General features: G+C 56.3%; 49 protein-coding genes, 2 tRNA genes, 2 other RNA genes and 2 pseudogenes (2 of these 55 cut by a window edge). 31 read left to right on the top strand and 24 right to left on the bottom strand.

What is annotated here, in order from left to right; all coding sequences use genetic code 11:
* From G9X48_RS16915 to G9X48_RS16925, 3 genes are all read right to left on the bottom strand, one after another.
* Positions 1 to 1064, bottom strand: the 5' portion of a protein-coding gene (locus G9X48_RS16915; RefSeq protein ID WP_097641541.1) for an AAA-like domain-containing protein. The gene continues 940 nt to the left of window position 1, outside the view; the window shows 1064 of its 2004 coding nt (coding positions 1-1064); its start codon is at positions 1062 to 1064; its stop codon lies beyond the left edge, outside the window.
* Positions 1065 to 1078: 14 nt separating this feature from the next.
* Positions 1079 to 2185 (bottom strand): tyrosine-type recombinase/integrase, encoded by a 1107-nt coding sequence (locus tag G9X48_RS16920; protein WP_234451483.1) that lies wholly within the window; start codon positions 2183 to 2185, stop codon positions 1079 to 1081.
* A 220-nt stretch (positions 2186 to 2405) separates the two neighbouring features.
* Positions 2406 to 2500: transfer RNA gene (locus G9X48_RS16925), tRNA-Sec, on the bottom strand.
* A gap of 289 nt (positions 2501 to 2789) precedes the next feature.
* Here G9X48_RS16925 and G9X48_RS16930 point away from each other — a divergent pair.
* Positions 2790 to 4193, top strand: coding sequence for a glycoside-pentoside-hexuronide family transporter (locus G9X48_RS16930; RefSeq protein WP_012126283.1), 1404 nt, complete (start codon positions 2790 to 2792; stop codon positions 4191 to 4193).
* Positions 4194 to 4196: 3 nt separating this feature from the next.
* Positions 4197 to 6521: an alpha-xylosidase gene (gene yicI, locus G9X48_RS16935; RefSeq protein WP_097641540.1), complete on the top strand. Its 2325-nt coding sequence runs from the start codon at positions 4197 to 4199 to the stop codon at positions 6519 to 6521.
* Positions 6522 to 6566: 45 nt separating this feature from the next.
* Here yicI and avtA read toward each other — a convergent pair whose 3' ends face one another.
* On the bottom strand, positions 6567 to 7823 hold the full coding sequence (avtA, locus tag G9X48_RS16940; RefSeq protein WP_097641539.1) for a valine--pyruvate transaminase: 1257 nt from the start codon (positions 7821 to 7823) through the stop codon (positions 6567 to 6569).
* A gap of 173 nt (positions 7824 to 7996) precedes the next feature.
* Complete coding sequence (locus G9X48_RS16945) at positions 7997 to 10027, bottom strand: alpha-amylase (protein WP_097641538.1); 2031 nt, start codon at positions 10025 to 10027, stop codon at positions 7997 to 7999.
* Positions 10028 to 10340: 313 nt separating this feature from the next.
* Between G9X48_RS16945 and G9X48_RS16950 the strand changes: the two genes are divergently transcribed.
* A complete protein-coding gene (locus G9X48_RS16950) occupies positions 10341 to 11165 on the top strand; it encodes a protein bax (protein WP_071601437.1) in 825 nt (274 codons plus the stop codon).
* A 144-nt stretch (positions 11166 to 11309) separates the two neighbouring features.
* Here the strand turns inward: G9X48_RS16950 and xylR are convergent, their stop codons facing one another.
* The 4 genes from xylR to xylF all read right to left on the bottom strand — a co-directional run bounded on the left by xylR (position 11310) and on the right by xylF (position 16356).
* Positions 11310 to 12488, bottom strand: coding sequence for a D-xylose utilization transcriptional activator XylR (gene xylR, locus G9X48_RS16955; protein WP_097641537.1), 1179 nt, complete (start codon positions 12486 to 12488; stop codon positions 11310 to 11312).
* A 98-nt stretch (positions 12489 to 12586) separates the two neighbouring features.
* On the bottom strand, positions 12587 to 13777 hold the full coding sequence (gene xylH, locus G9X48_RS16960; protein ID WP_004387590.1) for a xylose ABC transporter permease XylH: 1191 nt from the start codon (positions 13775 to 13777) through the stop codon (positions 12587 to 12589).
* Positions 13755 to 15296 carry a xylose ABC transporter ATP-binding protein gene (locus tag G9X48_RS16965; protein WP_054625526.1) on the bottom strand — a complete coding sequence of 514 codons (1542 nt, stop codon included), beginning with the start codon at positions 15294 to 15296 and terminating at the stop codon, positions 13755 to 13757. The genes xylH and G9X48_RS16965 overlap by 23 nt, the downstream gene beginning before the upstream one ends.
* 67 nt (positions 15297 to 15363) lie before the next feature.
* Positions 15364 to 16356 carry a D-xylose ABC transporter substrate-binding protein gene (gene xylF / locus G9X48_RS16970; RefSeq protein WP_097641536.1) on the bottom strand — a complete coding sequence of 331 codons (993 nt, stop codon included), beginning with the start codon at positions 16354 to 16356 and terminating at the stop codon, positions 15364 to 15366.
* Between the two features lie 382 nt (positions 16357 to 16738).
* Between xylF and xylA the strand changes: the two genes are divergently transcribed.
* The 4 genes from xylA to G9X48_RS16990 all read left to right on the top strand — a co-directional run bounded on the left by xylA (position 16739) and on the right by G9X48_RS16990 (position 21143).
* Complete coding sequence (gene xylA, locus G9X48_RS16975) at positions 16739 to 18061, top strand: xylose isomerase (RefSeq protein ID WP_004387593.1); 1323 nt, start codon at positions 16739 to 16741, stop codon at positions 18059 to 18061.
* 45 nt (positions 18062 to 18106) lie between these two features.
* Entirely contained in the window at positions 18107 to 19561 is a 1455-nt protein-coding gene (gene xylB / locus G9X48_RS16980; RefSeq protein WP_097641535.1) for a xylulokinase, read from the top strand.
* Positions 19562 to 19683: 122 nt separating this feature from the next.
* The gene (locus G9X48_RS16985) at positions 19684 to 20226 is read left to right on the top strand and encodes an isochorismatase family protein (RefSeq protein ID WP_080321451.1); all 543 of its coding nucleotides are present in this window, start codon (positions 19684 to 19686) and stop codon (positions 20224 to 20226) included.
* A complete protein-coding gene (locus G9X48_RS16990) occupies positions 20223 to 21143 on the top strand; it encodes a helix-turn-helix domain-containing protein (RefSeq protein WP_097641534.1) in 921 nt (306 codons plus the stop codon). The genes G9X48_RS16985 and G9X48_RS16990 overlap by 4 nt, the downstream gene beginning before the upstream one ends.
* On the opposite strand, the gene G9X48_RS16995 is transcribed toward G9X48_RS16990, so the two are convergent.
* Positions 21136 to 22128, bottom strand: coding sequence for an acyltransferase (locus G9X48_RS16995; RefSeq protein WP_097641533.1), 993 nt, complete (start codon positions 22126 to 22128; stop codon positions 21136 to 21138). The genes G9X48_RS16990 and G9X48_RS16995 overlap by 8 nt on opposite strands.
* A gap of 187 nt (positions 22129 to 22315) precedes the next feature.
* Here G9X48_RS16995 and G9X48_RS17000 point away from each other — a divergent pair, with 187 nt between their 5' ends.
* From G9X48_RS17000 to G9X48_RS17015, 4 genes are all read left to right on the top strand, one after another.
* Positions 22316 to 22627, top strand: a complete 312-nt coding sequence (locus G9X48_RS17000; protein WP_097641532.1) for a YsaB family lipoprotein — start codon at positions 22316 to 22318, stop codon at positions 22625 to 22627.
* A 118-nt stretch (positions 22628 to 22745) separates the two neighbouring features.
* On the top strand, positions 22746 to 23657 hold the full coding sequence (gene glyQ / locus G9X48_RS17005) for a glycine--tRNA ligase subunit alpha (RefSeq protein ID WP_004387598.1): 912 nt from the start codon (positions 22746 to 22748) through the stop codon (positions 23655 to 23657).
* Between the two features lie 9 nt (positions 23658 to 23666).
* Complete coding sequence (glyS, locus tag G9X48_RS17010) at positions 23667 to 25736, top strand: glycine--tRNA ligase subunit beta (RefSeq protein WP_007779329.1); 2070 nt, start codon at positions 23667 to 23669, stop codon at positions 25734 to 25736.
* Positions 25737 to 26040: 304 nt separating this feature from the next.
* Complete coding sequence (locus tag G9X48_RS17015) at positions 26041 to 26193, top strand: Hok/Gef family protein (RefSeq protein ID WP_071602584.1); 153 nt, start codon at positions 26041 to 26043, stop codon at positions 26191 to 26193.
* Between the two features lie 141 nt (positions 26194 to 26334).
* Here G9X48_RS17015 and G9X48_RS17020 read toward each other — a convergent pair whose 3' ends face one another.
* Positions 26335 to 26628 (bottom strand): HTH-type transcriptional regulator, encoded by a 294-nt coding sequence (locus G9X48_RS17020; protein WP_004387600.1) that lies wholly within the window; start codon positions 26626 to 26628, stop codon positions 26335 to 26337.
* Positions 26629 to 27142: 514 nt separating this feature from the next.
* Here G9X48_RS17020 and G9X48_RS21550 point away from each other — a divergent pair.
* The 3 genes and pseudogenes from G9X48_RS21550 to G9X48_RS17030 all read left to right on the top strand — a co-directional run.
* Positions 27143 to 27232, top strand: a pseudogene (locus tag G9X48_RS21550) (DUF5431 family protein); the annotation flags it as partial.
* Positions 27189 to 27347 (top strand): type I toxin-antitoxin system Hok family toxin, encoded by a 159-nt coding sequence (locus G9X48_RS17025; RefSeq protein ID WP_004387602.1) that lies wholly within the window; start codon positions 27189 to 27191, stop codon positions 27345 to 27347. The pseudogene G9X48_RS21550 and the gene G9X48_RS17025, both read left to right, overlap by 44 nt.
* Before the next feature lie 252 nt (positions 27348 to 27599).
* Positions 27600 to 28310, top strand: a complete 711-nt coding sequence (locus G9X48_RS17030; protein WP_105629588.1) for a DUF3053 domain-containing protein — start codon at positions 27600 to 27602, stop codon at positions 28308 to 28310.
* A 64-nt stretch (positions 28311 to 28374) separates the two neighbouring features.
* Here G9X48_RS17030 and ghrB read toward each other — a convergent pair whose 3' ends face one another.
* From ghrB to G9X48_RS17055, 5 genes are all read right to left on the bottom strand, one after another.
* Positions 28375 to 29349: a glyoxylate/hydroxypyruvate reductase GhrB gene (ghrB, locus tag G9X48_RS17035; protein ID WP_097641531.1), complete on the bottom strand. Its 975-nt coding sequence runs from the start codon at positions 29347 to 29349 to the stop codon at positions 28375 to 28377.
* 70 nt (positions 29350 to 29419) lie between these two features.
* Positions 29420 to 30700, bottom strand: coding sequence for an MFS transporter (locus G9X48_RS17040; protein WP_097641530.1), 1281 nt, complete (start codon positions 30698 to 30700; stop codon positions 29420 to 29422).
* A 163-nt stretch (positions 30701 to 30863) separates the two neighbouring features.
* Positions 30864 to 31805 (bottom strand): sugar kinase, encoded by a 942-nt coding sequence (locus tag G9X48_RS17045; protein WP_097641529.1) that lies wholly within the window; start codon positions 31803 to 31805, stop codon positions 30864 to 30866.
* A 2-nt stretch (positions 31806 to 31807) separates the two neighbouring features.
* Positions 31808 to 32557 carry an epimerase gene (locus G9X48_RS17050; RefSeq protein ID WP_097641528.1) on the bottom strand — a complete coding sequence of 250 codons (750 nt, stop codon included), beginning with the start codon at positions 32555 to 32557 and terminating at the stop codon, positions 31808 to 31810.
* Between the two features lie 112 nt (positions 32558 to 32669).
* A complete protein-coding gene (locus tag G9X48_RS17055) occupies positions 32670 to 33689 on the bottom strand; it encodes a LacI family DNA-binding transcriptional regulator (RefSeq protein WP_166499968.1) in 1020 nt (339 codons plus the stop codon).
* Positions 33690 to 33891: 202 nt separating this feature from the next.
* Between G9X48_RS17055 and zinT the strand changes: the two genes are divergently transcribed.
* The gene (gene zinT / locus G9X48_RS17060; protein ID WP_085045968.1) at positions 33892 to 34530 is read left to right on the top strand and encodes a metal-binding protein ZinT; all 639 of its coding nucleotides are present in this window, start codon (positions 33892 to 33894) and stop codon (positions 34528 to 34530) included.
* 46 nt (positions 34531 to 34576) lie between these two features.
* Here zinT and G9X48_RS17065 read toward each other — a convergent pair whose 3' ends face one another.
* Positions 34577 to 35239 (bottom strand): OmpA family lipoprotein, encoded by a 663-nt coding sequence (locus G9X48_RS17065; RefSeq protein WP_097641526.1) that lies wholly within the window; start codon positions 35237 to 35239, stop codon positions 34577 to 34579.
* Positions 35240 to 35417: 178 nt separating this feature from the next.
* On the opposite strand from G9X48_RS17065, the gene G9X48_RS17070 reads away from it, so the two are divergent.
* Positions 35418 to 37751, top strand: coding sequence for a molybdopterin guanine dinucleotide-containing S/N-oxide reductase (locus G9X48_RS17070; RefSeq protein ID WP_097641525.1), 2334 nt, complete (start codon positions 35418 to 35420; stop codon positions 37749 to 37751).
* Here G9X48_RS17070 and G9X48_RS17075 read toward each other — a convergent pair.
* Both G9X48_RS17075 and G9X48_RS17080 read right to left on the bottom strand, forming a co-directional pair.
* Positions 37720 to 38160, bottom strand: coding sequence for an N-acetyltransferase (locus tag G9X48_RS17075; RefSeq protein ID WP_007895598.1), 441 nt, complete (start codon positions 38158 to 38160; stop codon positions 37720 to 37722). The genes G9X48_RS17070 and G9X48_RS17075 overlap by 32 nt on opposite strands.
* On the bottom strand, positions 38157 to 38720 hold the full coding sequence (locus G9X48_RS17080; protein ID WP_097641524.1) for a DNA-3-methyladenine glycosylase I: 564 nt from the start codon (positions 38718 to 38720) through the stop codon (positions 38157 to 38159). Before G9X48_RS17080 ends, G9X48_RS17075 begins: the two co-directional genes overlap by 4 nt.
* A 156-nt stretch (positions 38721 to 38876) precedes the next feature.
* On the opposite strand from G9X48_RS17080, the gene G9X48_RS17085 reads away from it, so the two are divergent.
* The 7 genes from G9X48_RS17085 (at position 38877) to G9X48_RS17115 (ending at position 43819) form a co-directional block, all read left to right on the top strand.
* Entirely contained in the window at positions 38877 to 39506 is a 630-nt protein-coding gene (locus G9X48_RS17085; protein WP_085661519.1) for a lipase, read from the top strand.
* A 156-nt stretch (positions 39507 to 39662) separates the two neighbouring features.
* Complete coding sequence (locus tag G9X48_RS17090) at positions 39663 to 40865, top strand: MFS transporter (RefSeq protein ID WP_097641523.1); 1203 nt, start codon at positions 39663 to 39665, stop codon at positions 40863 to 40865.
* 118 nt (positions 40866 to 40983) lie between these two features.
* Complete coding sequence (locus G9X48_RS17095; protein WP_004387614.1) at positions 40984 to 41415, top strand: organic hydroperoxide resistance protein; 432 nt, start codon at positions 40984 to 40986, stop codon at positions 41413 to 41415.
* Between the two features lie 212 nt (positions 41416 to 41627).
* Positions 41628 to 43307 (top strand): kdo(2)-lipid A phosphoethanolamine 7''-transferase, encoded by a 1680-nt coding sequence (gene eptB / locus G9X48_RS17100; RefSeq protein WP_007871877.1) that lies wholly within the window; start codon positions 41628 to 41630, stop codon positions 43305 to 43307.
* 91 nt (positions 43308 to 43398) lie between these two features.
* Positions 43399 to 43475: transfer RNA gene (locus G9X48_RS17105), tRNA-Pro, on the top strand.
* A 36-nt stretch (positions 43476 to 43511) separates the two neighbouring features.
* A non-coding RNA gene (locus G9X48_RS17110) (RtT sRNA) lies at positions 43512 to 43647 on the top strand.
* A gap of 36 nt (positions 43648 to 43683) precedes the next feature.
* A non-coding RNA gene (locus tag G9X48_RS17115) (RtT sRNA) lies at positions 43684 to 43819 on the top strand.
* Positions 43820 to 43875: 56 nt separating this feature from the next.
* Here G9X48_RS17115 and G9X48_RS17120 read toward each other — a convergent pair.
* Together G9X48_RS17120 and G9X48_RS17125 are read right to left on the bottom strand one after the other, a co-directional pair.
* The gene (locus G9X48_RS17120; RefSeq protein WP_069681895.1) at positions 43876 to 44334 is read right to left on the bottom strand and encodes a lysozyme inhibitor LprI family protein; all 459 of its coding nucleotides are present in this window, start codon (positions 44332 to 44334) and stop codon (positions 43876 to 43878) included.
* A complete protein-coding gene (locus tag G9X48_RS17125; RefSeq protein WP_097641522.1) occupies positions 44324 to 45253 on the bottom strand; it encodes a peptidoglycan-binding protein in 930 nt (309 codons plus the stop codon). Before G9X48_RS17125 ends, G9X48_RS17120 begins: the two co-directional genes overlap by 11 nt.
* 757 nt (positions 45254 to 46010) lie before the next feature.
* Between G9X48_RS17125 and dppA the strand changes: the two genes are divergently transcribed.
* From dppA to dppF, 5 genes are all read left to right on the top strand, one after another.
* Positions 46011 to 47618, top strand: a complete 1608-nt coding sequence (dppA, locus tag G9X48_RS17130; protein ID WP_004387618.1) for a dipeptide ABC transporter periplasmic-binding protein DppA — start codon at positions 46011 to 46013, stop codon at positions 47616 to 47618.
* A gap of 195 nt (positions 47619 to 47813) precedes the next feature.
* The gene (dppB, locus tag G9X48_RS17135) at positions 47814 to 48833 is read left to right on the top strand and encodes a dipeptide ABC transporter permease DppB (RefSeq protein ID WP_007895616.1); all 1020 of its coding nucleotides are present in this window, start codon (positions 47814 to 47816) and stop codon (positions 48831 to 48833) included.
* A gap of 9 nt (positions 48834 to 48842) precedes the next feature.
* Entirely contained in the window at positions 48843 to 49745 is a 903-nt protein-coding gene (dppC, locus tag G9X48_RS17140; RefSeq protein WP_007895619.1) for a dipeptide ABC transporter permease DppC, read from the top strand.
* An 11-nt stretch (positions 49746 to 49756) separates the two neighbouring features.
* Positions 49757 to 50752 carry a dipeptide ABC transporter ATP-binding protein gene (gene dppD / locus G9X48_RS17145; RefSeq protein WP_004387621.1) on the top strand — a complete coding sequence of 332 codons (996 nt, stop codon included), beginning with the start codon at positions 49757 to 49759 and terminating at the stop codon, positions 50750 to 50752.
* A complete protein-coding gene (gene dppF / locus G9X48_RS17150; protein ID WP_007797331.1) occupies positions 50739 to 51752 on the top strand; it encodes a dipeptide ABC transporter ATP-binding subunit DppF in 1014 nt (337 codons plus the stop codon). Before dppD ends, dppF begins: the two co-directional genes overlap by 14 nt.
* A 305-nt stretch (positions 51753 to 52057) precedes the next feature.
* Here dppF and bcsG read toward each other — a convergent pair whose 3' ends face one another.
* From bcsG to bcsE, 3 genes are read right to left on the bottom strand one after another with little or no spacing between them, the layout of a single operon-like run.
* Positions 52058 to 53743 (bottom strand): cellulose biosynthesis protein BcsG, encoded by a 1686-nt coding sequence (bcsG, locus tag G9X48_RS17155; protein WP_097641521.1) that lies wholly within the window; start codon positions 53741 to 53743, stop codon positions 52058 to 52060.
* Positions 53736 to 53933 carry a cellulose biosynthesis protein BcsF gene (gene bcsF / locus G9X48_RS17160; RefSeq protein WP_004387623.1) on the bottom strand — a complete coding sequence of 66 codons (198 nt, stop codon included), beginning with the start codon at positions 53931 to 53933 and terminating at the stop codon, positions 53736 to 53738. Before bcsF ends, bcsG begins: the two co-directional genes overlap by 8 nt.
* A complete protein-coding gene (bcsE, locus tag G9X48_RS17165) occupies positions 53930 to 55504 on the bottom strand; it encodes a cellulose biosynthesis protein BcsE (RefSeq protein ID WP_080321468.1) in 1575 nt (524 codons plus the stop codon). Before bcsE ends, bcsF begins: the two co-directional genes overlap by 4 nt.
* Before the next feature lie 172 nt (positions 55505 to 55676).
* Here bcsE and bcsR point away from each other — a divergent pair, with 172 nt between their 5' ends.
* The 3 genes and pseudogenes from bcsR to bcsA form a co-directional block, all read left to right on the top strand.
* Complete coding sequence (gene bcsR, locus G9X48_RS17170) at positions 55677 to 55880, top strand: cellulose biosynthesis protein BcsR (protein ID WP_004387626.1); 204 nt, start codon at positions 55677 to 55679, stop codon at positions 55878 to 55880.
* Entirely contained in the window at positions 55877 to 56605 is a 729-nt protein-coding gene (gene bcsQ / locus G9X48_RS17175; protein ID WP_007871862.1) for a cellulose biosynthesis protein BcsQ, read from the top strand. The genes bcsR and bcsQ overlap by 4 nt, the downstream gene beginning before the upstream one ends.
* Positions 56602 to 57256: pseudogene (gene bcsA, locus G9X48_RS17180) on the top strand (UDP-forming cellulose synthase catalytic subunit) (it continues 1964 nt past the right edge of the window). Before bcsQ ends, bcsA begins: the two are co-directional and overlap by 4 nt.

The following is a 57256-nucleotide window of genomic DNA, read 5'->3' on the forward strand; positions in this document are numbered from 1 at the left end:
ACAATTGGAGTTTCAATTAAAATAGGATTGACGCCTGAAATCATAACGGAAAAAAGATCTTGTCTTTTTTGGAATAATGATCGTAAAGCTTGCCAGAAATAGATAAAATCTAAACTCTCTTTCCAATGAATAGTTGGCGATAATGTAAATGTTATATTTTCAATTTCATCTAAAGCAATTAACAAACGCTTGCCTTTAAAATGATTATATATTGATTCAATGTCTCTTTCGAAGCATATGGAGGCATTTTTTTCTGTGTAGTCTTCTTCTTTTGAAAGTTTAAGATGTTTCGGTAGTGAGTATTTTTTTGAAATATCGTTTACGATGAAGAATAAGCATTCATTCCATCTGCGCATGTGAAATGATGTTTCAGAGCAATCCAAATAAACATTTGGCTCGTCCCTTACATCCATCATTCTCAATATTGCATAAATAACAGATGTTTTGCCAATTCGCCTTAATCCAAATAAGGAGCTACACTGGCCTGTTTGATATTTTCCGTATAAAGATTGTATTGCTTCATGACGCCCGAAGAAATATGTGTCTGTTTTGAGAGGGGTTTCATAAGAGAAAAGATCTCGTTCATAAAAACTTTTCTTTAGCCGGTTTATTTGTAATTCACTTGAATCTGAGTTATTAATGAGTTCATTGTAAGTAAATGGTACTATTATTCTTGACTCTTTGTCCTGTAAAATAATACCTTGTACTTTTTCTGAAACTTGCTCGTCTTTACTAACGATAAAAACACATAATTTATCTAATCTATTTTGATAATCACCCATTAATTTATCAACAAAATCAAGGCATCTCGGCATGAAATGTGACGAAGGACTTATTAAAACCAATACCTCACGAGAGAAGTGAAATTGTTCTGAAATTTCCCGGGTAGGTTTTGCAAAGAAAAAATGATACTCACTGCTTTTGAAGTTTGCTGACTTGAAAAAAGTCACAAACCAAATTTGTGAAATAGCTTCAATTATTTTTTTCTCATTCTGGCTTCTAGTTTCAATGTTTAGTGTTGATAAAATACCCGGTTTATCGAAACTTTGAGTGCTGCGTTGCATTATAACCTCTTATATTAATACAAGTAATTAGAGTACCATTCTAACATTTGTCTTCTGCTTTCAAGATACGAGGCATGATTATATACACCTCTTATGATATTTTTATCAGCATGAGCTAGCTGCATTTCTATCCAGTTACTATCAAAACCTTGTTCATGCAATATTGTCGACATCATGTGTCGAAAACCGTGACCTGTAGCACGCCCTTTGTAACCAAGTAACTCAATCACTTGTGAAACACTTTCTTTTGAGATTGGCTTGCTGCGGTTGTTCCTGCCAATAAAGATGTAAGGGTAATGGCCGGTAATAGGTTTGAGCTGTTTGAAAAGGTCAACTACCTGAGTAGATAAAGGAACAATGTGAGGTCTACGCATTTTCATACGTTCCGCTGGTATCTCCCATATACCTTTTTCGAGGTCTACTTCTTCCCACGTAGCAAAGCGCATCTCCTGCGTTCTTACACCAGTCAGCATGACTATCTTCGTAGCATTTTTGGTGATGATGCTACCGGTATACGCTTCAAGATCTCGAATAAAATGAGGCAACTCTTCAGCGGATAAAAATGGATGGTGCTTTTGCTTGGGAACGGCCAGCGCGATAGCTAAATCAGGCGCAGGATTGTAATCAGCACGCCCTGTTATGATGGCATAGCGAAACACCTCTCCACACCTCTGTCGCACCTTTCGGGTTTTCTCTAAAGCCCCACGTTTTTGAATACGTCGCAGCACCTCAAGCAACTCTAGTGGCTTAATCTCACCTATAGGTCGTTTACCAATAAAAGGGAAAACATCCTGCTCAAATGTTTTGATGATTTCCTCACGATAAGCAACCGTCCAACGATCAGCTTTAGTTGAATGCCACTCACGGCTTACTGATTCGAAAGAGTTTTCTGTTGATAGCTTTTGAGCGAGTTTTAATGCTTTTCGTTCCTCTACTGGGTCAATGCCATTAGCAACTTGCTTACGGGCGGCGTCACGCTTCTCACGTGCTTCTGCGAGGCTCAAAAGGTCGTAGCTGCCAAATGATATCAACCGCGCTTTTCCGGCAAAGCGGAAACGGAAGCGCCAGCCCTTTGAGCTGTCTGAATTGATGAGTAATGACAGGCCTTGACCATCGTTCAATGTTTAGGGCTTATCTTGGGGCTTTGCTCGGTTGATTTGTATGTCTGTAAGTGCCATGTATATAAGTCAAAAATGTGTATAAAAAATCTATACACATCACTATACATATTTTTCATGGATTCAGGGAGAAGTTGTCGGACTGTCACGGATGATTAATTTGGTATTTCTATTAAAAATAAAAGATTTTTTAGACGTTCTCGGATGGAGGTGGAACAACTTTTGGCGGAAGATCACAGGAGTCGAACCTGCCCGGGACCGCTGGCGGCCCCAACTGGATTTGAAGTCCAGCCGCCTCACCGGAGACGACGATCTTCCGCGCCTGCATTGCTACATGGAGGCCGGCGCATTATAGGCGCGTTTCAGACGCTTACCAATACCCCCGTCACACTCTTTTTTCGCCCTTCCGATGCCCATTATGCGGTTTTGCTTAAGTGTTTTTCCGTTGTTACGGGCCACAAGAATTATTCATTTGTTGCATCAGCAGGTTATCGCGATCACAGAAAGTAAGAATCATAAATAAATAACCAGAAAACAGAATTTCTGGCGGTTCCGAACGGCGCTAAAAACTTAAGTGAAATTTCGCGTATCGCCGGAGGACCACCGAATGAGTGAGCAAGCGCTTTCCGTGAAGGAGAAGATTGGCTACGGCATGGGAGATGCCGCAAGCCATATTGTTTTTGATAACGTCATGCTTTATATGATGTTTTTTTACACCGATATCTTTGGCATCCCCGCAGGGTTTGTCGGCACGATGTTTTTGCTGGCCCGCGCGCTTGATGCCATCTCCGATCCGGCGATGGGGCTTATCGCTGACCGCACCCGCAGCCGTTGGGGTAAATTCCGCCCGTGGGTGCTATTTGGCGCGCTGCCATTCGGCGTGGTGTGCGTGTTCGCCTACAGCACACCGGAGCTCAGTCTTAGCGGCAAAATGATCTACGCCGCTGTCACTTATACGCTGCTCACGCTGATGTACACGGTCGTGAACATTCCTTACTGCGCGCTGGGTGGCGTGATTACCAGCGATCCGCAGCAGCGTATTTCGCTGCAATCCTGGCGCTTTGTGCTGGCGACGGCGGGCGGCATGCTCTCGACGGTACTGATGATGCCGCTGGTGAATTTTTTCGGCGGCGAAGATAAAGCGTTCGGCTTTCAGGCAGGGATTGCGGTGCTTGCCGCCGTGGCGTTTCTGATGCTCGCGTTTTGCTTCTTCACCACTAAAGAACGCGTCGAGGCGCCGCCGAATACTTCCACCATGCGTGAAGACCTGCGCGATATCCTGCAAAACGATCAGTGGCGCGTCGTGGGCGTGCTGACCATTCTCAATATCCTCGCCGTCTGCGTGCGTGGCGGGGCAATGATGTATTACGTCACCTGGATTATGGGCGATGCCGCGCTCTTCTCCTGGTTCCTCGGCCTTTACTGCGTCGGCAATCTTTTTGGCAGCGCGCTTGCCAAACCGCTGACGGACTGGAAGTGCAAGGTCAGTGTTTTCTGGTGGACCAACGCCGCGTTGGCCGTGCTGAGTGTCGCCATGTTCTTCGTGCCAATGAGCGCCACCGTCGTTATGTTCGTTTTTATCTTCGTTATTGGCGTCCTGCATCAGCTGGTGACACCCATTCAGTGGGTCATGATGTCCGATACGGTCGATTATGGCGAATGGCGCAACGGTAAACGTCTCACCGGGATTAGCTTCGCAGGCACGCTGTTTGTGCTGAAGCTCGGCCTGGCGCTGGGCGGCGCGCTGATTGGCTGGATGCTGGCAGGTGGCGGCTATGACGCCGCCGCGAAAACCCAGAACAGCGCCACGCTCACCATCATCGTTTCGCTCTTCACGCTCGCGCCGGGCATCTGCTACGTGCTGAGCGCCATCATCGCGAAGCGTTACTACACGCTGAAAACACCGTTTTTGAAAAACATTCTGGCAGAGCTGGCAAAGAGCGCGCGCCATAACCAGCGGGAATTTGAAACATTGCCGGTCAGTAAGACATTCCAGAAATCGAAGGGGTAAGCCATGAAAATCAGTGACGGAAACTGGCTGATTCAGCCGGGTTTAAGCCTGCTGCATCCCGTTCAGGTATTCGATGTTGAGCAGCGCGACGGCGAAATGGTGGTTTATGCCGCGCCGCGCGACGTGCGCGAACGCGCCGGACAGCTCGATACCCCGCTTTTTACCCTGCGCTTTTTCTCGCCGCAGGAGGGAGTCATCGGCGTGCGTATCGAACATTTTCAGGGCGTGCCGGACCACGGCCCGCGTTATCCGCTCAATGCGCAAGCGCAGGTGCCTGTTGAGCTATGTGACACGGACTGCTACGCCGAGCTGCAAAGCGGCGCGCTCAGCGTGCGGGTGACCAAAGGCGAAAACTGGGCGCTTGATTTTCTGCGTGACGGCGAGCGCATTACCGGCAGCCAGGTGAAGAACAACGGCTATGTGCAGGATAGGAACACCGGCGGCAGCTACATGTTCGAGCGGCTGGATCTCGGCGTCGGCGAAACGGTTTATGGGCTCGGCGAGCGGTTTACCGCCCTGGTGAAAAACGGCCAGACGGTGGAAACCTGGAACCGCGACGGCGGCACCAGCACAGAGCAGGCCTATAAAAATATTCCCTTTTACCTGACCAACCGCGGTTATGGCGTGCTGGTGAACCACCCGGAGTGCGTCTCTTTTGAAGTCGCCTCGGAGAAAGTCTCGAAAGTGCAGTTCAGCGTGGCGGGTGAATATCTGGAATATTTCGTTATCGACGGGCCGACGCCAAAAGCGGTGCTGGACCGTTATACCCGCTTTACGGGGCGTCCGGCGCTGCCGCCCGCCTGGTCGTTCGGGCTGTGGCTGACCACCTCGTTTACCACTAATTATGACGAAGAGACCGTGAACCGGTTTATCGACGGCATGGCGGAGCGCGAACTGCCGCTGCATGTCTTTCACTTCGACTGCTTCTGGATGAAAGCCTTCCAGTGGTGCGATTTCGAGTGGGACCCGGCGACATTCCCGGACCCTGAAGGCATGCTTAAACGCCTGAAGGCGCGCGACCTGAAAATCTGCGTCTGGATAAATCCTTACATTGGCCAGAAATCACCGCTGTTTCGCAAAGGCATGGAGAAGGGCTACCTGCTGAAGCGGCCTGATGGTGCCGTTTGGCAGTGGGACAAATGGCAGCCAGGGCAGGGGATTGTTGATTTCACCAACCCGGCAGCGTGTGACTGGTACGCAGGCCACCTGAAACGGCTGGTCGGGATGGGCGTTGACTGCTTCAAAACCGATTTCGGCGAGCGCATACCCACCGATGTGGTGTGGCATAGCGGCGCTGATCCGCAAAAAATGCACAATCACTATGCCTTCATTTATAACGAGCTGGTCTGGAATGTGCTGAAAGACACCGTGGGCGAGCAAGACGCGGTGCTGTTTGCCCGCTCGGCGTCCGTCGGCGCGCAGCAGTTCCCGGTGCACTGGGGCGGCGACTGTTACGCCAACTATGAATCAATGGCGGAAAGCCTGCGCGGCGGCCTCTCCATTGGCCTTTCCGGCTTCGGCTTCTGGAGTCATGACATCGGCGGATTCGAAAACACCGCGCCCGCGCATGTCTATAAACGCTGGTGCGCGTTTGGGCTGCTCTCCAGCCATAGCCGCCTGCATGGCAGCAAATCGTACCGCGTGCCGTGGGCGTATGACGACGAAGCCTGCGATGTGGTGCGCCACTTTACACAACTGAAGTGCCGGCTGATGCCTTATCTGTATCGCCAGTCGGTGTCAGCGCACGAGTGCGGCACGCCAGTCATGCGTGCCATGATGCTGGAGTTTCCGGACGACCCTGCCTGCGATTATCTTGACCGCCAGTATATGCTCGGCGATAGCGTGCTGGTCGCGCCGGTTTTCAGCGAGGCGGGCGACGTGGCGTTTTATCTGCCGCCAGGGCGCTGGACGCATCTGTGGCATAACGATGAGCTGGACGGCGGCGGCTGGCATAAACAGCGTCACGATTTCCTGAGCCTGCCGGTGTATGTGCGCGACAATACGCTGCTGGCACTGGGTAATAACGAACAGAAGCCCGATTACCCGTGGCATGAGGGCACGGCGTTCCAGTTGTTTAACCTGGCGGACGGTGCTGCAGCGCGCTGCGAAGTGCCTGCCGCGAATGGCGAGACGGTGTTTACGCTGTGCGCGAAGCGCGAGGGCAAGCGGATTACGGTCGAAGGGCGCGGTCATGCGACCGGCTGGACACTCTGCCTGCGTAATATTCAGCAGGTTACGAGCGTTAATGGCGGTAACAGCGTGGGCAGCGAATGGGGTATTGTGGTGACGCCGGAGCGTGAGGCGCGAGCGTTTATCATCACGCTCTGAGAAACAAAAACGCCGCCCGCAGGCGGCGTTTTCTCTAAGGCTGCGTTACTGGCCCGCTTCCTGCCAGGCGCGCTCAATCTCTTCCGCCAGGATTTTCACGCCCGCCTCGATTTTCTCCGGCTCCGGCACATAATTCATGCGCATGCACTGGTGGGTGTGCGGCCACGGCTTATCCAGCCCCGGGAAGAAGAAATCGCCCGGCACCATCAGCACGCCGCGTTTTTTCAGGCGCTGATAGAGCAGCTCGGTGGTAATCGGCAAATCTTTAAACCAGAGCCACAGGAAAATCGCGCCTTCAGGCTTGTGAATGAGGCAGCGCTCCGGCGACAGATAACGGCGAATGATGGCGATCGTCTCCTGCACGCGCTGCTGGTAGAAAGGCTTGATTACTTCCTGAGACAGACGCAGCAGATCGTTGCGCTTAATCATCTCGCAGGCCATCGCAGGCCCGATGCCGCCCGGTGCCAGGCTGATTATCCCGTTCATGTTGCTGATGGCTGAGATGACTTTTTCATTGCCAATGATAATGCCGCAGCGGCTGCCCGGCAGGCCGAGCTTGGAGAGGCTCATGCACAGAATGATATTCGGGTTCCAGAGCGGGCGCGCCTCGCTAAAGATAATGCCCGGGAAGGGCAGGCCGTAAGCGTTATCGATCACCAGCGGAATGTTGTGCTGGTTGGCGAGCGCGTCGAGCTTAATCAGCTCGTCGTCGGTGATCACGTTGCCGGTCGGGTTGGTTGGGCGCGATACGCAGATTATGCCGGTTTCCGGGCCGATATGTAGGTGCTCGAAATCGACGTGATATTTAAACTGTCCTTCCGGCAGCAGTTCGATATTGGGACGCGCGGAGACGAACAAGTCTTCCTCAAGCCCGGAATCCGCATAGCCGATGTATTCAGGCGCCAGCGGGAACAGCACTTTTTTCGACGTGCCATCCGCCTGGCGGCCGGCAAACAGATTAAACAAGTAGAAAAATGCGCTCTGACTGCCATTTGTCAGCGCAATATTCTGTGGTTCGACATCCCAGCCAAACTCTTTTCGCAACATGCCCGCCAGGGCTACCAGGAGCTCACTTTTTCCGCGCGGGCCATCATAATTGCAAAGCGCATCAGTCACTTTGCCGCTTTCAAGCATCGATGCCAGCAGTTCCTGGAAATAGTGGTTCATCGCCGGGATTTGCGCCGGGTTTCCGCCGCCCAGCATAATAGCGCCGGGGGTGCGTAATCCGTCGTTGAGATCTTCCATGAGGCGCGTAATGCCTGCATGGCGGGTAAATTTGTCGCCGAAAAGTGAAAACGTCATAGCGGTCTGTCTGTCGCATTCTTTTAAAAAGAGGCTAACCATAGCGCTACAGGATGGCGGGTGCAAATCGGCGGGCGGGTGCTTTTCTGATGCAAAATGTTTCGATGCTGACAGCACGCAGCATTATATGCTGGATAACGAGGCGGCACGCCCGAAGACACGCCGCCTGGTGATTACTGCTGGCCAGCCCAGACGACCATAACGGTATCGTCACCCTGCTGGCGGATAAACCCATAGCCCTGTTTCAGTGACAGCGTCGTCTGCTTGCCGCCGCCGATGGCCGGGTGACGCGCGCGAAACTGCCCGAGCTTTTGCCAGTGCGCGAGCGTCGCCGCGCTTTTGCCGTTGAGATCCTGCCAGTTCATATCGGATCGTGTGCCCTGGAGTGGATCGGAACCGGTTGGCCCGAAAGGCCGCTCACTTTCGTCGCCGTAAAAAATTTGTACCGCGCCGGGTGTGAGCAAAAGTAATTCTGCCGCCCGCGGCCCGCCTTCGCGAAACAGCCGGGTATCGTGCGAGGACAGGTAGCTCAGCGCATTGAACCCCTGGAGTTTTTCCGCCATCTGCTGCCAGACCATATCGATATTCGCGAAGCAGTCGGCGGCTTTCGCGGCCTGCTCCTGATAATCGAAGTTAATCATCGCATCGAAGCCGTGGCGGTAGTAATCGCTCTGCATCACGCCGTGACCCCAGGCCTCGCCGGTCATCCAGAACGGCGCGTCATCAAGCTTTTTATCCGGGTTTTTGGCTTTCCATTCGACGAGCGCCGCGCTGGCCTCGTTTTTCAGCTGTTGCCAGGCGGCCAGTTCAACATGTTTTGCCGTATCCACGCGGAAACCGTCAATACCGTAATCGCGCACCCACTGGCTGAGCCAGCGTGTCAGGTAATCGCGTGGGGTGGCACCGTCGATAAGCTGTGCCGCGGTATCCGGCTTGTGCTGGTAAAAGTTTGGCAGGCCGGAGGGCTGTGTCGATTCTGTTTTCAGGTCCGGTAAAAAGGTGAGCGAGAGCGTGAGATCGTCAAAACCGGGGCTGTCGTAGTCGCCGATATCCGTGCGGATCCACGTTTTACCCCACCATTTTTCCCAGGCCGCTTTGTCGCTGAAATTAATATAGTCATTGAAGCTGTGCCAGTTCTGGCCTGCGCCAGGGCGCCAGTCGGTCCAGTTTTCACCAAGCGTCTTTTTCAGCTCGTCACCTTTGAGGTAGAGCGCGCCAAACTGGAATTGCTGCATATCGGCGAGCGTGGCGTAGCCCGTGTGGTTCATCACCACGTCGAATAAAACACGAATGCCGCGTCGGTGCGCTTCATCGACCAGATGGCGTAAGTCGTCCGGCGTACCCATGTTGGCATCCAGCTTCGTCCAGTCCTGCGGGTAGTACCCGTGGTAAGCATAATGGGGAAAATCGCCTTTGGTGCCGCCGCCAACCCAGCCGTGGATCTGCTCCAGCGGCGAGCTTATCCATAGCGCGTTGACGCCGAGCGTTTGCAGATAATCCAGCTTGCTGGTCAGCCCTTTGAGATCGCCGCCGTGAAACGTGCCGATCTCCTGCATGCCATCTTTATGGCGGCCATAGCTGTTGTCATTGGTCGGGTCGCTGTTCACAAAGCGATCGGTCAGGACGAAATAGACGGTGGCGTTATGCCAGTTGAACGCGGCCTGCGAAGGGGATTCTGCGCGCTCCAGCAGCAGAAGCCCGTTGCTGCCGGGCGCGGGTGTCAGCGTGATTTGCCCCTGCGTGACCGTGGCGGTATTGCCACTGTAGAAGTCCCGCACCACGCTGCCTTCCGGGAACGTTTCTTTTACGGAGACCGTGAGCGGTTTGCCGTCCCATTTCGGGCACTGGCGTGTCACTTCCGCGACCGCCTTTTGCGCTTCCTGCTCGACGCTTAACATCAGGGTCGGCGTGCCGGATCGCGTGTCTATCTGCACCTTGTAATTGCCGTCGCGAAAGCGTCGCCATTCGGGGGCCGGGTCAACGCACGGCGTCAGTGAGAGCATCTGATTCAGTTTGACAGGCCCGGCAGGTTGCCAGCAGGCATTGCCCATCATCAGGCGCAGCGGCTGCGCGCCTTTCGCCAGCGGCCCCTGGCTTATAAACACGCCGGGGGTTTTTTCCTGAAACGCAGGCAGGTCTGGAGCGGACCACTGTGCGAGCGCGATGCCCGGCAGCAGCAGTAGTGCGAGAGGGGAGAGGTTCATTATATGCATCCTGTGCGATTTTTGTTCAGTGTCGCATGGCGATATAAGGAATTCCTCATCCTTAAGCGGCAGTGAAAGGGGAGGAAACGGGAGGCTGAGCCGCGTCGTTTCAACGCCAGCATTAAATGCTAAAAATGGCATTTTTTAATGTTTATTTTCAGCTAGTTAAACTGCCTGCAAGCGCCGCGAATTCAGAATCGACTTATTTCTTTAGATGATCCAAAACGGTATTTTTGATAGGATTTAAGATTACTTTCTTAAATCCAATTAAATAATAAGGTGTTGGAATGCTTAAATCCGACCAGGAGACCTGATGATATCGACTTCAATTCGACGATTAGGGGCGGCGTTGTGTATGTTAGCCACCCTGGCATTTTCGGGTGAAGTGCTGGCAACGCAGCACACAACGAAAAAGAGCCACACAGTACACGTTACAAAGACAAGCGGTAAAAAACTGGCAAGCAGTAAAAAAGAGTATTCTCGCAATAGTGTAATAAGTGGTTCACTGCCTGATTTGCGAAAATACCCTTCCGGAACACCACGGAAAAAAGCGTTTCTCCGGACCGTCATGCCTTACATTACCAGCCAGAATGCGGCTATTTCCGCTGAGCGTAACTGGCTTATCTCAAAGCAGTATGACGCCCAGTGGTCGCCTGCTGAACGCGCGCGCCTGAAAGATATCGCGAAGCGCTATAAGGTAAAATGGAATGGCAACACGCGCCGCGTACCGTGGAATACGCTGTTTGAACGTGTCGATATTATTCCTGCCAGCATGGTCGCGACCATGGCGGCGGCGGAAAGCGGCTGGGGAACCTCAAAACTTGCCCGTAATAACAACAACTTGTTTGGCATGAAATGCGCCAGCAAGCGTTGTAATAACGAACCAGGCAAAGTGAAAGGGTATTCTCACTTTAACTCTGTTAAAGAATCCGTTAATGCGTATGCGGTGAATCTGAATACGCACCCGGCTTATGCCTCTTTCCGTAAATCGCGTCTGCAACTGCGTAAAGCGGATCAGGAAGTGACGGCCAGTAATATGATCCATAAGCTGAAAGGCTATTCCACCAAAGGGAAAAGCTATAACAATTATCTGTTTGCCATGTATCAGGATAATCAGCACCTGCTGGCAACCAATTAATTAACGGCTCTGATGAATCAGGCACAAAAAACGTCTTCTTCGGAAGACGTTTTTTATTGCTTTGCGCAGCGTTGTATCCAGACACTATTAACGAATGTTAGCATAAGCACCGCTTAACATTTTTACGTTAAACTGCAGCGCACGCTATATCATCACCTCGCTGAATCTGTCGCGATACTCCTTCGGCGTGGTGTCATACTCTTTCCTGAATACCGAATAGAAATATTGCAGCGACGGATAGCCGCACATCTGAGAAATTTCGTTAATGCTCAACGAGGTAGAAATCAAAAGGCTGCGCGCTTTTTCCAGCTTCTCCGCATGGATCACGGCATGAATAGTTTCGCCGACTTCTTCTTTAAAGCGCTTCTCCAGGTTAGAACGGGAAATCCCGACCGCATCCAGCACCTGTTCGACTTTGATCCCTTTACAGGCGTGATTGCGAATGTAGTGCATCGCCTGAATGACGGCGGGATCGTGCAGCGAGCGGTAATCGGTAGAACGCCGCTCCACTACACGGGCAGGCGGCACCAGCACACGCTGGAGCGGCAGGTTTTCATTATCCAGCAGACGATGCAGCAGTTTCGCGGCCTGATACCCCATCTGGCGCGTGCCTTGCGCCACAGAAGAGAGCGCCACCCGGGAGAGATAGCGGGTCAGCTCTTCGTTATCAATACCGATAACGCACAGTTTCTCCGGTACCGGAATATGTAAATGCTCGCATACCTGAAGCAGATGGCGGGCACGGGCATCCGTCACGGCGATAATGCCGGTCTGCGGCGGCAACGTCTGGAGCCAGTCAGAAAGCCGGTTCTGGGCGTGTTGCCAGTTCTCCGGCGCGGTCTCCAGCCCCTGATAGATCACGCCGCGGTATTTTTCACGCGCGACCAGTTCGCTAAAGGCATGCTCGCGCTCGGCGGCCCAGCGCTTGCCGCTGGATGAGGGAAGCCCATAGAAGGCGAAACGGTGCACGCCTTTCTCTTTGAGATGTAAAAACGCGCTTTCGACCAGCGCATAGTTGTCTGTCGCGATGTAGTGCACTGGCGGGTAGTGCTCGGGCCGGTGATAAGAGCCGCCGACGCCGACAATCGGCACTTGCACATCTTTTAGCAACTGCTCAATTTCCGGGTCGTCAAAATCGGCAATCACCCCATCGCCCAGCCACTCTTTGATATTTTCAATCCGGGTGCGGAAATCCTCTTCCATGAAGATGTCCCACTCTGATTGTGAAGCCTGCAGGTACTCACCAACGCCTTCAACCACCTGACGGTCATAAGCTTTGTTGGCATTGAACAGCAGCGTAATGCGATGACGCTTTTCAAACATAGTGTCAGTATCCGGCCTTGAACCTGTTGTTTGAATAACACATATCCCGCGAGGCAGGATAACCGCGCACCTGCAATGTGATCCATTGCAGGTTATGTTTATGCGCGTCGGCGCGTCGCGGAATCCATCCAGACTGCCAGCAGCAAAATGGCCCCTTTGACGATGTATTGCCAGAAGGTGGGCACGTCCATCATGCTCATGCCGTTATCAAGTGACGCCATAATAAATGCGCCCATCACCGCGCCCGCGACGCTCCCGACGCCGCCCGCAAGGCTGGTGCCACCGATAACGCAGGCGGCGATGGCGTCGAGTTCGGCGATATTCCCGGCCGAAGGTGACCCGGCCCCGAGGCGCGAGCTTAAAATCAGGCCGGCAATCGCGACCATCACACCGTTTATCGCAAACACCGCAAGTTTAGTACGCTCCACGTTAATACCGGAAAGCCGTGCGGCGTCGATGTTGCCGCCGATGGCGTATATGCGGCGACCAAACGCCGTATGGAGCGCCATAAACATGCCTGCCAGCAGAAGGAACGTGAGGATGAGTACTGGTGTGGGCACGCCGCGATAATCATTCAGCAGCCAGATGGCACCCAGCACAATCACCGCCGTCAGCGCCTGCTTGCTGACAACGGCACTGGAAGGCGTTGAGGTCAGCCCGAGCGCCTGGCGGCGCATCCGACCGCGCCACTGCCAGAAAATAAACAGCGCCAGCCCGAGCGCGCCGATGGCAAAGCCGACGCCGCCCGGCAGATAGCTCTGGCCAATCTGCGACATCGCTGGGCTTGTCGGCGACACCGTCGTGCCGTTGGTGATGCCTATCAGCACGCCGCGAAACGCGAGCATTCCCGCCAGGGTGACAATAAACGACGGGACTTTGCGGTAAGCGACCCACCAGCCGTTCCATGCGCCCAGCAGCAGGCCCAGCAGTAACGTGACGACAATCGTCAGCGGCAGCGGCCAGCCCAGCCAGACATCAAAAATCGCCGCTGCTCCGCCCAGCAGACCCATCATTGAACCGACAGAAAGATCGATTTCTGCGGAAATAATAACGAAGACCATCCCGACCGCCAGAATGCCGGTAATCGCGGTCTGGCGCAGCAGGTTTGAGATATTACGGGCGCTCAGGTACGCGCCATCGGTCATGAAAGTGAAGAACAGCATAATGACCACGATGGCCGCGATCATCACAAAGACCTGAACGTTGATTTTATTCAGTGCGCCGAACGAGACCGGCGAAGTGGCTGACGGCGCGGCCAGCTTAATTTCAGACGGATTGCTTTTCGACATGGCGATCGCTCCTCAGGGCGGCTTCCATCACCTGTTCTTGTGTGAGATGGCGGTTAACGAGATTGGCTTTTAGTCGGCCTTCATGCATCACCAGTACCCGGTCGCTCAGACCGAGCACTTCCGGCAGTTCCGATGAGATAACAATGACGGCGATACCCTGCTGCACCAGCTGGTGAATGAGTTTGTAGATTTCATATTTGGCACCGATATCAATGCCGCGCGTCGGTTCATCGAGGATAAGAATGCGTGGATTAAGCAGCAGGCAGCGCGCGAGAATCGCTTTTTGCTGATTGCCGCCGCTCAGGCGGCCTATCGCCAGCATCGGCGACGCGGTTTTCACTTTCAGGCGCTGTAGCGAATCCAGAATGCACTGCTGTTCCGCCGCTGCATCCAGCGCACTGAGCGGCCCGCTGAACTCATCCAGGGCGGCGAGCGTAATGTTCTGCCCAACCGCCATCACCGGCACAATGCCATCTTTTTTGCGATCCTCCGGCACCATCGCGATCCCGTGGGCGATGGCCTGTTGGCAGTTGCGAAGCGACACCGGCTTGCCGTCGATAAAAATGTCGCCCTGCCAGCGCCCAGGCCAGACGCCGAACAGGCACTGCATCGCCTCGGTACGCCCGGCACCGACCAGCCCCGCAATGCCAAGAATTTCACCACGACGCAGCGAAAATGAGAGATCGCTGACGCGCTTGATATGGCGGTTCACCGGGTGCCAGGCCGTCAGGTTTTCCACTCGCAGGATTTCATCACCAGGCGTATGAGGCTCGCTCGGGTAGAGGGCTGTCAGTTCGCGGCCTACCATCATGGCGATGATCTCCTCTTCACTCATTTGCGCGGCCGGGCGTGAGCCGACCGGTTTGCCATCCCTGATGACGCAAATGGTGTCGGATATCGCTTTTACTTCGTTTAGTTTGTGGGAGATGTAAATGCAGGCGATATCGTGCTGCTGAAGATCGCGAATGATATCCAGCAACAGCGCAGTCTCCTGCTCGGTGAGTGATGCCGTAGGCTCATCCAGCACCAGCAGACGCACCTGTTTATTCAGTGCTTTCGCGATCTCCACCAGTTGCTGCTGGCCAAGGCCGAGATCGCCCGTTCGGGTATGCGGAGAAACAAACAGGCTCACCTGCGCCAGCAGTTTTTCGCAGCGCACCGTCATGGCGTCGTAATCCAGCACGCCGTGGCGCGTGATTTCCGCACCAAGGAAGATGTTCTCCAGCACCGTCAGATTTTTTACCAGCGCCAGTTCCTGGTGAATAATCGCTATCCCTTTGCGCTCGGTATCACGAATATGGGCTGGCTTGAGCGGCTCACCGGCAAATGTGATTTCGCCTTCATAGCTGCCCCAGGGGTAGATCCCGCACAGCACTTTCATCAGCGTTGATTTGCCGGAGCCGTTTTCACCGCACAGCGACATCACCTCGCCTGGTGCCAGCGCGAGCGACACGTTATCGACCGCTTTAACGGCGCCGAAGGCTTTGGTGATATTTTTCATTTCGAGTAAATAAGGCATAACAAGTCCGCCTGCACTGGTCGGAGGGCGTCACTGGCGTTTACGGCGCACCGCAAACGCCGTGGGATTACAGTTCGCTCTTCTTATGGAAGCCGTCTTTAATGACGGTGGATTCAATATTGGATTTATCCACCTTGATGGGGGTTAACAGGCGCGCAGGCACTTCTTTCAGCCCATTATTGAGGGTGGCGTCAGATTTCGGTTGTTTATCGTTGCCAAGCTCCACCGCGACTTCGGCGGCCGTATTAGCAAGCTGCGTAATCGGTTTATAAACCGTCATGGTCTGTGTGCCAGCGATGATGCGCTTGATTCCGGCAAGGTCGGCATCCTGACCAGAAATAGCCACTTTTCCGGCAAGCCCTTGCGCGCTCAGCGCCTGAATAGCACCACCTGCGGTCGCGTCGTTAGAAGCGACGACAGCATCGATTTTGTTATTGTTCGCGGTCAGCGCGTTTTCCATAATTTTCAGCGCATTTTCCGGTAGCCAGCCATCTACCCACTGATCGCCGACGACTTTTATTTTCCCGCTATCAATAAATGGCTTAAGAACTTTCATCTGGCCATCACGGAACAGGCGAGCATTATTATCAACCGGCGAGCCGCCCATCAGGAAATAATTCCCTTGCGGCACCTTATAGACCAGGCTTTGCGCCTGGAGTTCGCCTACTTTCTCATTATCGAAAGAAATATAGAAATCGATATCGGCATTATTGATCATACGATCATACGCCAGCACTTTAATTCCTTCTCGCTTTGCCTCGGCAACAACGTTACTTAATACCTGCCCGTTGTAGGGAATAATGACCAGCACATCAACGCCGCGGTTGATCATGTTTTCAATCTGCGACATTTGGGTTTCTTCATTACCGTTCGCCGACTGCACAAACACTTTGGCACCCAGTGACTCTGCTTTGCTGACGAAAATGTCGCGATCTTTCTGCCAGCGCTCAAGGCGTAGGTCGTCGATCGCCATGCCAATTTTGACGTCTTTTGCGATGCCGCTGAAGCTGGTCAACACCAGCGACGCGCACAGGGTAAGAATAAGCTGCTTTATTTTCATGATTTTTATACCTGTTCCAGTGTTACGAATGGGCTTAATTCATCGGGGACGAAACGGACATTCATACTTACGGACGCAGGAATTTTTAGCGCGGAAAGGCTGGCGATCAATTACAGATTTTAATCTTCGGGTTACGTTTTTTTGTTTATTTCTGATTTTATGACGCCGATCGGATTTCTAATGTTAAATCCAAAGCTTTCACAAATAAAATGGAATTTATCGCGCAATGCAATATTGAAAGGAACTAACTTGGTTTTTGCGAGCCAGCGCACATTTGTGCATTCTCTTAATCGCAGTGTGAAATAACGTAATTGAGCAAAGGGAAAGTAAATTCCAGGATTAATTTATTCTCGCTGGAACAGCCCTGATTACGGAGTTAATTATGCCGACTTATTTCGACCAACTTGAACGTGTGCGTTATGAAGGCCCGAAAACCACGAATCCCCTGGCATTCCGCCATTACAATCCTGACGAGTTGGTTGCCGGCAAGCGTATGGAAGACCATCTGCGTTTCGCTGCCTGCTACTGGCACACGTTCTGCTGGAACGGCTCGGATATGTTTGGTGTTGGCGCGTTTGAACGCCCGTGGCAGCAAGCAGGCGATGCGCTGAGCCTCGCGAAACGCAAAGCCGACGTGGCCTTTGAGTTTTTCCACAAGCTCAACGTGCCTTACTACTGCTTCCATGACGTTGACGTATCGCCGGAAGGCGCGTCGCTGAAGGAGTACCTGAACAACTTCGCCCAGATGGTAGAAGTGCTGGCGCAGAAGCAACAAGAGAGCGGCGTGAAGCTGCTGTGGGGCACCGCCAACTGCTTTACCCACCCGCGCTACGGCGCAGGCGCCGCCACCAACCCTGATCCGGAAGTCTTCTCCTGGGCGGCCGCGCAGGTGGTCACCGCCATGAACGCGACCCATCAGCTGGGCGGTGAAAACTATGTGCTGTGGGGCGGACGTGAAGGCTACGAAACGCTGCTCAACACCGATCTGCGCCAGGAGCGTGAACAGCTTGGTCGCTTTATGCAGATGGTGGTTGAGCATAAACATAAAACCGGTTTTCGCGGTACGCTGCTTATCGAGCCAAAACCGCAGGAACCGACCAAACATCAGTACGACTACGACGCGGCAACCGTGTATGGCTTCCTGAAACAGTTCGGCCTTGAGAAAGAGATTAAGCTTAACATCGAGGCCAACCACGCCACGCTTGCGGGCCACTCTTTCCACCATGAGATTGCCAGCGCCATTGCGCTCGGTCTGTTCGGTTCGGTAGATGCGAACCGCGGTGACCCGCAGCTCGGCTGGGATACCGACCAGTTCCCGAACAGTGTCGAAGAGAACGCCCTGGTGATGTATGAAATCCTCAAAGCGGGCGGCTTCACGACCGGTGGGCTGAATTTTGACGCCAAAGTGCGCCGTCAGAGCACCGATAAATATGACCTGTTCTATGGTCATATCGGCGCGATGGATACGATGGCGCTGTCGCTGAAAGTCGCGGCGAAAATGCTCGAAGAGGGCGAACTGGATAAACGCGTCGCCCGCCGTTATGCCGGCTGGAACGGTGAGCTTGGTCAGCAGATCCTGAAAGGGCAGATGACACTGGCTGAACTGGCGCAATACGCTGAGCAGCATAATCTGGCACCGCAGCATCAGAGCGGACATCAGGAACAGCTGGAAAACCTGGTGAATTATTATCTGTTTGATAAGTAAAACGCGTTGCGCCGCCTTCGGGCGGCGTCCTGCACAGGAGCGGCTATGTATATCGGGATCGACCTTGGGACATCAGGGGTAAAAGTTATTCTGCTGGATGAGCAGGGAGCGCTTGTCGCCTCGCACAGCGAAGCGTTGCAGGTCTTCCGCCCGCAGCCGTTGTGGTCGGAGCAAGATCCCGAAAGCTGGTGGCAGGCAACTGATCGCGCTATGCAGGCGCTGGGTGCGCAGCACAGCCTACGAGACGTGAAAGCGATTGGCTTGAGCGGACAGATGCATGGCGCGACCTTGCTCGATACACATCAGCGAATTTTGCGCCCGGCCATCCTCTGGAATGACGGGCGAAGCGCGCAGGAGTGCGCCATCCTTGAAGAAAACGTACCCGATTCGCGTGAAATTACTGGCAATCTCATGATGCCCGGCTTCACCGCGCCAAAACTGCTGTGGGTGGCGCGTCACGAGCCGGACATTTTCAGGCAAACCGACAAGGTGCTGCTGCCAAAGGATTACCTGCGTCTGCGCATGACCGGTGTTTTCGCGAGCGACATGTCCGATGCGGCAGGCACGATGTGGTTGAACGTGGCGCAGCGCGACTGGAGCGATGCCATGCTGGCGGCGTGCCACCTTCAACGCGAGCATATGCCTGCGCTGTTTGAAGGCAGTGAAATCACAGGCGAGCTGAAAGATGACGTTGCCAGGGCGTGGGGCATGAAAGCAGTGCCGGTGGTGGCAGGCGGTGGCGATAACGCCGCGGGTGCGGTGGGCGTTGGTCTTGCTGAACCAGGCCAGGCGATGCTGTCGCTCGGTACATCCGGCGTTTACTTTGCCGTCAGCGACGGCTTTCGGGCAAACCCTGAAAGCGCGGTGCATAGTTTCTGCCATGCCTTACCGGCGCGCTGGCATTTGATGTCAGTGATGCTGAGCGCTGCGTCGTGCCTCGACTGGGCGGCAAGGCTTACCGGCGCGGGAAGCGTACCAGCGCTGCTTACCGCGGCGCAAAGCGCGCGCGACGACGTGGGTGCTGTCTGGTTCCTGCCGTATCTTTCCGGTGAGCGCACACCTCATAACAATCCGCTGGCGAAAGGCGTGTTTTTCGGGCTGACGCACGAGCATGGGCCTGCCGAACTGGCGCGCGCGGTGCTGGAAGGCGTGGGTTATGCGCTGGCAGACGGCATGGATGTCGTGCATGCGTGTGGGGTGACGCCACAAAGCGTTACGCTGATTGGTGGCGGCGCGCGCAGCGCGTACTGGCGGCAAATGCTGGCGGATATCAGCGGTGTGCCGCTGGATTACCGCACCGGCGGCGATGTCGGCCCGGCGCTTGGCGCGGCAAGGCTTGCGCAGATTGCGCTTTCGCCAGAGCGTCCCCTTAATGACTTACTGCCGCCGCTTGCGCTGGAACAGCAGCATCAGCCGGATGCGGCGCGCCATCAGCGTTATGCCGGGCAGCGCGACACCTTCCGTAAGCTCTACCGGCAGTTACTGCCGTTGATGTCATAACCAAAAAACGGGTGTTATGAAAGCCGTCCTGAAACACCCGATTTTTGTCCTTTTCTGGTCTGCCCGGTATCAGTGATGCCTGTGAGAATAGGGTTCATCCCCACTCAAACAGGTGTCCTGAAATGACGCGTACTGCACTTATCAATATCGATACTCAGCAATCCTTTTTTCACCGCAGCTACTGGCGTGAAGACGATTTTCCGGCGTTTTGCGAGGCTATCAACACGCTTATTGCAGGCTGCGAAGCGCGCAATATTCCGATTATTGATATCTTTCATGTCGATGGCGACGACGTGTTTACGCTTGAATCGGGCTTTGTAACGCCAATGCCTTTCCTGCGTCATAAGGCCGCCGTGACATTCCATAAGCATGTTCATAACGCGTTTACCGACACCGGGCTGGATTTATGGCTGCGCCAAAGAGATATTAACCACCTGATTATCTGCGGTATCCGTACCGAGCAGTGCTGCGAAACCACAACGCGGGTCGCCTCTGATCTGGGTTACCGGGTGACATTTGTCAGCGAAGCGACGCTGACGTTTCCGATGACCTGGAAAGGCGTGACGCTGGACGTGGACGCATTGCGCCACCGTACCGAAACGGTGCTGGCAGGGCGTTTTGCGACGATCAGCAGCGTGGCGCAATGTCTGGAGTCTTTGGGATGACCATTCCTGTCTGGTTTGTGGTGTTGCCTGGCGTCATGGCGCTCGATTTAACAGGCCCGGCGGAGACGCTCGCGCTTGCGGGTGACGCCTTCAGCCTCAATTACATCGGGCCTGAAGAGCGAGTCGTGATGTCGACCGGCTTACAGGTGGCGGGTCTCGCGCCGCTGCCGGAAACACTGCCGCCAGGCAGTCTGCTCGTCCTGCCGGGTGTCGCGGATTCCAGCCGCTGGTTTTCTACGCCGCAGGCTCTGGCCGCCCGCAACTGGCTGATGCGGCTTCAGCCGCTGATCCACAGCCAGCAGCTTACGCTTATCTGCGTCTGCTCGGGCTCGCTGCTGGCGGCGAAAGCCGGTCTGCTGCATGGCGTTGAATGCACCACGCACCATGACGTACTGGCGCGCCTGAAAGCGGCAGCTCCCGGCGCGCAGGTGCGCGATAACCGTATTTTTGTGGAAGATCGCGGCATCTGGACCAGTGCCGGCATTACGTCCGGCATCGATTTAAGCTTGCACCTGATCCATCGCCTGTGCGGGCCGCGCGCGGCGCTTGAAGTGGCGCGTGAAATGGTGGTCTGGTTTCGCCGCTCCGGCGACGATCCGCAGCTCTCGCCGTGGCTGCGTTACCGGAATCATTTACACCCCGCCGTGCATCGCGCGCAGGATTTGCTGGCAGCAAATCCGCAGGCGGCATGGAGCCTGACGGAGATTGCCGGGCGTGTACACGTCAGCCCGCGTCATCTCACACGGCTGTTTAAAGAGCATCTGGGGATCAGCGTTCGTGATTATCTGGAACAGTTACGCGTGGCGTTTGCCAGCCAGTGTTTATTGCAGGGGCAGGGCGCGGAGCAGGCGGCTGTCGCTGCCGGGTTTTCATCCGCCCGGCAGTTTCAGCGCGCCCGCTCGCGCGCCATTAACTGACGAGACGATGGCGGTCGACGCGCTGCAACAGCGCGGCCAGCGCCAGGCTACCCGCCAGCGTCATACTGAAAATCCAGGCGATATCCAGCGCCGGCCATGCCGTAAATTCAATATGCCGCGTGCGCAGAAAATGAATGATCAGCGCATGGAAGCCGTAAATGCCCAGCGAATAACGTGCGATAAACGCGAGCGGCGCAATGTCGCGGTTAAGCGTATTTTTCGCCAGTACCAGCAGGCTTAACGCGGCAATCAGCACCAGCGGGCCGCAGTAAAGATAAAAGGTGTCGGCAAAGTTGCCGTGGCTTTCGAGCGCCTGATGAGTACCGCTCGCAATCGACACGGTGCTGACCGCCAGCACAACACCCGCCAGCAGGCTTACGGGGCGCTGCTCCGTTTCCATCATCCCGATGGCACGGCCCATCAACCCATACAGCACGTAATAAAACGTATCGCCATTGATATAGAGATTCACCGGCAGCCACTGCACGCCGTCGAACTTTTGCGCCACGGTATTGGGATTTGCCACCACACCCAGCAGGACGATAAGCGCCAGCGCCGTCCGGCCATCGATGCGCTTTACGCTTATCAGCGGCGACAACAGATAAATGACGATAATGGCGAAGAAAAACCATAAATGGTAGAAAACGGGCTTTTGTAACAACAGCTTAAGCGAAAGCTCACCATTAATTGGCGTCAGTAGCGCGATATAGGCGAGCGCCACGGCGCTGTAAAAAACCAGGCAGAGCGCGATGCGTAGAAAATGCCGCTGCCCGGCGCTGCGTTCACCGAAAAACAGGTACCCTGAAATCATAAAAAACAGCGGCACGCTGACGCGCGACGCAGAGTTCAGCAGGTTGGCGAAATCCCAGTTTATCGGGCTGACCAGTGAAGGATTAGTAATATACCAGGTCGTCGTGTGGATCATGATGACCATCAGACAGGCTATCGCGCGCAGATTGTCTATCCAGTGAATTTTTTGCTGCATCAGTTCCTCTGTACCATCTTTAATTATCAGCAGTGTGACTTCCTGATTCTGGATCCTGCTCCACGGAACAATCTGAGTTTCAGGGCGGCCCGTTGTCAGCCTTAGGGCGATTTCGCAGAATGCACGCCCTTTGTCCGCTGCGGTCACCCGCGCTTTGGTCGTCATTTTAACATGGAGATAACAAACTATGACGAGGCTGTTGCCCCGCACGCTTTGGCTGATGCTGTTCACAGGCGCGCTGGCCGGTTGCAGTCACGAGGAGGCGCATCCGCAGCATGCGCAAAAAGGACGTGTCAGCGCGCCGCACTCGCTGGAAATGGAGCAGCAATGTAAAGCAAAAGCCGCTCATCGCTACAATATCGATGCGCAGAATATCACCGTTAACGGTTTCGAGGCGTATCAGGGAAGCTATGAAATGCGCGGCTATACGGCGCGTGAAGAGGGCTTTACCTGCTCTTTCGACGCGAACGGTCAATTTTTACACCTTTCCATGCGTTAATGGCGCAACTGCGCGTCAACCGCCCGCTTTTGGTCGTGGATTGAGGCTGTATATCTGGCGGTCAACGGGTATACTGACCGCTTCCAAATAAACCCACTCGTATCGCGTGCGAAATCATATGCAAAAGTTTGATACCAGGACCTTTCAGGGCCTGATCCTGACCTTACAGGATTACTGGGCTCGTCAGGGCTGCACCATCGTTCAACCTCTGGACATGGAAGTCGGCGCCGGCACCTCCCACCCGATGACCTGCCTGCGGGCGCTGGGCCCGGAGCCTATCGCGGCCGCTTATGTTCAGCCTTCCCGCCGCCCGACCGATGGCCGCTACGGCGAAAACCCCAACCGTTTACAGCACTACTACCAGTTCCAGGTGATCATCAAGCCGTCGCCGGACAATATTCAGGAGCTGTACCTGGGGTCGCTTAAAGAGCTGGGTATGGACCCGACCATTCATGATATTCGCTTCGTCGAAGACAACTGGGAAAACCCGACGCTCGGCGCCTGGGGCCTCGGCTGGGAAGTGTGGCTGAACGGCATGGAAGTGACGCAGTTCACTTACTTCCAGCAGGTCGGCGGCCTGGAGTGCAAACCGGTGACCGGTGAAATCACTTACGGCCTCGAGCGTCTCGCCATGTACATTCAGGGCGTGGACAGCGTTTATGACCTGGTCTGGAGCGATGGCCCGCTTGGCAAAACCACTTACGGCGACGTGTTCCATCAGAACGAAGTGGAGCAATCCACCTATAACTTCGAATACGCCGACGTGGATTTCCTGTTCACCTGCTTTGAGCAGTACGAAAAAGAAGCTCAACAGCTGCTGGCGCTGGAAAACCCCCTGCCGCTGCCTGCTTATGAACGTATTCTGAAAGCCGCCCACAGCTTCAACCTGCTGGACGCGCGCAAGGCTATCTCGGTGACCGAGCGCCAGCGCTACATTTTGCGTATCCGCACGCTGACCAAAGCCGTGGCCGAAGCCTACTACGCCTCCCGCGAGGCGCTGGGCTTCCCGATGTGCAACAGAAATAAATAAGAGGCTGCCATGTCTGAGAAAACTTTTCTGGTGGAGATTGGCACTGAAGAGCTGCCACCAAAAGCCCTGCGCAGCCTGGCGGAATCCTTCGCTGCGAACTTTACTGCTGAACTGGACGCGGCGGGCCTGACCCACGGCGTCGTGAGCTGGTTTGCGGCGCCGCGTCGTCTGGCGCTGAAAGTGGCGAATCTGGCAGCATCCCAGCCGGATCGCGAAGTCGAAAAACGTGGCCCGGCTGTCTCCGCGGCGTTTGACGCCGAGGGCAATCCGAGCAAAGCGGCGGAAGGCTGGGCGCGCGGCTGCGGCATTACTGTCGATCAGGCGGAGCGTCTGGTCACCGACAAAGGCGAGTGGCTGATGTATCGCGCCCATGTGAAAGGCGAAAGCGCGCAGGCGCTGCTGCCGAATATGGTGAGCACCGCGCTGTCTAAATTGCCGATTCCGAAACTGATGCGCTGGGGCGCGTCCGACGTGCAGTTCGTACGCCCGGTTCACACCGTGACGCTGCTGCTGGACGATGAAGTGCTGCCGGCGACGATTCTCGGCATTCAGTCCGATCGCGTGATCCGTGGTCATCGCTTTATGGGCGAGCCGGAATTCACTATCGACCACGCCGATCAGTACCCGCAGATCCTGCTGGAGCGCGGCAAAGTCATCGCCGACTATAACGCGCGTAAAGCCAAAATTCAGCAGGACGCCGAAGCCGCGGCCGCAAAAATTGGCGGCAATGCCGATCTGAGCGACAGCCTGCTTGAAGAAGTCACCTCGCTGGTGGAATGGCCGGTAGTGCTGACCGCGAAATTCGAAGAGAAATTCCTGGCGGTGCCGGCGGAAGCGCTGGTCTACACCATGAAAGGCGACCAGAAATATTTCCCGGTCTACGGTACCGACGGCAAGCTGCTGCCGAACTTTATCTTTGTGGCGAATATCGAGTCCAAAGATCCGCGCCAGATTATCTCCGGTAACGAAAAAGTGGTGCGTCCGCGTCTGGCGGATGCGGAATTCTTCTTCAACACCGACCGCAAAAAACGTCTGGAAGATCACCTGCCGCGTCTTGAAACCGTGCTGTTCCAGCAGCAGCTCGGCACGCTGCGCGACAAAACCGATCGCATTCAGGCGCTTTCCGGCTGGATTGCGAGCCAGATCGGCGCTGATGTGAATCACGCGACGCGTGCGGGCCTGCTCTCCAAATGCGATCTGATGACTAATATGGTGTTTGAGTTTACCGACACCCAGGGCGTCATGGGCATGCACTACGCGCGTCATGATGGCGAGTCTGAAGACGTTGCGGTGGCGCTGAACGAGCAGTATATGCCGCGCTTTGCAGGCGATGCGCTGCCGTCAAGCCTGGTGGCGTGCGCCGTGGCGATTGCCGATAAAATGGATACGCTGGCCGGGATTTTCGGTATCGGTCAGCATCCGAAAGGCGATAAAGACCCGTTCGCGCTGCGCCGCGCTGCCCTTGGCGTGCTGCGTATCATCGTTGAGAAAAACCTGCCGCTCGATCTGCAAACCCTGACGGAAGAAGCGGTGCGCCTGTACGGCAGCAAGCTGACCAACGCGAAAGTGGTGGATGATGTCGTGGACTTTATGCTGGGCCGCTTCCGCGCGTGGTATCAGGATGAAGGCTACAGCGTCGACACCATTCAGGCGGTGCTGGCGAATCGTCCGACCCGCCCGGCGGATTTCGATGCCCGCATGAAGGCGGTGTCGCACTTCCGTACTCTGGATGAAGCCGTGGCGCTGGCCGCAGCGAACAAACGCGTTTCCAACATTCTCGCGAAAGCCACCGAGCCGCTGAACGATGAAGTTCATGCATCTGTGCTGAAAGAAGATCCGGAAATTCGTCTGGCGCTGCAGGTAGCTGTAATGCGCGACAAGCTGCAGCCGCTGTTTGCGGAAGGCCGCTACCAGGAAGCGCTGGTCGAACTGGCGCAGCTGCGTGAGCCGGTGGATGAGTTCTTCGAAAAAGTGATGGTTAACGCGGACGATGCGCAGGTGCGTATTAATCGTCTGACGCTGCTGTCAAAATTACGTGCACTGTTCCTGCAAGTGGCGGATATTTCCCTGCTGCAGTAACGTGTTCCGTTAATAATAAAAAACCCGCCGCTGGCGGGTTTTTTTATAGCGATTTTCGCTACGTTGAATTCTTATTTTATTATCATAATACAAAAAGCGAAGGGTTATTACGCGGTCACGTAATTATTACTAAGCCGGTTGCGGATAATATAGCGCGCGGGTGCTCAGGCTGGCTTGGGCATGATGCAAAGGCTGGTCAGATGAATGCCCCCCTAAGTTAATTCCATTTAACCTCGGGGGAGGCTGCAATCAGAACCCAACAGCCTGATTGTAGCCTCTTCCCTATAAGGAGGCAATTATGCCAATAAAATCCCGATATGCTTTTTTAAGCATATTAGCGCTGTGTATTACGGTGCTGTGTTTCGCCTTAATAATGCGTGATCGCTTATGTGAATTCACTATTAAAGAGGGAAGCCGGGAAATACGGGCAATCCTTGCTTACGAACCAGGGAAGTAGCCTTTGGATGGGGGAGCAATCCCCCACCCACTGGTCAGGAGGGCGGGTTGGCCTGCACGCACCCAAATGTATTCTGAAAAGCAACGCCCCCGCATTGGCGGGGGCGTTTTGTTTGCGAAAAAAAGTGTACTGGCTTGCGTTTCATTCCATGAGTTGTTTACTGAGCATGGGATTCGCCTGAATCAGGCGCATCAGCTTCAGTTCGGTGCTGGAGGGTTTCACGCGGCGGGATTCCCACTCCTGAACCATGGCGACACTGACACCCATCACACGAGCCAAATCATCTGTTTTCAGGCCCGTTCTTTTGCGTAACAGTTCAAATTCTGTAAACACGTTAGGTTTCTGCGTCAGGGTAACCGTATCAGAGGCATCTTTCTTTAATACAATTTGTTCGAGGCTGCTGAGCAACTCAAACATAGGGTCTTTAGATTCCATTTTGGACTCCTAATCACACAGCGGGATCGTGAACGTCTAAGAAGCTTCTTAATCATAGTTCGGAAAAAACCAAACTGTGGGCAGGGTAGTATAAGATTTTGCGCTTGTTGACTGGCGAGCGCCGGTTGTGGCGGTTCGGTGGTGGAATATCTCGTCCTAATTGATTGATATTGGGATTAATCTTAAGAAAGTATAGTTTTGTAAAAGATCATGGCGCGATCCTTTATCCCCTGCGCGATCCCGCCATAAGCCCGGCGTTTTAGAACGCGCGCACCGCTCTTCTGACGCTCATATACAGGGTTCCAGTCATGCGATGGGAAAGCACTCATGTCGGTTTCTGAAAAGCACCGAATCACATTCTGGCAGCTTAAAAAGGCAGCGTAAAATACGCCCGGCGCTTGAGGCTTTTAGCCTCCGGCAATCAGCAAAGTTACCGCTATAGCGGATGGCAGAAAGAAGAAAGCCCCGAAGGTCAATTTTCATTAACCAACGAGGCTGTCTCCATACTGAACATATGCAGATTAGCCTCTTACCCGTCGCAAGACAAGGAAAAGAAGCTGATGAAACTACCGCGAAATGCGCTTATCTGGTGCGTATTAATCGTTTGTACCACGCTATTAATATTCACGCTCCTTATCAGGAAATCGCTGTGCGAAATCCGTTATAAGGACAGATATCGGGAGGCCGCTGCGTTTCTGGCTTACGAATCCGGTAAGTAGCGTCTGGAGGGCGGGGGAAACCCCGCCTTTTCAGGCCAGGCGAGGCTATGGGGCGGTATGGCTGTGAGCGTCTTTATTAAGGGTCGTCAGCGCAGGCTGGCGGCCCTTTTTTACGCACGGCGCGCTGCCTTTCGCATAATCGCTTTTGCAGCGCAATAAAGGGTATCCTGCGCGGCGCGTCTGAACTATCCTTGTGGGCGTTGAAGCACACTGGCAGTGGTGTGCGCGTTGATGAGTGAAAGGAGCAAAAAAATGGCGACAGGTAAGTCCTGCTCTCGCTGGTTCGCGCCGCTGGCGGCGTTGTTAATGGTATTCAGCCTGAGCGGGTGTTTTGATAAAGAGGGCGACCAGCGCAAAGCGTTCGTCGATTTTCTGCAAAACACGGTAATGCGTAGCGGCGAACGTTTGCCGACGCTGACCGCCGATCAGAAAAAACAGTTCGGTCCGTTCGTTTCCGACTATGCCATCCTTTACAGCTACTCTCAGCAGGTGAACCAGGCGATGGACGCCGGCATCCGCCCGGTAGTGGATAGCGTAAACAGCATTCGCGTGCCGCAGGATTACATGACCCAGCGTGAAGCGCTGCGCCAGGCCAACGGTTCGCTGGGCGTAATGAGCCAGCAGTTGCAGAACGCGAAAATGCAGGCGGACAGCTCTCACGCGTCGCTTAAGCAGGCAGACGATCTGAAGCCGGTATTTGATAAAGCCTATGAAAAAGTGGTAACCGGCCCGGCTAACGCGCTGCAGCCGCTGATCCCCGCCGCGCAGACGTTCACTCAGCAACTGGTGCAGGTCGGTGATTTCATCGCGCAGCAGGGCACGCAGGTGGGCTTTGCGGCTAACGGCATCCAGTTCCCGACGTCGCAGCAGGCGAGCGAGTATAACGCGCTGATAGGCCCGCTCGCCGCGCAACATCAGGCCTTCACCCAGGCTTACACGGCCGCGACCAACGCGATGCAGTGAAAAAAAACGGCTCTTATGAGCCGTTTTTTATTGTCACGCTAAACCACTTCTCCGGAGGTGGTTTTTACTTCACCGCCTTCGGATTCACGCAGTTCTGCGACACGTCGCCATTAAGCGCGTTGATAAGGTTATCGACCGCGCAGGCGGCCATGTTATAGCGCGTCTCGTGAGTGGCGGAGCCGATATGCGGCAGCGCGACCACATTCTTCAGCGTCAGCAGTGGAGAGTCTTTCGAAAGCGGCTCCTGCTCGAACACATCCAGCCCGGCCGCGTGGATCTCACCGCTTTGCAGCGCGGCAATCAACGCGTTTTCATCCACCACCGGCCCGCGGCCTGCGTTGATGAAAATCGCTGATTTCTTCATTTTGCGGAACTGTTCTGCGCCAATCATGTGATGCGTCTCGTCGGTGAGCGGCAGAATGACGCAGACGAAATCGGATTCGGCGAGCAGCGTATCCAGGTCACAGTAGCGCGCGTTAAAGCGCTCTTCCGCCTCGCTGTGATGGCGACGGGCGTTGTAGAGAATCGGCATGTTAAAGCCGAAATGCGCGCGCTGCGCCAGCGCGAGACCAATACGACCCATGCCGACGATGCCCAGCGTTTTGTGGTGAACGTCGCAGCCGAACCAGTCCGGGCCGATGCTGCCGGTCCATTCGCCCGCTTTAACCCGCTCCGCCACTTCGAGTGCGCGGCGCGCGGTCGTCAGCACCAGCGTCATCAGCGTATCGGCGACCGTTTCGGTCAGCACCGTAGGCGTGTGCATCAGCGCTATCTTTTTTGCGCTCAGCGCGTCCACGTCGAAATTGTCATACCCCACGGAAACCGTCGAGGCGGCGCGAAGCGCGGGCATTTTCTCAAGCAGCGCCGCGTCTACCTTTTCGCTCGAACCCAGCAGCCCCTGCGCCTCGCTAAATGCGCTGCCATGAGCCTCAATGGTCTCCGGGCTCAGATCTGGCACACGGGTCACGTTGAAGTGGCTCTCCAGGCGGGCAAGCAAATCGTCAGGCAGGGATTTGTAGAGAATGACGGACGGCTTCATGCAGGTCTCCAGCTTTTGAACAAAACAGAAAGAATAGACAAGCGGACGGCATCACGCCGCCCGCAGCGTGTTACGCGTGGCGCGCGCCCACCGGCAGCCGTTGGCTGGTGGCCGGTTTGACTATCAAAGTGAGCCACACCGAGGCGAAAAGCGCCACCCCCATAAAAATGTATGAGGCAGACGGGTTGCCGGTTGCGCCGTTAAGATAGCCGACCACCCAGGAGCCGACGAACGAGCCGAGCGCGCCCATGCTGTTGATAAGCGCCATCGCGCCGCCGGCCACATTCTTCGGCAGCATCTCCGGGATAATCGCAAAGAACGGGCCATACGGGGCGTACATCGCGGCACCGGCAATCACCAGCAGGGTGTAAGACGCCCAGAAATGGTTCGCGCCGAGCGCCCAGGAGCCGATAAACGCCAGCCCGCCAATCAGCAGCAGCGGCCAGACGAACAGCTTGCGGTTCTGCATTTTATCGGAGGCCCAGGAGACGATAATCATGGCGATGGTCGCGGCGAGATAGGGCACGGCGGAGAGCCAGCCCACTTCCACCATGCCCATGTTTTCACTGCCGCTGCGGATGATGGATGGCAGCCACAGCACAAAGCCGTAAACGCCGATGCTCCATGCGAAATACTGCGCGCAAAGCAGAATAACGTTGCGCGAGCGGAAGGCTTCGCCGTAATTGCGCACCGCTTTAATGCCTTCCTGCTCTTTATTCAGCTGCGCCTGGAGCGCCGCTTTCTCGTCATCCGCCAGCCACTTCACCTGCGACGGTTTATCCTTCACCAGCACCCACCAGCAGAACGCCCAGATAACCGCCGGGATGCCTTCGATGATGAACATTTCACGCCAGCCGAACGCCTGAATGAGATAGCCCGAGACCACCGACATCCACAGCACTGTGGCTGGGTTACCGAGAATCAGAAAGGTGTTGGCGCGCGAACGCTCCGATTTCGTAAACCAGTTACTGATGTAAATCAGCATGGCGGGCATGACGGCGGCTTCCACCACGCCGAGGATAAAGCGGATCGCCGCCAGCATCGGGATATTGCTGACCACGCCGGTCAGCGACGCGCAGCCGCCCCACAGAATCAGGCAGATGAAAATGAGTTTACGCACGCTGCGGCGCTCGGCGTAAATCGCGCCAGGGATCTGGAAAAAGAAGTAGCCGAGGAAGAACAGGGCGCCCAGCAGCGATGAAATGCCTTTGGTAATGCCGAGATCGTCATTAATACCAGCCGCCGAAGCGAAACTAAAGTTTGCGCGATCGAGGTACGCCAGGCTGTACGTGATAAACACGACCGGCATGATGTACCACCAGCGTTTTGGAGCGTTAGTCGGACTTTTCATCGTATTCCCTCTATGGTTGAGGTGGATGCGTCTCGTCGGTGTAGGGGACGACGGAAGCTGTTCATACTAGTGATGTGTGGGTGAGGTTTTCCTCATGCCCGCCCTCTCTCAAAGGAGAGGGGAAACTCGTCTTGTGATGTATCGCCTTAAAAAACCTGAAGACTTATGACTCGCCAAGCTGCGCGCGAGTCGGCAGCCCTTCGCTGTCGCCCTGAACCTGGATGGCCAGCGCGCCGATTTTGTTACCGCGGGTCGCCGCCTCGCGCAGCGTTTTACCTTCCAGCAGCGCGCTTATCACGCCCACCGCAAAGCCATCGCCCGCGCCCACCGTATCGACTACGTTTTCGACCTTCACCGCTGCCACCGTACCCTGCTCGCCGCTGGCGCTCTGATACCAGGCGCCGTCAGCACCGGTTTTGATAACGACCGCTTTCACGCCGCGCGTCAGGTAGAAATCGGCAATCCCTTTCGGGCTCTGCTGGCCGGTCAGGATCTGGCCTTCTTTCAGGCCCGGCAGCACCCAGTCGGCCATACAGGCGAGCTGGTTGAGTTTCTCTGTCATCTCCGCCTCACTTTTCCACAGCACCGGGCGCAGATTCGGATCAAAGGAGATCGTCTTGCCCTGGGTTTTCATGGCGCGCGCCGCGTGATCCAGTAGCTGATATGAGGTCGGGGAAAGTGCTGCTGCGACGCCGCTCAGGTGCAGGTGACGAGCGCTGTAAAACAGTGGGGCATTAAAATCTTCGCCGCTCAGATGGCTCGCGGCGGAGCCTTTGCGGAAATACTCCACGCTGGGATCGGTTCCATCGGTAACTTTCGATTTCAGCTGAAAACCGGTCGGGTAGCGGTCGTCGATCGTCACGCCACGCGTGGCGATGCCCTCTTTTTCGAGCTGATTCAGGACGAAGCGGCCAAACGAATCGTTGCCGACGCGGCTCACCCAGCTCACCTGTAATCCGAGACGCGCGAGACCGGTGGCGACATTCAGCTCCGCCCCCGCGACGCGTTTAAAAAAGTGTTCTACCTGTGCCAGATCGCCGGGCTCGGTCGCGACAAACATCGCCATCGCTTCGCCGATGGTAATCACATCCAGTGGCTGTTCCATGTTCACTCCTCGCGCAGCAGGTTGACGTAATGACGGGTCACGGCGGTCAGGTCGCGGCCTTCCAGCGGAAACTCAATACCGCGCGGCGCGTCCGGCGGCAGCATATTCAGCAGCGTGCGCCAGCGCGGCCCGGCGTCATCCAGCGCGATGGCGCGATAGTGGTAGTGATGCGCGGTGGCGGCTTTAACATGGATATAGCTGACGCCTGCGCAAAGCGCGCGGGCGGCCTCTTCCGGCGCATCGTCCACCCACAGCCAGTTGGCCATGTCGAACGTCAGGCGGACGGGAAGATTGAGCGTTTTGCTGGCGGCGAGAAAGCGGCGCATCGGTTCAAGGCGGCCACATTCGGTCTGATCGTTTTCCACGACCAGCGCGACGTCGCTCAGCGCCAGAAGGCCCGCCAGCGGCTCCGCCTGGTGCGGATGACTGAAATGCCCGAGTGAAAGCTTAAGCCAGCGGGCGTTGAGTTCATGAGCTTCGGCCAGCAGCGAGGGCAGGCGCGCGTTAATTTTGCCGTCGTGTTCAAACAGCGGTTCGGGTGCTGAATAGCAGGCTTTCAGGTGATGAGAGGCGATCGCCTGCGCCAGCGCGGGCAGGGTGTCGATCTCCGTGGGATCGAGCAGTTCACGGCGGATCTCCACGCCGTCAGCGCCTGCGCCCGCGATGATCGGCAGTACGGCCTGCTGGCCGCCGAGGGCTTTGATTTTGTCGTTACCGTAAGCGGCGGTGACGACGATAATTTCTCTCTCCATTAACTTCTCCGGAGTGATTACATCTGCATAACATAGTTAATACGCTAGATGGAACCGGTTCCAAAGAGAAGTCCAGGATGGCGAATTTATGATCGGGGTCACGAACCATCGTTCAGCGCGCCGTCGAGCCGCGCACGATAAGCTCGCCGGAGAAAACCTGCTCCCGCACCGCCTGCGCCTGGCCTTCGATGCGCCTGACGACCTGCTCAAGGGCAGCGTAACCAATCTGCCAGGTCGGCTGTTTCAGCGTGGTGATCCCGACGCCTGCCAGCTCCGCCCACTCCAGCTCGTCAAAGCCGAGCAGCCCGATATCGGCACCCCAGTTCAGCCCGATACGCCTGAGCGAGCGCGCCACCTGGAGCGTCAGCGCGCCGTTGGCGGAGATGACCGCTTTGCGCATTCCGCGAAAACGGATGTGGAAGTGGCGCAGGGTATTGTCGAGATGATCCGCCTCGTGCAGCGGCGTTTCGGCATTTTCCGCGACGACGCCAGGGTAGCGGGCGGCGGTAGCGCGAAAAGCGGTCAGGCGTTCGCGGCGGGTGTTTACCGTCCCGAGCGGCTCGCTTAAGAACAACAGCGCCTCAAAGCCCTGTTCGATAAGATGTTCCGTGGCGGTGGTCGCCGCCTGGGTGTTGTCGAGCCCGACGACATCGCAGGCGAAGTCCGGGATTTTACGGTCGATCAATACCATCGGTAGTGCCGACTGTTGCAGCCGGTTCAGCCCCTCTTCGCGCATGCCGACCGCATTCACCACGATGCCTTCCACCTGATAGCTACGCAGGAGATCCAGATAATGCAGCTCCTGATCGAGCTCGTTATTGGTGTTACAGACCAGCGGCGTAAAGCCTTTCTCCCGACAGGCCGCCTCAATGCCGCTTAACACATTGACCGAATAGGGGTTGGTAATATCGGCGATGATAAGGCCTATTAACCGTGTACGCCCACGCTTCAGGCCGCGCGCCATCTGGTTAGGCCGGTAATCGAGCTGGGCGATGGCCTGCTCAATGCGTGCCAGCAACGCTTCGGAAAGCAGATGTTTTTCGCCGTTCAGGTAGCGGGAAACGCTGGTTTTACCGGTTTTCGCGGCGCGGGCGACGTCGCTGATGGTGGGGCGTGACGCTTTGGTGGTCATGAGGCTTCCTTCTCAGGCTAAAACACCGGCGGGGCAGGTGACTGTTTTTATTATTAGATTATTTCGGTGGCTGTCGTAAAGCAGGCGTTTACCTGGCGGGCATAATTGGCACCCGTGATTTTCCGGCTCTCAAGGTGTGGCATTGTTATTTATTATGTTATAACGTATCAATTTATAATTAACACACAGGAGAGTGACAGAGATGAAGAAGTTAGCCTTATTACTGGGAATGGGGCTTCTGCTGGCAAGCGCTCAAAGCGCGGCGCACGGACATCACCACGGCAAGCCGTTGACGGAGGCGGAACGCCAGGCGAGCGAAGGGGTGTTCAACGATAAAGATGTCAAAGACCGCGCGCTTAGCGACTGGGACGGCGTCTGGCAGTCGATCTATCCGTATCTAATGAGCGGCGATCTCGATCCGGTGCTGGCGAAAAAAGCGAAGGAAGGCGGTAAAACCGTTGAAGAGTATCGCGCGTATTACAAAAAAGGGTACGCCACGGATGTTGAAATGATCGGCATTGAAAACAACGTGATGGAGTTTCACGTCGGGCAGACGGTGAACGCCTGCGCGTATAAATATAACGGCTATAAGATTTTGCAGTACGCCTCCGGCAAAAAAGGCGTGCGCTACCTGTTTGAATGCACCGACAGCGCGTCAAAAGCGCCGAAGTTTGTGCAGTTCAGCGATCACACCATCGCGCCGCGTAAATCCGCGCACTATCACATTTACATGGGAAACACATCCCATGAGGCGCTGCTGAAAGAGATGGATAACTGGCCAACGTACTATCCGTACCAGTTAAGCAAAGCGCAGGTGGTGGATGAAATGCTGCACCACTAAGGTGTGAAGCAGCCTCATCGGGCTTTCCCGATGAGGCTGTCGCCCGTTACTGCAGCGGGCTTAAGGTGATTTCCACGCGACGGTTCTGCGCTTTACCTTCTTCGGTGCTGTTGCTGGCGACCGGGTTCGCCGGGCCCATGCCGCTGGTGCGGATGCGGTTAGCGGCAACGCCCTGAGTGATGAGCGCGCTGGCGACGCTTTCCGCGCGCTGCTGCGACAGCTTCATGTTCAGCGCCTGCCCGCCGGTGCTGTCGGTGTAGCCCACCACGTTCACCGCGGTTTTCGGGTACTCTTTCAGCACCATCGCCACGCCGGTCAGCGTATTCGCGCCCGCCGGTTTCAGATTCGCCTGGCTGCTGTCGAAGGTCACGTTGTTCGGCATATTCAGGATGATGTTATCGCCGCTGCGGGTGACGCTCACGCCGGTGCCCTGCATTTTCTGACGCAGTTTCGCTTCCTGCACGTCCATGTAGTAACCCACGCCGCCGCCGAGCGCTGCGCCCGCCGCCGCGCCAATCAGCGCGCCTTTGCCGCGATCTTTTTTCGACGAAGAAAGCACGCCGACGCCCGCGCCCACCAGCGAGCCAATGCCCGCGCCAATGCCGGATTTACCCGCTTCGCGTTCGCCGGTGTAAGGGTTTGTGGTGCAGCCTGAAAGGGCCAGTGAGCCGCTGACCATCGCGGCCACAAAAATGATGCGTTTTTTCATCGCATATCCTTATTCAATTTAATTCTGGTTCGCCTGGAGTGGCGGAGGTTGATTATGACGGGGGAATGTGATGAAAATTCCGGGAAGTGTTCTGATTTTTTATCCATAACGAATCGAGCGGCGACAAAGTAGCCATACTCACGCCGCCTCATCTGCAAACGCCAGTCAGGAGCCCGTTTTGGCTAACCCATCTGCTTTAAAACGCATCGTTACCGCCGCCCACTGGGGGCCCATGGTTATCGAGACCGACGGTGAAACCGTGCTCTCTTCTCAGGGCGCGCTGCCGACGCGCCACCCGAATTCCCTGCAAACCGCCGTACCAGACCAGGTGCACAGCAAAGCGCGCGTGCGCTATCCGATGGCGCGTAAAGGGTTTCTCGCCTCGCCGGATAGCCCGCAGGGCGTGCGCGGGCAGGATGAGTTCGTGCGTATCAGCTGGGATGAAGCGCTGCGTCTGATTGACCAGCAGCACCGGCGCATTCGCGAAAGCTACGGCCCGTCGTCGATTTTCGCAGGCTCCTACGGCTGGCGCTCCAACGGCGTACTGCATAAAGCCGCCACGCTGCTGCAACGCTATATGAGCCTTGCGGGCGGTTACACCGGTCATCTGGGCGATTACTCCACGGGGGCCGCGCAGGTGATCATGCCGTATGTGGTGGGCGGCAACGAAGTCTATCAACAGCAGACCAGCTGGCCGCTGGTGCTGGAGCACAGCGATGTCGTAGTGCTGTGGAGCGCTAACCCGCTCAACACGCTGAAAATCGCCTGGAACGCCTCTGACGAGCAGGGCATCGGCTATTTCGAGAAGCTCAAAGAGAGCGGAAAAAAGCTTATCTGCATCAACCCGATGCGTCCGGAAACCGCCGATTTCTTCGGCGAACGCATGGAATGGATTGCCCCGCACATGGGCACCGACGTGGCGCTGATGCTCGGCATCGCCCATACGCTGGTGGAAAACGGCTGGCAGGATGACGATTTCCTTAACGCCTGCACGCACGGCTACGCGCAGTTTGCAGCCTACCTGACCGGCGAGCGCGACGGCACACCGAAAGATGCCGACTGGGCGGCGGCGATTTGCGGCGTCGATGCCGCAACCATCCGCCAGCTGGCGAAATTATTCAGCCAGAACCGCACCATGCTGATGGCAGGCTGGGGCATGCAGCGCCAGCAGTATGGCGAGCAGAAACACTGGATGCTGGTGACACTCGCGGCGATGCTCGGCCAGATTGGCCTGCCGGGCGGCGGCTTCGGGCTCTCTTATCACTTCGCCAACGGCGGTAACCCGACGCGACGCGCAGCCGTGCTGGCCTCAATGCAGGGCAGCGTGGAAGGCGGCGTTGACGCGGTCGATAAAATCCCGGTGGCGCGCATTGTCGAGGCGCTGGAAAACCCCGGCGGCGAATACCCGCATAACGGACAGCAGCGCATTTTCCCGGATATCCGTTTTATCTGGTGGGCGGGCGGCGCCAACTTTACGCACCACCAGGAGACACACCGCCTGATTAAGGCGTGGCAAAAGCCAGAGCTGGTGGTGATTTCCGAATGTTTCTGGACGGCGGCGGCGAAGCACGCCGATATCGTGCTGCCGGTAACCACCTCGTTTGAGCGCAACGACATGACCATGACCGGCGACTACAGCAATCAGCATATGGTGCCGATGAAGCAGGTTGTGCCGCCGCAGTATGAAGCGCGTAACGATTTCGATATTTTCGCCGAACTGTCAGAGCGCTGGGAAACTGGCGGACGGGCGCGTTTCACCGAAGGCAAAAGCGAGCTGGAGTGGCTGGAAACCTTCTACAACATCGCCCGTGAGCGCGGCGCAGCGCAGCAGGTGACGCTGCCGGATTTCGCGGATTTCTGGGAGGCGAATCAGATAATCGAGATGCCGGAGAACCCGAAAAACGCTGAGTTTGTGCGTTTTGGCGCGTTTCGTGACGATCCGGCGGCCAACCCGCTCAGCACGCCGAGCGGGAAAATCGAGATCTACTCAGAGCGCATTGCCCGCTTCGGCTATGCCGACTGTCCGCCGCACCCGACCTGGCTTGAGCCAGACGAGTGGCACGGCAACGCGCAGCCGGACGAGCTGCAACTGCTCTCATCGCACCCGGCGCATCGTTTGCACAGCCAGCTTAACTATTCATCGCTTCGCGAGCGCTATGCCGTGGCCGGGCGCGAGCCGGTGACGCTGCATCCGGACGATGCCCGCAAGCGCGGCATCGCCCATGGCGATCTGGTGCGGGTGTGGAACGCCCGCGGCCAGGTGCTGGCGGGTGCCGTGGTCACGGATGGCATTAAGCCTGGCGTGATTTGTCTGCATCAGGGCGCGTGGCCCGATTTTGACTGGAACCAGCAGGGGCTTTGTAAAAACGGCGCGGTGAACGTGCTGACGCGCGATATCCCGACCTCGCGGCTCGGCAACGGCTGCGCGGCGAACTCCTCGCTGGTGCGCGTCGAGAAATACCGCGGGCCCGCGCCGGACGTTACGGCGTTTGATCCGCCTGCCAGCGCATAATCCAGGTCGGGTGGCCGGTTTCTTCCTGCCACGCGCTCTCTTCAATACGAAACCCCCGGGCGTGATAGAAATTCACCGCCCGGGTGTTTTTCTGGTAGACCTCAAGATTCAGGGTATCGTACTGCGACTGCACATGCGTCAGCAGGGCGGTGCCGATGCCTGTTCCCTCGCAGTCAGGCGCCACAAACAGCGCGCCGATAAAATTTTCATGCATCACGCTGATAAACCCGCGAAGCGTACCGCCGTTTTCGTCCACCCACGTGCAGGCACCGGGCAGATAGACGTCACGCACAACGGGCAGGCTGGCGCGCCAGTAATCAGGCTGAATGAACGGATGTCCGGCGGTGGTGCTCGCAAGCCACAGCGAAAGGATGGCGTCGCGGTCAGAAGGCCGCTGCGCGCGGATCATGGCCGGTTCTCCGGGTGGCAGCCGCAGCCGGCGAGATGATCGTTCACCAGCCCGCAGGCCTGCATGAAGGAGTAACAAATCGTCGGGCCGACAAACTTAAAGCCCCGTTTTTTCAGCGCTTTCGAGAGCGCCTGCGCCTCGGGCGTCGTCACCGGCACCTGCGCGAGCGTCTGCGGAGAGTTTATTTTTGGCTCGCCGCCGACGAATGACCAGACAAACGCTGAAAAATCTTCCCCCTGCGCCTGCATGGCGAGATACGCCCGGGCGTTGGCGATAATGGCTTCGATTTTACCGCGGTGGCGAATAATACCTGGCTCCTGTACCAGCGCGTCGACGTCTTCTGGCCCCATCTGCGCCACCACGGCGGGCTCAAAACCATGAAAACAGCGGCGGTAGTGCTCGCGTTTTTTCAGCACGGTAATCCATGACAACCCCGCCTGCTGGCCTTCGAGACAGATCATCTCAAACAGCGTGTGGTTGTCTTTCTGAGGTTCTCCCCACTCTTCATCGTGGTAGGCGAGATAAAGTGGATCCTGAGTGACCCATCCGCAACGTTCCATCCTGCATTCCCCTCGTTTTAACAGGCACCCTGGCGATTTTCGAAAGCGGCTTGACGTGGCAAATAAAGAGACAATAGTTAATTCAGGGTTACTCGCACATCCGCTAATAACGCCAATAAAAACTGCCGGAACCGGCTCTCTTCTGGAGTCGCTTTGATGATGATAACTATCTCTGAACGCCATGCGTTACGACGCGCGGCGGTGCTGTTGTGGTCTCTGGTTTTTAGCCAGGCGGCACACGCCTGGCAACAGGAATATATCGCTGTTGACCCCCAAAGTAACACTTCTGAACGTTATACGTGGGACAGCGATCGCACACCGAGTTATGACGAGATCCTGGCCGAGCGCGTGGCGCAGACGCAGCGCGACGAGGCGGCGATGCCGGCAGGCCTGAACCTGTCATGGCCGCTGCCGGTGGTCGCTCGCCCGGTGGCGGGCTGGCGGCGCGAAGCCGACGGCCTGCCTTTACAGGATAACGGTGCCAGCGCGGATAACGCCTACTGGCATGCGAGCGTTGGCTCACTCGGCTGGCGGCTCGATTCGCGTCTTGGCGCGGTGCGACCGTGGGCGCAGGTGAGCTATAACCAGCAGCATGGCGATCCGCTGTGGAGTATGCAGCCGCTGCTGCCTGGCAGCCAGTATGGCTCGTGGATGGATGTTTCCGTCGGCGCGGATATGCCGATTAACAAGCATCTCGCGGCATGGGCGTCGTTCTCTCAGGCGGAAGGGCGCCTTAGCGACAACGACGCGCAAATGTACAATCTCGGGCTCAGCGCCACCTTTTAGAACGCGCTATTCGCGCCCGTTCAAGGCCATCCATGCCTTCGCCGCGGCAGTTCATTCCGCCTCTGCGGCATCTCATGCCGTTTTCCCCCGAAAAAGTAGGGGTTTCGCTATCGTTGCAGGTAGTGAAGCTTTCTTCTTATCAGTGGGACAACAACCATGAGTATTTCCATCCATTCGCGTACCCGGTGGCTCACCCTGGTGGGCACGATAATTACCCAGTTCGCGCTGGGTTCGGTCTATACCTGGAGCCTGTTTAACAGTGCTCTGTCGCAAAAGCTTGATGAGCCGGTAAGCCAGGTGGCGTTCTCCTTCGGGCTGCTGAGCCTGGGGCTGGCGCTGTCGTCGTCGGTCGCCGGTAAACTGCAGGAGCGTTTCGGCGTGAAACGCGTGACGATCGCCTCTGGCGTGCTGCTGGGGTTAGGGCTGGTGCTCACCTCTCACGCCAGCAACCTGATGATGCTCTGGCTGAGCGCGGGCGTGCTGGTGGGGCTCGCGGACGGCGCCGGTTATCTGCTGACGCTCTCTAACTGCGTGAAGTGGTTCCCGGAGCGCAAAGGGCTTATTTCCGCGTTTTCTATCGGCGCGTATGGTCTCGGGAGCCTCGGTTTTAAATTTATCGACAGCCATCTGCTGGCGTCCGTCGGGCTTGAGCGTACGTTTGTTATCTGGGGCGGCATGGTGATGGTGATGATTATCGGCGGCGCGCTGCTGATGAAAGACGCGCCGAATCAGCCTGCGCGCACCGGCAACAGCGCGGGCGAAGGCGATTACAGTCTGGCCGAATCGATGCGTAAACCGCAGTACTGGATGCTGGCGCTGATGTTCCTGACCGCCTGCATGAGCGGCCTGTATGTGATTGGCGTGGCGAAAGATATCGCGCAGGGCATGGTGCGCCTTGACGCCGCCACCGCCGCGAACGCGGTCACGGTGATTTCCATTGCCAACCTGACCGGCCGCCTGGTGCTCGGCATTCTCTCCGACAAAATGCCGCGCATTCGTGTCATTACGCTCGGCCAGGTGGTCTCGCTGGTGGGGATGGCCGCGCTGCTTTTCGCGCCGCTCAATGAAATGACCTTCTTCGCGGCTATCGCCTGCGTGGCGTTTAATTTCGGCGGCACCATCACGGTCTATCCGTCGCTGGTCAGCGATTTCTTCGGCCTGAACAATCTTGCGAAAAACTACGGCGTGATTTATCTGGGCTTTGGGATCGGCAGCATCTGCGGATCGATTATCGCCTCGCTGTTCGGCGGCTTTTACGTCACCTTCTGCGTTATCTTCGCGCTGCTGATTGTCTCGCTGGCTATCTCCACCACCATTCGCCAGCCGCGCCGCGAGGCCTGGGAACACGCCCGCGCCTGATGTCCTTTTGCCGCCGCGCTCTGCGGCGGCACTTTCCCCGAATGTTCTCACTTTCTCCCCAGTTCGCTCAGACGTTCTATGCTTACTAGCTGTGATTGCCAACACAAAGGAGAACAAGATGTCCTTAGAAAAAGTGGTTTATCGCGCAAAAGCGAAAGCGACGGGCGGCCGTGATGGCCGTGCGACGTCCGATGACGGCGTGCTGGACGTGAAACTCGGCGTGCCGAAAGAGATGGGCGGTCAGGGTGGTCAGGTGACTAACCCGGAACAGCTTTTCGCCGCAGGCTACTCCGCCTGCTTCCTGGGTGCACTGAAACATGTTGCCTCCCAGGAGAAAAAGAAAGTCCCGCAGGATGCCTTTATTGAAGGGCAGGTAGGGATTGGGCCGCTGCCGACCGGTTTTGGGATCGAAGCCCAGCTGGATATTCATCTGCCGGGCATGGACCGTGCAGAAGCCGAAGCGCTGGTGCAGAAAGCCCACATCGTGTGCCCGTACTCCAACGCGACCCGTGGCAACATTGACGTTAAACTGAACGTCATCACCGACTAACCGGTTGTCCCGTTCCGTAAAATGCGGTTCCGGCCTCATATTTTTGTAAATAGGAGCCGGGCCGCTCTAAATGCCCGCACTTTTTCCCGTCGCTGTGGTCTACTACCCCGCGTCTGAGATAAGAATCGCCTGATTCCCTCAGCGTTGTCACGTATACATTATTTTTCATTTTTTGGGGAACGGGTTTCACACCTGTTTGCCGGGCGGCTTGCATGAAATACATCCTCTCGATGACCCAACAGAAACTGAGCGTTCTGCTGGCGGTTTACATCGGTCTGTTTTTTAACTGTGCGGTTTTATATCGTCGTTTCGACGGGTATGCGCAGAATCTTTCCTGGGTTAATGGCGTGTCGATGGTCGTTGAACTGGTGGCCACGGTGCTCGTCACCTTCTTCCTGCTGCGTGTGTTGTCGCTACTGGGGCGGCGCGTCTGGCGCGTGCTGGCGTCGCTGGTGGTGCTGTTCTCTGCCGCGGCAAGTTATTACATGACGTTTATGAACGTGGTGATTGGCTACGGGATTATCGCGTCGGTAATGACGACCGATATCGATCTCTCGAAAGAAGTGGTCGGCTGGCAGTTCATCGCGTGGATGATTCTTGTGTGCATCGTGCCGCTGACGCTTATCTGGGGCAACCGCTGCCGCGATACGCTGCTGCGTCAGCTGCGCACCCGCGATCAGCGCCTGAAAAGCGCGGCGGTGGTGATTGTGGCGGGCCTGCTGGTCTGGGCACCGATTCGCCTGCTGGATTTGCAGCAGAAAAATGAAGAGCGCACGTCTGGGGTTGATATGCCAAGCTACGGCGGTGTGGTAGCAAACTCCTATCTGCCGTCGAACTGGCTTTCCGCGCTGGGGCTGTATGCCTGGGCGCAGGTCGATGAATCCAGCGATAACAAATCGCTGCTGAACCCGGCCAAAAAGTTTACCTGGCAGGCTCCGCAGGGTATTGATGACACTTACGTTGTGTTTATCATCGGCGAAACCACGCGCTGGGATCATATGGGCCTGCTTGGCTACGACCGTAACACCACGCCGAAACTCGCCCAGGAGAAAAACCTGGCGGCGTTCCGCGGTGAATCGTGCGATACGGCGACCAAACTCTCGCTGCGCTGCATGTTTGTTCGTGAAGGCGGCGCGGATGACAATCCGCAGCGCACGCTGAAAGAACAGAACGTATTCGCGGTGCTTAAACAGCTGGGCTTTAGCTCGGATCTGTACGCGATGCAGAGCGAAATGTGGTTCTACAGCAACACGATGGCGGACAACATCGCCTACCGCGAGCAGATCGGTGCTGAGCCGCGCAACCGCGGTAAGCAGGTGGATGACATGCTGCTGGTGGATGAGATGAAAAACTCGCTGGCGGGGCACGATAAGGGCAAACACCTTATCATTCTGCATACCAAAGGCTCTCACTATAACTATGTGCAGCGTTATCCAAGAAGCTATGCGCGCTGGCAGCCGGAGTGCATGGGCGTCGATTCAGACTGTAGCCGTCAGGAGTTGATTAACGCCTATGATAACTCGGTGCTGTACGTCGACAGCTTTATCTCCGATGTGATCGACCAGGTTCGCAATAAGAAAGCGATTGTGTTCTACGCCGCGGATCATGGCGAATCGATCAATGAGAAAGAGCACCTGCACGGCACGCCGCGCAATGTCGCGCCGCCGGAACAGTTCCGCGTGCCGATGATGGTCTGGATGTCCGACAGCTATCTGGCCGATCCGCAGCACGCGCAGGCGTTCGCGCAGCTTAAACTGCAGGCAGAGCAGAAGCGCCCGCATCGCCATGTTGAGCTGTTCGATACCATTATGGGCTGCCTCGGCTATCAGTCGCCGGATGGCGGCATCAACCAGAATAACAACTGGTGTCATGTTCCTTCTGCCGCAAAATAGCCATATCGCTGGCTTTTCAGCCGATCGACAGGCTTTTTTAAAGTAAGGGATTGACGGGAATTAGGGTGCGCAGTAATATGCGCCCCGCATTCGGTGATTGGCGCAGCCTGGTAGCGCACTTCGTTCGGGACGAAGGGGTCGGAGGTTCGAATCCTCTATCACCGACCAAATTCAGAAAAGCCCTGCTCAATGAGCAGGGCTTTTTGCTTTCCGGCGTCTGAGAGGATGAGAACCTCCGGGGGCAGGGAGGTTCGACCCGAGCGCAGCGAGAGGGCGTTGCGTAAGCAACGACCCGCAGGGCGAAGCCGCAAAGCGGCGAGTTATCCTCTGGCACCGACCAAATTCAGAAAAGCCCTGCTCAATGAGCAGGGCTTTTTGCTTTCCGGCGTCTGAGAGGATGAGAACCTCCGAGGGCAGGGAGGTTCGACCCGAGCGCAGCGAGAGAGCGTTGCGTAAGCAACGACCCGCAGGGCGAAGCCGCAAAGCGGCGAGTTATCCTCTGGCACCGACCAAATTCAGAAAAGCCCTGCTCATTGAGCAGGGCTTTTTGCTTTCCGGCGTTCGCGCTTTAAGGTTGCACCTGCGCCATTAATGCTTTCAGCTCGACGATACGCGCCTTATTCATATTGATTTCGCACTGGGTGGATAGAACCCAATAGTTGGGGGTTTTAGCACTAATCTGTGAACTGGCCACCTGACAAAACAGGGCCTTATGTTTTTCCCATGCCGCCTGATCGTTTTTCAGCGCATTGGCCGTATCTACAACGATTTGTGAATCTTCATCCTCGTAATCCGCATTAGCCTCCAGCCAGTCTTCCGACTGTACCTGCTTCAGCGCCGCCGCCAGCGTCTGTTGTAGCGCCTGCTCCGTTTGCTTGCGCTGCCTCTCAAGACATCGCGTTCCGGCGGCATAATCCGCACTCTTCGCACACATCTTTGCTGCCTCTCCATAAATGATGGACGAGGCAGCAACGCAGGTGGTCGGTAGCAACAGAAAGGGCAGAAAAAAAATTAACTTATAACCCATTGATATATTGCAACCTTTTTAAGTTTCTTCCGTGCGAGTTCATCTGAGCGCGATCTGTTTTCAGATATAAACGCACCGATTTCAGATCGTCGAGTAAAATCAACCGGGCAAATTCACCTGCTGACTCACATCCCTGATACAAACTATCGATGTATATATCTTTTAATCTGACACGCATCTTTTCCCAGCTTATGGCAGACATCATTCTCGCTTTGCGTCCATTAAAGATCCTTTTCGCCTCGGAAATATAAAATTGTATAGCAATTTCAAACAGTCTTAGCTGTTGCTGGTGCGTAATTTCACCGAAAAGCGGCCCATAAACTTTCACGAAACTGGCAGCCTCTCGTCCTTTCAGAAAAGCAGCTTTAGATGCCAGAATGGCCTTGTATTCTTCGATTCCCGCTTGTCTTAGCGTTGCAAAAATTTCACCTGAGCTTCGCTTTCCCATATCGTAGCCACGGCCAAGCGTAACGCCAGAAGCAGCAGAATGAGGCCAGTGTAAGATGCGTGAGAACCAGGGATAAGGGTGCGGACGGAAAGGATCGGTGGCTGTAATATAATCCGTCCCTTCATTGTCAAAAGTAAATTGTGCTTCACGTACATGTAGCGGCCCGGAAGTAATCCGTGGACGCCACTCGGGTTGGCTGGCATTTTTTAATGCTTCAATGAACCATTGATCTAACGGTTGTACCAGGCCTGAGCGGGACAGTGTTAACAGACGTTGATACCAGATAATGGCTTCTTTGGTTTCGTTGTTGCATATGCCGTCCACTTTTAAGGAACGCCCTGTCGCTGTCTGATAACCAGCTTTCATCATCAATTCTTGTAGCGCTTTTACGTCATCAGCATAATTTACGCCGCAAACGCCTACCGATGATTGCAAGCGCAGCACGCGTGGCTCATGAAAATTCCTTTTCATATACCTCAATACCTTTTGTCAGTTCGTAAGGGTTTCCATTTTTTGTCGACACGGCAGAGAAGTGGCGAATGCCTCAGGCGTGACGCGTCAAAGAAACCAGAGCTGAAATCGTATTAAAGAGGCCCTCCATAAAACCGTAAGCGGCCAAAGGTTATTGCTTTTCACTCCCACATTCAGACTCTGTTCCAGGGAATACCTGAATAAAGTCTTCACCCGCTTAATTCGTTAATCTTATTTAGCTTCGATTTTCCCGCGCGAACGCGATTCTGTGACATATTTCATTGAAAATAGTTATGAAACATCCCACATACTTTCCGCTCTGCTTATATATTGCCTCAGCATTTTTTGCTGCATGGCTAACAAATCGCGCCATAAACCGTTCATAAGTTCGCCACAGGGCCAGAAATTTTGCATTAAGCGGATAAAACATAAGCGCTGGATGTTACAAAATATCAAGATGATTATTCTGCGAGTGGCGGCGTAGCATAAATTTCCGTGCTGAAAACATGCCCATGAGGTTTTTTTAATCTTTGTTTGCCGTTTCTCAACCCGGTTGTAAATCCCGGATAGCTGTATTGACGTTTGCGTGTTCTGTTGACAGATTGTAGGGCGTGAGGGTCATTTTACGGACAATCTGTACTGCAACTCAGTCTCCCTTGCGAAAGGAATCCCCAGCCTCACACTTAACGATCGGACCGGGCAAAAAATAAAAAAGGTCTGACGGAAAACACAACACCTATCACATTGGAGCAGAAGAATGAGTATTTCCTTGAAGAAGTCAGGGATGCTGAAGTTTGGTCTGAGCCTGGTGGCTATGACCGTCGCCGCAAGCGTACAAGCCAAAACCCTGGTTTACTGTTCAGAAGGCTCGCCGGAAGGCTTTAACCCACAGCTCTTCACCTCTGGTACTACCTACGACGCAAGCTCTGTGCCTATTTACAACCGTCTGGTTGAATTTAAAACCGGCACTACGGAAATTATTCCGGGCCTCGCGGAGAAATGGGACGTCAGCGAAGATGGCAAAACCTATACTTTCCATCTGCGTAAAGGCGTGAAATGGCAGGACAATAAAGATTTCAAACCGACGCGCGAATTTAACGCCGATGACGTCGTGTTCTCGTTTGATCGTCAGAAAAACGATCAAAACCCGTACCACAAAGTCTCTGGCGGCAGCTACGAATATTTCGAAGGCATGGGCCTGCCGACGCTGATTAGCGAAGTGAAAAAAGTCGATGACAATACCGTCCAGTTCGTGCTGACGCGCCCGGAAGCGCCGTTCCTGGCCGATATGGCGATGGACTTCGCGTCGATTCTTTCTAAAGAATACGCAGACAACATGCTGAAAGCCGGTACGCCGGAGAAAGTTGACCTGAACCCGATTGGCACCGGTCCGTTCCAGCTTCAGCAATACCAGAAAGATTCCCGCATTCTGTATAAAGCGTTCCCGGGCTTCTGGGGCACCAAACCGAAGATTGACCGTCTGGTCTTCTCCATTACGCCGGATGCGTCCGTTCGTTATGCCAAGCTTCAGAAAAACGAGTGCCAGGTGATGCCGTACCCGAACCCGGCGGACATCGCGCGCATGAAGCAGGACAAAAACATCAACCTGATGGAGCAGGCGGGCCTGAACGTTGGCTACCTCTCTTTCAACACCGAGAAGAAGCCGTTTGACGATGTGAAAGTGCGTCAGGCGCTGACCTACGCGGTGAACAAAGACGCCATCATCAAAGCGGTTTACCAGGGTGCCGGCGTTGCCGCGAAAAACCTGATCCCGCCGACCATGTGGGGCTATAACGACGACGTGAAGGATTACACCTATGACGTCGAGAAAGCCAAAGCGCTGCTGAAAGAAGCGGGCCAGGATAAGGGCTTCACCGTTGAGCTGTGGGCGATGCCGGTACAGCGTCCGTATAACCCGAACGCGCGCCGTATGGCCGAGATGATCCAGGCTGACTGGGCGAAAATCGGCGTTCAGGCGAAAATCGTGACCTACGAGTGGGGCGAGTACCTGAAGCGCGCCAAAGCAGGCGAACACCAGGCGGTGATGATGGGCTGGACCGGCGACAACGGGGATCCGGATAACTTCTTCGCTACCCTGTTTAGCTGCGACGCCGCGAAAGATGGCTCCAACTACTCCCGCTGGTGCTACAAGCCGTTTGAGGATCTGATCCAACCGGCGCGCGCGACCGATGACCACAACAAACGTATCGAGCTTTACAAACAGGCTCAGGTCGTGATGCACGATCAGGCACCGGCGCTTATCGTCGCGCACTCCACCGTGTATGAGCCGGTGCGTAAAGAAGTCAAAGGCTACGTGGTCGATCCGCTGGGCAAACACCACTTCGAAAACGTCTCCGTTGAATAATTAAAACCGTCAGGGGCGCGCGAGCGCCCCGTGTCCGGCGACGCTGCGCTTATATCGGTCTACACTTGCAGACCGGGTAAGCGCAGCACACCCGGCAGCAGTGCTTTATTCCCTCGCTGAAAGGAGAGGGAATGAGATTTGTGAGCAATACAGACCACATCCCCTGGTTGTGCGTCATTACAGAGAATCCGGGTTATGTTGCAGTTCATCCTCCGACGTCTGGGGCTTGTTATCCCGACGTTTATCGGTATCACCCTTCTCACTTTTGCCTTCGTCCATATGATCCCCGGCGACCCGGTGATGATCATGGCGGGCGAACGTGGTATTTCCCCTGAGCGTCACGCGCAGCTGCTGGCCGAGCTGGGCCTTGATAAGCCGCTCTGGGAGCAGTATCTCCACTATATCTGGGGTGTGCTGCATGGCGATTTAGGCCTGTCGCTTAAAAGCCGCCTCCCGGTGTGGGACGAGTTCGTGCCGCGCTTTAAAGCGACGCTGGAGCTTGGCGTCTGCGCGATGATTTTCGCGGTTGCCGTGGGCATTCCGGTGGGCGTGCTGGCGGCCGTTAAACGCGGCTCCATCTTCGATCACACGGCAGTCGGCCTGGCGCTGACCGGCTACTCCATGCCTATCTTCTGGTGGGGCATGATGCTGATTATGCTGGTGTCGGTGCAGCTAAACCTGACGCCGGTCTCCGGGCGCGTCAGCGATATGGTGTTCCTTGACGATACCAACCCGCTGACCGGCTTTATGCTTATCGACACCGCCATCTGGGGGGAAGAGGGCAACTTTATCGACGCGCTGGCGCATATGATCCTGCCCGCCGTGGTGCTCGGCACCATTCCGCTGGCGGTGATCGTGCGTATGACCCGCTCGGCGATGCTGGAAGTGCTCGGCGAGGATTACATCCGCACCGCGCGCGCCAAAGGCCTGACCCGTATGCGCGTCATCATCATTCACGCGCTGCGTAACGCCATGCTGCCGGTCGTGACGGTGATTGGGCTTCAGGTAGGCACGCTGCTCGCGGGCGCTATCCTGACCGAAACCATCTTCTCCTGGCCGGGCCTCGGCCGCTGGCTTATCGACGCGCTCCAGCGCCGCGATTATCCGGTGGTGCAGGGCGGCGTGCTGCTGGTGGCGACGATGATTATTCTCGTCAACCTGCTGGTCGATCTGCTCTATGGCGTGGTGAACCCGCGTATTCGTCATAAGAAATAAGGGGCCATCATGACGCAAATGACTGAAAACAAAGTGGTGGCCGCACCGGTGCCGATGACGCCGATGCAGGAATTCTGGCACTACTTCAAACGGAACAAGGGCGCGGTCGTCGGGCTGGTGTATGTCGTCATCATGATCCTGATAGCCGTCTTCGCCAACTTTATCGCGCCGCACAACCCGGCAGAACAGTTCCGCGATGCGCTGCTGGCCCCGCCGGTCTGGCAGGATGGCGGTAGCTGGGCGCATATTCTCGGCACCGATGACGTAGGCCGCGATGTGATGTCGCGCCTGATGTACGGCGCGCGCCTGTCGCTGCTGGTCGGCTGTCTGGTGGTGGTGCTGTCGCTGGTGATGGGCATTGTGCTCGGCCTGGTGGCGGGCTATTTCGGCGGCATCGTCGATACCATCATCATGCGTATCGTCGATATCATGCTGGCGCTGCCGAGCCTGCTGCTGGCGCTGGTGCTGGTGGCGATTTTCGGCCCGTCTATTGTTAACGCCTCGCTGGCGCTAACCTTTGTGGCGCTGCCGCACTACGTGCGCTTAACGCGCGCGGCGGTGCTGGTGGAAGTGAGCCGCGACTACGTGACCGCCTCCCGCGTGGCGGGCGCCGGCGCGATGCGCCAGATGTTCGTCAATATCTTCCCTAACTGCCTTGCGCCGCTGATTGTTCAGGCGTCGCTCGGTTTCTCGAATGCCATTCTCGATATGGCCGCACTGGGCTTTCTCGGCATGGGTGCGCAGCCGCCGACACCGGAGTGGGGCACCATGCTCTCCGACGTGTTGCAGTTCGCGCAAAGTGCCTGGTGGGTCGTGACCTTCCCTGGTCTCGCTATCCTGCTGACGGTGCTGGCATTTAACCTGATGGGTGACGGCCTGCGTGACGCGCTCGACCCCAAACTCAAGCAGTAAAGAGGCACGAGATGGCGTTACTGAATGTAGATAAATTATCGGTGCACTTTGGCGACGAAGGCACCCCGTTCCGCGCCGTAGACCGCGTGAGCTACAGCGTGAATCAGGGCGAAGTGGTCGGCATCGTGGGTGAATCGGGTTCCGGTAAATCGGTCAGCTCGCTGGCGATTATGGGCCTTATCGATTTCCCTGGCCGCGTGATGGCGGACAAACTGGAATTTAACGGCCAGGATTTACAGCGTATTTCTGAGAAAGAGCGCCGGAACCTGGTGGGCGCCGAAGTGGCGATGATCTTCCAGGATCCGATGACCAGCCTGAACCCCTGCTACACCGTGGGTTTCCAGATTATGGAGGCTATCAAAGTGCACCAGGGCGGCAATAAAAAGACCCGCCGCCAGCGCGCGATTGATCTGCTAAACCAGGTTGGTATCCCGGACCCTGCGTCACGTCTGGATGTCTATCCGCACCAGCTTTCCGGCGGGATGAGCCAGCGCGTGATGATAGCCATGGCTATCGCCTGTCGTCCGAAGCTGCTGATAGCCGATGAACCGACCACCGCGCTGGATGTGACCATCCAGGCGCAGATCATTGAACTGCTGCTGGAGCTTCAGCAAAAAGAGAACATGGCGCTGATCCTTATCACCCATGACCTCGCGCTGGTGGCCGAAGCGGCGCACAAAATCATCGTGATGTACGCAGGCCAGGTGGTGGAAACCGGCGAGGCGCGGGATATCTTCCGCGCGCCGCGTCACCCGTATACCCAGGCGCTGCTGCGCGCCCTGCCGGAATTCGCGCAGGATAAGGCGCGTCTGGCGTCGCTGCCGGGCGTGGTGCCGGGGAAATATGACCGCCCGACGGGCTGTCTGCTCAACCCGCGCTGCCCCTACGCGACTGAACGCTGCCGCGTGGAAGAACCGGCGTTAAACCTGGTGGACAATGGCCGCCAGTCGAAATGCCACTACCCCCTCGATGATGCCGGGAGGCCAACCAATTATGAGCACGCATGAGGCCACTCTGCAGCAACCGCTGTTGCAGGCTATCGACCTGAAAAAACATTACCCGGTGAAGAAGGGGCTCTTCGCGCCGGAGCGTCTGGTGAAAGCGCTGGATGGCGTGTCGTTTACGCTTGAGCGCGGTAAAACGCTGGCGGTGGTGGGCGAGTCCGGCTGTGGGAAATCCACGCTGGGCCGTCTGCTCACCATGATTGAAACGCCGACCGGCGGCGAGCTGTACTACCAGGGGCAGGATCTGCTGAAACCGGACGAAACGGCGGAGAAACTGCGCCGCCAGAAAATCCAGATTGTGTTCCAGAACCCGTACGGCTCGCTGAACCCGCGCAAAAAAGTGGGGCAAATTCTTGAGGAGCCGCTGCTTATCAATACCCGTCTCAGTAAAGAGGCGCGCCGCGAGAAAGCGTTGGCGATGATGGCGAAAGTGGGGCTGAAAACCGAGCATTACGATCGCTACCCACATATGTTCTCCGGCGGTCAGCGCCAGCGTATCGCCATCGCGCGCGGGCTGATGCTTGATCCGGACGTGGTAATAGCCGATGAACCGGTCTCGGCGCTGGATGTATCAGTGCGCGCGCAGGTGCTGAACCTGATGATGGATTTGCAGCAGGATCTGGGGCTGTCGTATGTATTTATCTCCCACGATTTGTCGGTGGTGGAGCATATCGCCGATGAAGTGATGGTGATGTATCTCGGCCGCTGCGTGGAGAAGGGCACCAAAGACCAGATTTTCTCGAACCCGCGTCATCCGTACACTCAGGCGCTGCTCTCCGCGACGCCGCGCCTGAATCCGGACGACCGCCGCGAGCGAATTAAGCTCACCGGCGAACTGCCGAGCCCGCTGAACCCGCCGCCGGGGTGCGCTTTCAGCGCCCGCTGCCGTCGCCGTTTCGGCCCGTGTACGCAGATCCAGCCGCAGTTGAAGGAATATAATGGCCAGCTGGTCGCCTGTTTCGCCGTCGATCAGGATGAAACCGGCGAGCCGCGCATTCCTTAACGGTGAAGCAAAACGTAAAAAGCCGACGCAGAGCGTCGGCTTTTTTATGGGCGTTACGGTGCAAGGCGGTGGATGCGCTACGCTTATCTACCCCCTACAAAATATGCGAAATATGCAGGGCGGGTAAGCTTGCGCACCCGCCATGGACGAGTGGTTGGTGGATGCGCTGCGCTTATCCACCCTACAAAATATGCCACCTGTGTAGGGCGGGTAAGCCTCACGCACCCGCCGCGCCAACACCACCCGCCGCGCTAAAAAGAAAAGCCGACGCTTACGCATCGGCTTTTTTAACATGGCCCGAAAAATTATTGCGGGTAAGGTACCCAGTCGCCGCCGCTTAAGCGCACCCACGGTTTGCCCTGATACTGCACCACCACGGCATTGGCGTTCTCGGAGACCGGCGCGCTCTGCGGCAGATTACTGGTCAGCCCCTGCCAGTCCACGTTATCGGCCACAAAGTTTTTGCCGTCCAGCATCCGCACCACCAGCTCGGAAATTGCGAGGAAACTGCTCGGCTGGTCTATCCCCAGCGCTGAACCCTGATGCGGCGCTTTCATGCCGATAAACTTAATGCCCACCGGCACATGGGTGATAGACGGGCTCGGGATATCGCGCAGGCCGGACACCTGCATCTTATCGCCCTGCAGCGCCGCGCCGTGCTCCGGCACCACCACCACCATCACTTTGCGGTTCTCTTTCTCAAGCTGCGTCAGGAACGCATCCAGCTCATCAAACAGCTTCTGCGCGCGCGCTTTGTAATCGGCGGTTTTGCTGTTGCCCGGATAGTGGTTACCGTCATGCAGCGGCAGCAGGTTAAAGAACGTGGCGCTGCGATCGCCGCTGCCCTCGCTCTTCACGGTTTGCTGCCAGCGGTTCAGCACCGCCGTATCGTCATACACCGGCGAGCCGTCAAACGACAGCAGATTCACCGGCAGGCCGGATTGATCCATCAGCGGCTCCTGCATATTGCCGTTTTCGCGTACTTCTTTCAGGAAGTTACCGAACTCGCCGTTATGGTCCATCATCAGGTGGCGCTTAAAGCCCAGTTTCGCCAGGTTATCGAACAGGTAGCACTGCTCGCCCGCGGGTTGGTAGAGATTTTTATGCGACGGCTGCCCGCAGCTCGCGCGCAACAGGCGGATAGCGGCCGGGCCGCTGTATGACGTGCCGGAGTTAAAATTCTTAAACACGATGTCGAAATGCGACCAGAGCGGATGCGACATCAAACCTGTGGCCTCCACGTCAGACCAGGCCAGCGAACAGATGTTGATAACCAGCAGATCGAACGGCTGTGCATCTGCCGGCAGGCTCGCCGGGAAGGTTGTCTGACGTTTGGATTCGCTGGTGTAAAAGCTGTTCAGCCAGTCGTTAATGTTCTGGTTGCTCGCAGGCGCGGTTTGCAGCGGAATATCGCCCGCCACCACCGTACCCCCTGCGTTCGCGACGGTCGGTGCCGCGCCGCCACCGGTCGTGGTGACCGTCGCCGCCGTGGTATTCCCGGCAGGCCACAGCGAGACGACCGGGCCGGTTACGGTCAGCACGTTAAGCCAGACCATAATCGCCACCACAAACACCGTCACCCGCACCCACTGTGAGAGGAACATCCAGGCGACCAGCAGCACAAAGGCGGCGCCAATCATCTGCCAGTTAATAAAGCGTGTCACGAGATCCAGCACATAACTGGTGCTGAAGCCCGCCACCTGCGAGCCCTGACTCATAATGCTCTGCGGGCCAGGCAGCCAGGTGTCATGCCAGAAGAGGCCGATACCGACAGGAATGGCTATCCAGTGGCGCAGGCGATGCAGGCGCAGGTTCGGAATAGGGAACAGCAGAAACGCCATAAACACCAGGTTGGCGAGCGGGTGGAAATTCAGATAGCCCGTCCAGAGCAGGCCGAATTTCAGCAGAAAATAGTAGTTCCAGCCGGAAAGGCCGCGCCAGTTTTGCCAGCCTGAGCGGGCAAGGGGAGCGGAGTGAACGTGATTAGTCATGTTTTAAATTAGCCTTGACGGTAGAGCGGCGGCGCAACGTACCAGCGGGTTTAACAAATCGGGGGCGAAACAGCAGCGGGCGCAGCGTTTTCATCATGCGACGCTTGCCCACACACAGCGCGTATCCCAGCGGGATAAAAATCAGCGCGCACAGCGCAATAAGCTGAAGAATATCGCTAATCGACATCATAACGCGCGCTCCTGTGCGGTGTCGTTAAGCAGCGTAACGGGCGTCGGCACACGGCGCGTGACCGTTTTTGGCGTGTCGGCGAGCAGCGCGGCCGTTTCCCTTGCCTTACGGGTCATCTCAAGCGGCGCAGCCCACTGCTCCGGGCGCATCGCGCTCATCTGCATGATCTCCGCCGCTATCTGTTTATCTTCATGCCACACCATACGGTTGGAAAACAGCTCGCTTATCGGCAGCGGGAAAATATGGCTCAGCGCAGTGTCGAGATCGGTAATGCGGCAGAACGATAAAAACAGCACCAGTCGGTTTTCGCCGAGCGTTACGATATCACCCATGCGGCCCGGACGGCAGAGCGTCAGCGCCTGCTCAACGCGAATGCCCGGCACCGGGCGCAGCGCGACCAGAATCCCTTTGTTGTCCTGCGGAATTAACACGTTGCTCATCAGCGCGCCGACGGCGTTGCAGAAGATATCCCACGGCTGATAGCCGCGCATTTTCAGCGGCTGCATCGCCTCCAGCAGCATATCCACATCTTCCGGCACAAAACGGGTGAATTGCTGATTCTGCACGCTTTCAATCAGCGTCAGGCAGCGCGAGAGCGGGGCGTTCCACGGGATCACCATATTCGCGCCGCAGCCCAGCAGCAGCCGTTCGTCGGTGGCGCGCACGCTGGCTTTGTTTTCACGCACGAGGATTTTCAGCGCGCTGCCGCGCTGACGGCGCAGGGCGTGTACATGACGCGCCAGTCCTTCAATCTGGTTATTTTGCGTGAGGGAGAAAATCACCGTCGCGGCCTGCGCCTGACGCGCCTCGTTAAACAGCGAATCGTTGTCCTCAAAGAGCGTCCAGTTTTCCGACAGCGGCGGCGCGCCTTCGAGCACCGCGATATGGCTCAGCACGCGGCGTTCGTCGCTGCGCGCCTGGAACGAAACTTCCTGGCGTGGCACCAGCGACAGGCGGTCATTAATGAATGTCACCGGCAACTGCTGACGCGCGCTCACGCCTTTATCGTTAAACCAGAACGCCACGTCATACAGCCAGGCGTCGCCCTGATAGCGCAGCGTGGCAAGCCCGGAGAGCTGCTGATATTCGGTCATCAGCATGGAAGTTTGCTGGTCGGCCTGCGCGCCGGAATTAATAATCAGCAATGTGCAGTGATGTTCCTGCGCCCAGCTTTGGCTTTTTCTTATCCAGGCTTTAATATGAGCGGGCGCTACGCCTTGCCAGGCGTTTTCCGCGCACAGCAGCACAATGAAATAGTTTTCAGGTTCGAAACTGCAAAGCAGATCGTGATGCAGGCGATGAAGTGCATTTTGATTTTTCGGCATGGTAAACAGGCGTACTTCATCCGGGCCTTGCGGTGCAGCCGGCAGCGGCGTAATCACGGCTTCCGGCGCGGCGTCCATCGTAATTACAGCCACTTTGGTTTCGGGGGTTTGCGCAAGCAGCGTCTGGTTGACGAATGTAATGGCATCGCTGTGGCGGTCGCAATTTATCCAGGCTGTTCCGCCTGCGGAAATATGGCGCAGTTCATCCCAGAGCGAATCAATGCCAATTGAAAAAACAAGAGCCATGGCGCCCTCAATATATAAAGAGTATGGGTGTCAGTTTACTAGCGAAAGCCAGGAAATAAACCTAACATTGAAATTAAAGAACATGATCATTAGCATGCAAACCGGGATTGCGTAGATTCACTGTTTTCGTTTGCTGGCTTTAGTGATATTGCTCTAAGGAAAAATAGAATATATGCCTGAGAATGACGCTAAGGCCGCACGCCAGCCCGATCGTGGCTATACCTTCCAGAATGATTTTGAAGCGCTCAGCCGGGTGTTTTCACTTCCAGATCTCGACTACACCGATATATCACAACGTGAACAACTCGCGACGGCAATTGCGCGCTGGCCCCTGCTGGCAGAATTAGCGCGTCGTGACGCAGGAGCGCAAGGATGACCGTTCTGGCATTACAGGGCGTGCGCGGCGGCGTGGGGACAACCTCATTAACGGCGGCGCTCGGTTGGGCGCTGCATCAGCTGGGCGAATCGGTGCTGGTGATTGACGCCTCGCCTGATAACCTGCTGCGCCTCTCTTTTAATATCGATTTTGACCACGCTGACGGCTGGGCGCGCGCGCTGCTGGACGATAAACCCTGGCAGTCCACCGCCTGGCGTTACGCACCGGGTCTGGACGTGCTGCCGTATGGCGCGCTGCGTCAGACGGAGCGGGAAAACGACGTAACGCCAGCGCTCAGCGCATTCGCGCAGCATCTTCACCTGCTCAAGGCGAGCGGCCAGTGGCGCTGGATATTGCTGGATCTGCCGTGCGGCTTTGACGCCGTGACCCGCAGCCTGTTGCAGGTGGCGGACCGCACGCTTTGCGTGGTGCAGCCCGACGCCAACTGTCACGCCCGCTTACATCAGCAGGCGCTGCCGAGCGGCTGCGATCTGCTGGCGAATTTCCGCCTGATTTCAAGCCAGATACAGAACGACATCTGGCAGCTCTGGCTGCAAACGCAGCGTAACCTGGTGCCGGTGGCGGTGCATCGCGACGAGGCGATGATGGAAAGCCTGGCCGCCAAACAGCCGGTGGGGGAATACCGCCCGGATTCGCTGGTGGCCGAAGAGATTGTCACGCTGGCGAACTGGTGCCTGCTGCATTACAGGAGTGAGGGCGCATGATAAGCCTCTCCGCGCTGGTGCTCGCGCCGCCGGTTCGCGCGCGGCTGCGCGAGCGTTATATCACGTATCGCCGCAACGGCGCGCCGCCGTTCAGCGCGGCGCTGGGCTGTTTCTGGCTGACGCTCGCCTGGCTCTTTTTGCCGCTGGAAAACCCGCGCTGGCAGGCGATCCGCGCGCAGCACGCGCTGCTGTTCCCGCATATTCATCCCGACCGCCCGCGTCCGCTCGATACCGTGCGTTATCTGCTCCAGGCGCTGTGGCTGGTGGCGCTGCGTCCCTGGCGCGCCGTCGGTACGCCGCGCTAGCGGCCTGTTTCGAAACTGCAGGTCTGGCGCGAGCGTTTTAACCTCTGGCTGGAGACGCTCCCGCAACGCTTCAGCGATGAAACCGACCACCTTAACGAGCAGAAAGAGCTGGGCCACATTAACGAACGACTGCGACGCGTCGTGCTGGGCGTGGTGGTTATTTTCTCGCTGGTGCTGGCGCTTATCTGTGTGACGCAGCCGTTCAACCCGCTCTCACAGTTTATTTTCCTGCTGCTGCTCTGGGGCGTGGCGCTGCTGGTGCGCCGTATGCCGGGCCGCTTCTCGGCGCTGATGCTGATTGTGCTGTCGCTGACCGTCTCCTGCCGCTACATCTGGTGGCGCTACA

The sequence above is a fragment of the Cronobacter sp. HA18006 genome (assembly GCF_011605445.1).
Classification (GTDB): domain Bacteria; phylum Pseudomonadota; class Gammaproteobacteria; order Enterobacterales; family Enterobacteriaceae; genus Cronobacter; species Cronobacter sakazakii.

What these genes read in the sequence shown, in the direction of transcription:
- G9X48_RS17120 (WP_069681895.1), bottom strand. Translation starts at nt 44,334, where the DNA reads ATGGGTTATAAGTTAATTTTTTTTCTGCCCTTTCTGTTGCTACCGACC.
- dppF (WP_007797331.1), top strand. Translation starts at nt 50,739, where the DNA reads ATGAGCACGCATGAGGCCACTCTGCAGCAACCGCTGTTGCAGGCTATC.
- bcsR (WP_004387626.1), top strand. Translation starts at nt 55,677, where the DNA reads ATGCCTGAGAATGACGCTAAGGCCGCACGCCAGCCCGATCGTGGCTAT.
- G9X48_RS16985 (WP_080321451.1), top strand. Translation starts at nt 19,684, where the DNA reads ATGACGCGTACTGCACTTATCAATATCGATACTCAGCAATCCTTTTTT.
- G9X48_RS17075 (WP_007895598.1), bottom strand. Translation starts at nt 38,160, where the DNA reads ATGATCCGCGCGCAGCGGCCTTCTGACCGCGACGCCATCCTTTCGCTG.
- bcsF (WP_004387623.1), bottom strand. Translation starts at nt 53,933, where the DNA reads ATGATGTCGATTAGCGATATTCTTCAGCTTATTGCGCTGTGCGCGCTG.
- bcsG (WP_097641521.1), bottom strand. Translation starts at nt 53,743, where the DNA reads ATGACTAATCACGTTCACTCCGCTCCCCTTGCCCGCTCAGGCTGGCAA.
- G9X48_RS17040 (WP_097641530.1), bottom strand. Translation starts at nt 30,700, where the DNA reads ATGAAAAGTCCGACTAACGCTCCAAAACGCTGGTGGTACATCATGCCG.
- G9X48_RS17025 (WP_004387602.1), top strand. Translation starts at nt 27,189, where the DNA reads ATGAAACTACCGCGAAATGCGCTTATCTGGTGCGTATTAATCGTTTGT.
- G9X48_RS17050 (WP_097641528.1), bottom strand. Translation starts at nt 32,557, where the DNA reads ATGGAGAGAGAAATTATCGTCGTCACCGCCGCTTACGGTAACGACAAA.
- xylR (WP_097641537.1), bottom strand. Translation starts at nt 12,488, where the DNA reads ATGTTTGAAAAGCGTCATCGCATTACGCTGCTGTTCAATGCCAACAAA.
- G9X48_RS16950 (WP_071601437.1), top strand. Translation starts at nt 10,341, where the DNA reads ATGATATCGACTTCAATTCGACGATTAGGGGCGGCGTTGTGTATGTTA.
- glyS (WP_007779329.1), top strand. Translation starts at nt 23,667, where the DNA reads ATGTCTGAGAAAACTTTTCTGGTGGAGATTGGCACTGAAGAGCTGCCA.
- G9X48_RS16965 (WP_054625526.1), bottom strand. Translation starts at nt 15,296, where the DNA reads ATGCCTTATTTACTCGAAATGAAAAATATCACCAAAGCCTTCGGCGCC.
- glyQ (WP_004387598.1), top strand. Translation starts at nt 22,746, where the DNA reads ATGCAAAAGTTTGATACCAGGACCTTTCAGGGCCTGATCCTGACCTTA.
- G9X48_RS17095 (WP_004387614.1), top strand. Translation starts at nt 40,984, where the DNA reads ATGTCCTTAGAAAAAGTGGTTTATCGCGCAAAAGCGAAAGCGACGGGC.
- G9X48_RS16995 (WP_097641533.1), bottom strand. Translation starts at nt 22,128, where the DNA reads ATGCAGCAAAAAATTCACTGGATAGACAATCTGCGCGCGATAGCCTGT.
- eptB (WP_007871877.1), top strand. Translation starts at nt 41,628, where the DNA reads ATGAAATACATCCTCTCGATGACCCAACAGAAACTGAGCGTTCTGCTG.
- yicI (WP_097641540.1), top strand. Translation starts at nt 4,197, where the DNA reads ATGAAAATCAGTGACGGAAACTGGCTGATTCAGCCGGGTTTAAGCCTG.
- G9X48_RS16990 (WP_097641534.1), top strand. Translation starts at nt 20,223, where the DNA reads ATGACCATTCCTGTCTGGTTTGTGGTGTTGCCTGGCGTCATGGCGCTC.
- dppC (WP_007895619.1), top strand. Translation starts at nt 48,843, where the DNA reads ATGACGCAAATGACTGAAAACAAAGTGGTGGCCGCACCGGTGCCGATG.
- G9X48_RS17065 (WP_097641526.1), bottom strand. Translation starts at nt 35,239, where the DNA reads ATGAAAAAACGCATCATTTTTGTGGCCGCGATGGTCAGCGGCTCACTG.
- xylB (WP_097641535.1), top strand. Translation starts at nt 18,107, where the DNA reads ATGTATATCGGGATCGACCTTGGGACATCAGGGGTAAAAGTTATTCTG.
- bcsE (WP_080321468.1), bottom strand. Translation starts at nt 55,504, where the DNA reads ATGGCTCTTGTTTTTTCAATTGGCATTGATTCGCTCTGGGATGAACTG.
- avtA (WP_097641539.1), bottom strand. Translation starts at nt 7,823, where the DNA reads ATGACGTTTTCACTTTTCGGCGACAAATTTACCCGCCATGCAGGCATT.
- G9X48_RS17020 (WP_004387600.1), bottom strand. Translation starts at nt 26,628, where the DNA reads ATGGAATCTAAAGACCCTATGTTTGAGTTGCTCAGCAGCCTCGAACAA.
- G9X48_RS17085 (WP_085661519.1), top strand. Translation starts at nt 38,877, where the DNA reads ATGATGATAACTATCTCTGAACGCCATGCGTTACGACGCGCGGCGGTG.
- zinT (WP_085045968.1), top strand. Translation starts at nt 33,892, where the DNA reads ATGAAGAAGTTAGCCTTATTACTGGGAATGGGGCTTCTGCTGGCAAGC.
- G9X48_RS17125 (WP_097641522.1), bottom strand. Translation starts at nt 45,253, where the DNA reads ATGAAAAGGAATTTTCATGAGCCACGCGTGCTGCGCTTGCAATCATCG.
- G9X48_RS16945 (WP_097641538.1), bottom strand. Translation starts at nt 10,027, where the DNA reads ATGAACCTCTCCCCTCTCGCACTACTGCTGCTGCCGGGCATCGCGCTC.
- G9X48_RS16930 (WP_012126283.1), top strand. Translation starts at nt 2,790, where the DNA reads ATGAGTGAGCAAGCGCTTTCCGTGAAGGAGAAGATTGGCTACGGCATG.
- G9X48_RS17080 (WP_097641524.1), bottom strand. Translation starts at nt 38,720, where the DNA reads ATGGAACGTTGCGGATGGGTCACTCAGGATCCACTTTATCTCGCCTAC.
- ghrB (WP_097641531.1), bottom strand. Translation starts at nt 29,349, where the DNA reads ATGAAGCCGTCCGTCATTCTCTACAAATCCCTGCCTGACGATTTGCTT.
- dppD (WP_004387621.1), top strand. Translation starts at nt 49,757, where the DNA reads ATGGCGTTACTGAATGTAGATAAATTATCGGTGCACTTTGGCGACGAA.
- xylF (WP_097641536.1), bottom strand. Translation starts at nt 16,356, where the DNA reads ATGAAAATAAAGCAGCTTATTCTTACCCTGTGCGCGTCGCTGGTGTTG.
- xylA (WP_004387593.1), top strand. Translation starts at nt 16,739, where the DNA reads ATGCCGACTTATTTCGACCAACTTGAACGTGTGCGTTATGAAGGCCCG.
- G9X48_RS17000 (WP_097641532.1), top strand. Translation starts at nt 22,316, where the DNA reads ATGACGAGGCTGTTGCCCCGCACGCTTTGGCTGATGCTGTTCACAGGC.
- G9X48_RS17045 (WP_097641529.1), bottom strand. Translation starts at nt 31,805, where the DNA reads ATGGAACAGCCACTGGATGTGATTACCATCGGCGAAGCGATGGCGATG.
- G9X48_RS17030 (WP_105629588.1), top strand. Translation starts at nt 27,600, where the DNA reads ATGGCGACAGGTAAGTCCTGCTCTCGCTGGTTCGCGCCGCTGGCGGCG.
- dppB (WP_007895616.1), top strand. Translation starts at nt 47,814, where the DNA reads ATGTTGCAGTTCATCCTCCGACGTCTGGGGCTTGTTATCCCGACGTTT.
- G9X48_RS17090 (WP_097641523.1), top strand. Translation starts at nt 39,663, where the DNA reads ATGAGTATTTCCATCCATTCGCGTACCCGGTGGCTCACCCTGGTGGGC.
- G9X48_RS17055 (WP_166499968.1), bottom strand. Translation starts at nt 33,689, where the DNA reads ATGACCACCAAAGCGTCACGCCCCACCATCAGCGACGTCGCCCGCGCC.
- dppA (WP_004387618.1), top strand. Translation starts at nt 46,011, where the DNA reads ATGAGTATTTCCTTGAAGAAGTCAGGGATGCTGAAGTTTGGTCTGAGC.
- bcsQ (WP_007871862.1), top strand. Translation starts at nt 55,877, where the DNA reads ATGACCGTTCTGGCATTACAGGGCGTGCGCGGCGGCGTGGGGACAACC.
- xylH (WP_004387590.1), bottom strand. Translation starts at nt 13,777, where the DNA reads ATGTCGAAAAGCAATCCGTCTGAAATTAAGCTGGCCGCGCCGTCAGCC.